The sequence below is a fragment of the Chitinophaga sp. 05T412 genome, from assembly GCF_056396465.1.
In genome coordinates, this window is sequence record NZ_JBFTLN010000001.1 from 1 (window position 1) to 57,671 (window position 57,671).

General features: G+C 45.7%; 50 protein-coding genes (1 of these 50 running past the window's edge). 24 read left to right on the top strand and 26 right to left on the bottom strand.

Translation table 11 applies throughout. The features are described 5' to 3' along the window. The coding region (locus AC1DFM_RS00005; RefSeq protein ID WP_477074671.1) for a Calx-beta domain-containing protein at nt 1-5,579 on the bottom strand (5,579 nt) is incomplete at its 3' end. Nucleotides 5,580-6,073: 494 nt separating this feature from the next. Here AC1DFM_RS00005 and ahcY point away from each other — a divergent pair. After that, nucleotides 6,074-7,402: an adenosylhomocysteinase gene (gene ahcY, locus AC1DFM_RS00010; RefSeq protein ID WP_477074672.1), complete on the top strand. Its 1,329-nt coding sequence runs from the start codon at nt 6,074-6,076 to the stop codon at nt 7,400-7,402. Between the two features lie 182 nt (nt 7,403-7,584). Continuing rightward, nucleotides 7,585-8,316, top strand: coding sequence for a pyridoxine 5'-phosphate synthase (locus AC1DFM_RS00015; protein ID WP_477074673.1), 732 nt, complete (start codon nt 7,585-7,587; stop codon nt 8,314-8,316). Nucleotides 8,317-8,553: 237 nt separating this feature from the next. Here the strand turns inward: AC1DFM_RS00015 and lon are convergent, their stop codons facing one another. The 4 genes from lon to AC1DFM_RS00035 all read right to left on the bottom strand — a co-directional run bounded on the left by lon (nt 8,554) and on the right by AC1DFM_RS00035 (nt 14,213). Then, nucleotides 8,554-10,956, bottom strand: a complete 2,403-nt coding sequence (gene lon, locus AC1DFM_RS00020) for an endopeptidase La (protein WP_477074674.1) — start codon at nt 10,954-10,956, stop codon at nt 8,554-8,556. 244 nt (nt 10,957-11,200) lie between these two features. Continuing rightward, the gene (locus AC1DFM_RS00025) at nt 11,201-11,812 is read right to left on the bottom strand and encodes a porin family protein (protein ID WP_477074675.1); all 612 of its coding nucleotides are present in this window, start codon (nt 11,810-11,812) and stop codon (nt 11,201-11,203) included. A 110-nt stretch (nt 11,813-11,922) separates the two neighbouring features. Then, nucleotides 11,923-12,831 carry a TorF family putative porin gene (locus tag AC1DFM_RS00030; protein ID WP_477074676.1) on the bottom strand — a complete coding sequence of 303 codons (909 nt, stop codon included), beginning with the start codon at nt 12,829-12,831 and terminating at the stop codon, nt 11,923-11,925. 113 nt (nt 12,832-12,944) lie between these two features. Next, on the bottom strand, nt 12,945-14,213 hold the full coding sequence (locus AC1DFM_RS00035; RefSeq protein ID WP_477074677.1) for a metallophosphoesterase: 1,269 nt from the start codon (nt 14,211-14,213) through the stop codon (nt 12,945-12,947). Nucleotides 14,214-14,594: 381 nt separating this feature from the next. Between AC1DFM_RS00035 and AC1DFM_RS00040 the strand changes: the two genes are divergently transcribed. The 9 genes from AC1DFM_RS00040 (at nt 14,595) to AC1DFM_RS00080 (ending at nt 22,328) form a co-directional block, all read left to right on the top strand. Further along, nucleotides 14,595-15,275, top strand: a complete 681-nt coding sequence (locus tag AC1DFM_RS00040; RefSeq protein ID WP_477074678.1) for a metal-dependent hydrolase — start codon at nt 14,595-14,597, stop codon at nt 15,273-15,275. A gap of 68 nt (nt 15,276-15,343) precedes the next feature. Further along, nucleotides 15,344-16,165, top strand: coding sequence for a ParA family protein (locus tag AC1DFM_RS00045; protein WP_291929091.1), 822 nt, complete (start codon nt 15,344-15,346; stop codon nt 16,163-16,165). Continuing rightward, the gene (locus AC1DFM_RS00050) at nt 16,149-17,066 is read left to right on the top strand and encodes a ParB/RepB/Spo0J family partition protein (protein ID WP_477074679.1); all 918 of its coding nucleotides are present in this window, start codon (nt 16,149-16,151) and stop codon (nt 17,064-17,066) included. The genes AC1DFM_RS00045 and AC1DFM_RS00050 overlap by 17 nt, the downstream gene beginning before the upstream one ends. Nucleotides 17,067-17,124: 58 nt before the next feature. Next, the gene (locus tag AC1DFM_RS00055) at nt 17,125-17,760 is read left to right on the top strand and encodes a DUF5683 domain-containing protein (RefSeq protein WP_477074680.1); all 636 of its coding nucleotides are present in this window, start codon (nt 17,125-17,127) and stop codon (nt 17,758-17,760) included. A gap of 41 nt (nt 17,761-17,801) precedes the next feature. Further along, nucleotides 17,802-18,512 carry a 4-hydroxy-tetrahydrodipicolinate reductase gene (dapB, locus tag AC1DFM_RS00060; RefSeq protein WP_477074681.1) on the top strand — a complete coding sequence of 237 codons (711 nt, stop codon included), beginning with the start codon at nt 17,802-17,804 and terminating at the stop codon, nt 18,510-18,512. 97 nt (nt 18,513-18,609) lie between these two features. Continuing rightward, complete coding sequence (locus tag AC1DFM_RS00065; RefSeq protein ID WP_477074682.1) at nt 18,610-19,026, top strand: RrF2 family transcriptional regulator; 417 nt, start codon at nt 18,610-18,612, stop codon at nt 19,024-19,026. Between the two features lie 284 nt (nt 19,027-19,310). Beyond that, the gene (locus AC1DFM_RS00070) at nt 19,311-19,994 is read left to right on the top strand and encodes a phosphoadenylyl-sulfate reductase (RefSeq protein WP_477074683.1); all 684 of its coding nucleotides are present in this window, start codon (nt 19,311-19,313) and stop codon (nt 19,992-19,994) included. A 54-nt stretch (nt 19,995-20,048) separates the two neighbouring features. Next, on the top strand, nt 20,049-20,957 hold the full coding sequence (gene cysD / locus AC1DFM_RS00075) for a sulfate adenylyltransferase subunit CysD (RefSeq protein ID WP_477074684.1): 909 nt from the start codon (nt 20,049-20,051) through the stop codon (nt 20,955-20,957). Nucleotides 20,958-21,080: 123 nt separating this feature from the next. Then, nucleotides 21,081-22,328 (top strand): sulfate adenylyltransferase subunit 1, encoded by a 1,248-nt coding sequence (locus AC1DFM_RS00080; RefSeq protein WP_477074685.1) that lies wholly within the window; start codon nt 21,081-21,083, stop codon nt 22,326-22,328. 70 nt (nt 22,329-22,398) lie between these two features. On the opposite strand, the gene AC1DFM_RS00085 is transcribed toward AC1DFM_RS00080, so the two are convergent. Continuing rightward, nucleotides 22,399-23,337 carry an NAD-dependent epimerase/dehydratase family protein gene (locus tag AC1DFM_RS00085; protein WP_477074686.1) on the bottom strand — a complete coding sequence of 313 codons (939 nt, stop codon included), beginning with the start codon at nt 23,335-23,337 and terminating at the stop codon, nt 22,399-22,401. A 340-nt stretch (nt 23,338-23,677) separates the two neighbouring features. On the opposite strand from AC1DFM_RS00085, the gene kdsA reads away from it, so the two are divergent. Further along, nucleotides 23,678-24,493, top strand: coding sequence for a 3-deoxy-8-phosphooctulonate synthase (gene kdsA / locus AC1DFM_RS00090; RefSeq protein WP_477074687.1), 816 nt, complete (start codon nt 23,678-23,680; stop codon nt 24,491-24,493). Nucleotides 24,494-24,676: 183 nt separating this feature from the next. After that, the gene (locus tag AC1DFM_RS00095; RefSeq protein WP_477074688.1) at nt 24,677-25,078 is read left to right on the top strand and encodes a hypothetical protein; all 402 of its coding nucleotides are present in this window, start codon (nt 24,677-24,679) and stop codon (nt 25,076-25,078) included. Nucleotides 25,079-25,154: 76 nt separating this feature from the next. Here the strand turns inward: AC1DFM_RS00095 and AC1DFM_RS00100 are convergent, their stop codons facing one another. After that, nucleotides 25,155-25,376 (bottom strand): PspC domain-containing protein, encoded by a 222-nt coding sequence (locus tag AC1DFM_RS00100; protein WP_291929051.1) that lies wholly within the window; start codon nt 25,374-25,376, stop codon nt 25,155-25,157. A gap of 343 nt (nt 25,377-25,719) precedes the next feature. Here AC1DFM_RS00100 and AC1DFM_RS00105 point away from each other — a divergent pair, with 343 nt between their 5' ends. From AC1DFM_RS00105 to AC1DFM_RS00115, 3 genes are all read left to right on the top strand, one after another. Further along, the gene (locus AC1DFM_RS00105) at nt 25,720-27,987 is read left to right on the top strand and encodes an aconitate hydratase (RefSeq protein ID WP_477074689.1); all 2,268 of its coding nucleotides are present in this window, start codon (nt 25,720-25,722) and stop codon (nt 27,985-27,987) included. A gap of 157 nt (nt 27,988-28,144) precedes the next feature. After that, entirely contained in the window at nt 28,145-28,762 is a 618-nt protein-coding gene (locus tag AC1DFM_RS00110) for an HD domain-containing protein (RefSeq protein ID WP_477074690.1), read from the top strand. 9 nt (nt 28,763-28,771) lie between these two features. Continuing rightward, the gene (locus AC1DFM_RS00115; RefSeq protein WP_477074691.1) at nt 28,772-29,353 is read left to right on the top strand and encodes an LOG family protein; all 582 of its coding nucleotides are present in this window, start codon (nt 28,772-28,774) and stop codon (nt 29,351-29,353) included. Here AC1DFM_RS00115 and AC1DFM_RS00120 read toward each other — a convergent pair. Next, nucleotides 29,350-30,402, bottom strand: a complete 1,053-nt coding sequence (locus tag AC1DFM_RS00120; protein WP_477074692.1) for a DUF4421 domain-containing protein — start codon at nt 30,400-30,402, stop codon at nt 29,350-29,352. The genes AC1DFM_RS00115 and AC1DFM_RS00120 overlap by 4 nt on opposite strands. Nucleotides 30,403-30,423: 21 nt before the next feature. Then, the gene (locus AC1DFM_RS00125) at nt 30,424-30,897 is read right to left on the bottom strand and encodes a metallophosphoesterase family protein (RefSeq protein WP_477074693.1); all 474 of its coding nucleotides are present in this window, start codon (nt 30,895-30,897) and stop codon (nt 30,424-30,426) included. A 44-nt stretch (nt 30,898-30,941) separates the two neighbouring features. Here AC1DFM_RS00125 and purU point away from each other — a divergent pair, with 44 nt between their 5' ends. After that, a complete protein-coding gene (gene purU, locus AC1DFM_RS00130; RefSeq protein ID WP_477074694.1) occupies nt 30,942-31,811 on the top strand; it encodes a formyltetrahydrofolate deformylase in 870 nt (289 codons plus the stop codon). Between the two features lie 125 nt (nt 31,812-31,936). On the opposite strand, the gene AC1DFM_RS00135 is transcribed toward purU, so the two are convergent. Then, nucleotides 31,937-32,524, bottom strand: a complete 588-nt coding sequence (locus AC1DFM_RS00135) for a hypothetical protein (RefSeq protein ID WP_477074695.1) — start codon at nt 32,522-32,524, stop codon at nt 31,937-31,939. Between the two features lie 80 nt (nt 32,525-32,604). On the opposite strand from AC1DFM_RS00135, the gene AC1DFM_RS00140 reads away from it, so the two are divergent. Next, the gene (locus tag AC1DFM_RS00140) at nt 32,605-33,435 is read left to right on the top strand and encodes a CHAD domain-containing protein (protein WP_477074696.1); all 831 of its coding nucleotides are present in this window, start codon (nt 32,605-32,607) and stop codon (nt 33,433-33,435) included. Between the two features lie 72 nt (nt 33,436-33,507). Here AC1DFM_RS00140 and hutG read toward each other — a convergent pair whose 3' ends face one another. The 6 genes from hutG to AC1DFM_RS00170 form a co-directional block, all read right to left on the bottom strand. Further along, nucleotides 33,508-34,512, bottom strand: a complete 1,005-nt coding sequence (gene hutG / locus AC1DFM_RS00145) for a formimidoylglutamase (protein ID WP_477074697.1) — start codon at nt 34,510-34,512, stop codon at nt 33,508-33,510. Between the two features lie 3 nt (nt 34,513-34,515). After that, complete coding sequence (gene hutI / locus AC1DFM_RS00150; protein WP_477074698.1) at nt 34,516-35,745, bottom strand: imidazolonepropionase; 1,230 nt, start codon at nt 35,743-35,745, stop codon at nt 34,516-34,518. Between the two features lie 101 nt (nt 35,746-35,846). After that, nucleotides 35,847-37,520: a urocanate hydratase gene (gene hutU / locus AC1DFM_RS00155; RefSeq protein ID WP_477074699.1), complete on the bottom strand. Its 1,674-nt coding sequence runs from the start codon at nt 37,518-37,520 to the stop codon at nt 35,847-35,849. After that, a complete protein-coding gene (gene hutH, locus AC1DFM_RS00160; protein ID WP_477074700.1) occupies nt 37,498-39,066 on the bottom strand; it encodes a histidine ammonia-lyase in 1,569 nt (522 codons plus the stop codon). Before hutH ends, hutU begins: the two co-directional genes overlap by 23 nt. A 26-nt stretch (nt 39,067-39,092) precedes the next feature. Further along, complete coding sequence (locus AC1DFM_RS00165) at nt 39,093-39,572, bottom strand: MarR family winged helix-turn-helix transcriptional regulator (protein ID WP_477074701.1); 480 nt, start codon at nt 39,570-39,572, stop codon at nt 39,093-39,095. Nucleotides 39,573-39,754: 182 nt separating this feature from the next. Further along, nucleotides 39,755-40,159 (bottom strand): SET domain-containing protein, encoded by a 405-nt coding sequence (locus AC1DFM_RS00170; RefSeq protein WP_477074702.1) that lies wholly within the window; start codon nt 40,157-40,159, stop codon nt 39,755-39,757. Nucleotides 40,160-40,284: 125 nt separating this feature from the next. Between AC1DFM_RS00170 and AC1DFM_RS00175 the strand changes: the two genes are divergently transcribed. Continuing rightward, the gene (locus tag AC1DFM_RS00175; RefSeq protein ID WP_477074703.1) at nt 40,285-41,163 is read left to right on the top strand and encodes a bestrophin family protein; all 879 of its coding nucleotides are present in this window, start codon (nt 40,285-40,287) and stop codon (nt 41,161-41,163) included. 57 nt (nt 41,164-41,220) lie between these two features. Then, the gene (gene mgtE, locus AC1DFM_RS00180) at nt 41,221-42,597 is read left to right on the top strand and encodes a magnesium transporter (protein ID WP_477074704.1); all 1,377 of its coding nucleotides are present in this window, start codon (nt 41,221-41,223) and stop codon (nt 42,595-42,597) included. A gap of 96 nt (nt 42,598-42,693) precedes the next feature. Here the strand turns inward: mgtE and AC1DFM_RS00185 are convergent, their stop codons facing one another. After that, nucleotides 42,694-43,227, bottom strand: a complete 534-nt coding sequence (locus AC1DFM_RS00185) for a histidine phosphatase family protein (RefSeq protein WP_477074705.1) — start codon at nt 43,225-43,227, stop codon at nt 42,694-42,696. Nucleotides 43,228-43,329: 102 nt separating this feature from the next. Here AC1DFM_RS00185 and AC1DFM_RS00190 point away from each other — a divergent pair, with 102 nt between their 5' ends. From AC1DFM_RS00190 to AC1DFM_RS00205, 4 genes are all read left to right on the top strand, one after another. After that, a complete protein-coding gene (locus AC1DFM_RS00190; protein ID WP_477074706.1) occupies nt 43,330-45,699 on the top strand; it encodes a S9 family peptidase in 2,370 nt (789 codons plus the stop codon). Between the two features lie 271 nt (nt 45,700-45,970). Beyond that, complete coding sequence (gene glmS / locus AC1DFM_RS00195) at nt 45,971-47,806, top strand: glutamine--fructose-6-phosphate transaminase (isomerizing) (RefSeq protein WP_477074707.1); 1,836 nt, start codon at nt 45,971-45,973, stop codon at nt 47,804-47,806. A gap of 104 nt (nt 47,807-47,910) precedes the next feature. Continuing rightward, complete coding sequence (locus AC1DFM_RS00200) at nt 47,911-50,112, top strand: DUF4954 family protein (RefSeq protein ID WP_477074708.1); 2,202 nt, start codon at nt 47,911-47,913, stop codon at nt 50,110-50,112. After that, a complete protein-coding gene (locus AC1DFM_RS00205) occupies nt 50,100-50,678 on the top strand; it encodes a DNA-3-methyladenine glycosylase I (RefSeq protein ID WP_477074709.1) in 579 nt (192 codons plus the stop codon). Before AC1DFM_RS00200 ends, AC1DFM_RS00205 begins: the two co-directional genes overlap by 13 nt. 58 nt (nt 50,679-50,736) lie before the next feature. Here AC1DFM_RS00205 and AC1DFM_RS00210 read toward each other — a convergent pair whose 3' ends face one another. The 9 genes from AC1DFM_RS00210 to AC1DFM_RS00250 all read right to left on the bottom strand — a co-directional run. Further along, nucleotides 50,737-51,783, bottom strand: coding sequence for a cytochrome-c peroxidase (locus AC1DFM_RS00210; RefSeq protein WP_477074710.1), 1,047 nt, complete (start codon nt 51,781-51,783; stop codon nt 50,737-50,739). Beyond that, a complete protein-coding gene (locus AC1DFM_RS00215) occupies nt 51,776-52,528 on the bottom strand; it encodes an MbnP family protein (protein WP_477074711.1) in 753 nt (250 codons plus the stop codon). Before AC1DFM_RS00215 ends, AC1DFM_RS00210 begins: the two co-directional genes overlap by 8 nt. Before the next feature lie 67 nt (nt 52,529-52,595). Then, the gene (locus AC1DFM_RS00220) at nt 52,596-53,834 is read right to left on the bottom strand and encodes a sugar MFS transporter (RefSeq protein WP_477074712.1); all 1,239 of its coding nucleotides are present in this window, start codon (nt 53,832-53,834) and stop codon (nt 52,596-52,598) included. 60 nt (nt 53,835-53,894) lie between these two features. Beyond that, nucleotides 53,895-54,677: an L-fucose dehydrogenase gene (locus AC1DFM_RS00225; RefSeq protein WP_477074713.1), complete on the bottom strand. Its 783-nt coding sequence runs from the start codon at nt 54,675-54,677 to the stop codon at nt 53,895-53,897. A gap of 20 nt (nt 54,678-54,697) precedes the next feature. After that, complete coding sequence (locus AC1DFM_RS00230) at nt 54,698-55,525, bottom strand: amidohydrolase family protein (protein ID WP_477074714.1); 828 nt, start codon at nt 55,523-55,525, stop codon at nt 54,698-54,700. Between the two features lie 60 nt (nt 55,526-55,585). Continuing rightward, nucleotides 55,586-55,915 (bottom strand): L-rhamnose mutarotase, encoded by a 330-nt coding sequence (locus AC1DFM_RS00235; RefSeq protein WP_477074715.1) that lies wholly within the window; start codon nt 55,913-55,915, stop codon nt 55,586-55,588. 5 nt (nt 55,916-55,920) lie between these two features. Next, nucleotides 55,921-56,772, bottom strand: a complete 852-nt coding sequence (locus AC1DFM_RS00240; protein WP_477074716.1) for a fumarylacetoacetate hydrolase family protein — start codon at nt 56,770-56,772, stop codon at nt 55,921-55,923. A gap of 27 nt (nt 56,773-56,799) precedes the next feature. Beyond that, complete coding sequence (locus tag AC1DFM_RS00245; RefSeq protein WP_477074717.1) at nt 56,800-57,546, bottom strand: hypothetical protein; 747 nt, start codon at nt 57,544-57,546, stop codon at nt 56,800-56,802. A gap of 75 nt (nt 57,547-57,621) precedes the next feature. Further along, a protein-coding gene (locus AC1DFM_RS00250) for an SDR family NAD(P)-dependent oxidoreductase (RefSeq protein ID WP_477074718.1) crosses the window boundary here: on the bottom strand, nt 57,622-57,671 show its 3' portion. 733 nt of this gene lie beyond the right edge of the window; 50 of the gene's 783 nt are visible here — the last part of the coding sequence; its start codon lies off the right edge, out of view — the gene reads right to left on this strand; its stop codon occupies nt 57,622-57,624.

Here is a 57,671-nt window from a genome sequence, read left to right on the forward strand (position 1 = left end):
TTGATGTAAAGACTTGTACTACGCGCTGGCATCTTCACATCGCTCTTATTACCATCTATGAACAACGCGCCTTCATCGCTGAATACACCGTTAGGCAGCGTTTGAATAGTAGTAGTTCCATTGGTACCATTCACCGGAATGCTGATGCTTGCAGGGAAGCTCACATAGCGGTCGTTGCCAATCGCAACAGACTTTACTACATCTTTTGTCAGATTGATGGTCCATGCTTTACCTGCTTTCCAGCCATGTGGGAAGGTAGCGGTAATCACGGAGCTTTGTCCTTCGTTAACGCTATCCGGAGCACAGCTCAGTAACACAGAATCACCCGCTGGGAATGGATACTGCGCATCTTTAATGGTCAGATCTACGCTGGCAGGATTAAAGGTATAAGGCGTATTATAAATATCACTGATGGCTGGTATGATATGAATATCTTCCACATCTTCTACCAGAATGTCACCAGCTACTTTCACTTCAATAGCGGCTAATGCAGTAGTAAAGGTTGTATCTGTTGGTAAGCTGTAATCTGTATCACGTGTAGCCGTACCAGTAGTTGGCAGGGATACTTTAATTGGTATTTCAGTAGTCACGCCGGCTGGCAGTTTAAAGCCAATCTGTTGTGTCGTGTTTTCCGGCATGCCGGCAGCTGGTGGTGTGAACGTGATCACGGTTTTAGTGCCGTCTCTGCGGGTAGCATCGTTGATTTTCAACGACACATCTGCTACTGTGTAACCAGGAGAGTTAGTAACGGCAGCGGCGATATTCAATTGCTCATCTTTCTCCAGAATCTGATCTGTCACTGCTTTAATAACCGGCGCAACAGTTGTGAACACAGAAGTATCTTGTGGGAATGTAATAGATGTTTGCAGGTATTGGAAGTCAGTTGCTGCGGCTTCCGTTCCGGCTGCTCTGGTGGTCAGTGCAATGGTCAGCGGTTTAGCGGAGTGGTAACCTGCCGGCAGCGACATTTTAAATGCCGTGCTGTTACCTTCGGTCAGGGCTGCGCTGTCTGATACGATGGTCAGTACCTTCTTTGAAGGGTCTGTATTGTCTTTGATATAAAGACTGGTGCTGCGCGCTGGCATCTTCACATCGCTCTTATTACCATCTATGAACAACGCGCCTTCATCGCTGAATACGCCATTAGGTAGCGTTTGAATAGTGGTAGTTCCGTTGGTACCATTCACCGGAATGCTGATGCTGGCAGGGAAGCTCACATAGCGGTCGTTGCCAATCGCAACAGACTTTACTACATCTTTTGTCAGATTGATGGTCCACGCTTTGCCTGCTTTCCAGCCGTGCGGGAAGGTAGCGGTAATCACGGAGCTTTGTCCTTCGTTTACGCTATCCGGAGCACAGCTCAGTAATACGGAGTCGCCCGCCGGGAATGGATACTGCGCATCTTTAATCGTCAGATCTACGCTGGCTGGATTAAAGGTATAAGCCGTATTATAAATATCACTGATGGTTGGTATGATATGGATGTCTTCCACATCTTCTACCAGCATGTCACCAGCTACTTTTACTTCAATAGCTGCTAATGCAGTGGTGAAGGTAGTGTCTGTTGGTAAGCTGTAATCTGTATTACGTGTAGCCGTACCTGTAGCTGGCAGGGATACTTTAATTGGTATTTCAGTAGTCACGCCGGCTGGTAGCTTAAAGCCAATCTGCTGCGTAGTGTTTTCCGGCATACCGGCTGCTGGCGGTGTAAACGTGATCACGGTTTTAGTGCCATCTCTACGAGTAGCATCATTAATTTTGAATTGTACATCTGCTACCATGTAGCCAGGTGAGTTAGTAACCGCAGCGGCGATATTCAATTGCTCATCTTTCTCCAGGATCTGGTCTACCAGCGCTTTAATCACTGGTGAAGCAGTTGTGAACACAGAAGTATCTTGTGGGAATGTAATAGATGTTTGCAGGTATTGGAAGTCAGTAGCTGAGGCTTCCGTTCCGGCTGCTCTGGTGGTCAGTGCAATGGTCAGCGGTTTAGCGGAGTGGTAACCTGCTGGCAGCGACATTTTGAATGCTGTTGAGTTACCTTCCGTCAGGGCTGCGCTGTCTGATACGATGGTCAGTACCTTCTTTGAAGGGTCCGTATTGTCTTTGATATAAAGACTGGTGCTGCGCGCTGGCATCTTCACATCGCTCTTATTACCATCTATGAACAACGCACCTTCATCGCTGAATACGCCATTAGGCAGTGTTTGAATAGTAGTAGTTCCGTTGGTACCATTCACCGGAATACTGATGCTGGCTGGGAAGCTCACATAGCGGCCGTTGCCTACCGTAGACTTCACCATATCTTTTGTCAGATTCACGGTCCAGGCTTTACCTGCTTTCCAGCCATGCGGGAAAGTAGCGGTAATGGTAGCGCCGGCTCCTTCCAGCACACTGTCCGGGGCACAACTCAGTAATACAGAGTCACCCGCCGGGAATGGATACTGCGCATCTTTGATTGTCAGATCAAATGTGGCAGGGCTGAAGGTGTAGGTAGTATTATAAAGGTCAGTGACAGATGGCGTAATGTGAATAGCTTCATCATCTTCCACTAGTATATCTCCCGCTACATTTAATTCAATAGTAGCAGATGATGTGGTAAAGCTGGTATCTGTTGGCAGACTATAATCCGTGTTACGTGTAGCCGTACCAGTTGCAGGCAGTGATACTTTAATTGGTATTTCAGTAGTTACACCGGCAGGCAGGGCAAAACCAATTTGTTGGGTGCTGTTTTCCGGCATGGTCGCTGTTGGCGGCGTAAAGGTGATCACGGTTTTGGTGCCATCCCTGCGGGTGGCATCATTAATTTTGAACTGTGCATCTGCTACCGTATAACCAGTAGCACCACTAACGGTACCGGATATATTTAACTGTTCATCTTTCTCTATGATCTGGTCAGTCAGCGCTTTGATCACTTCACTGGTGGTAGTAAATACAGAAGTATCTTTCGGGAAAGTAATAGATGTTTGCAGGTATTTGAAATCGGTGGCTGCTGCTTCCGTGCCAGTTGCATTGGTGGTGAGCGCAATGGTCAGTGGTTTGGAAGAGCGGTAACCTGCTGGCAGCGACATTTTGAACCGGGTACTATCGCCTTCTTTCAAGGCCACGCTATCTGCTGTCAGCGTCACTACTTTTTTAGACGGATCTGTCATATCTACGATCGTCACTTTCACACTGTCTTTTACCAGGATGCCGTTATCCGGAGAATTTCCTACCAATACCAGATCACGGGTATCATCAAAAATGGTATTCGCGGTATTGGTAATGTAAACGGTATCGGAAAGAGTACGATTAGGCTGAATAGTCACCGAATCTTTCGCAAAAGTATAGCTACCAGGTAAAGCGGTAGAAGAGCCCCCCGTCTTAAATTTCACTTTGATCGGAATCTGCGTGGAGAGGCCACTGGGCAACTCTGCCCATACATATGGCGAAGTACCTTCATTGGCGCTGTTGGCAGAAATATGTAAAATCACCGGCGCTGTCATCGGCAATTGTGCATCCAGGATATCCAGGTTAACAGGCGTATTCGTTAATACGGTGTGGGCAGTACTTTCTGTTAAAGTAAGCGACAGGTTTAGCTGCTCTGTTCCTTCAATTTTATTGTCGTCTATAATTTTGAAGACAACGGTAGTATCATGTCCAATAATCACGGCGGTATCCGGCAATTGATAATCCGCGTTATTCGTTGCAGTGGAAGTTGGTAATTTATTTATTTTAATACCTATTGGCAATTGGGTAGTTACATTTGGTGGCAGGCTGAAAGTCAGCTTTCCATCATACGGCTCCTTCAGCGACGCTGGGGGGTCTGATTTTATAGCTACTGTTGTGAGAGATGGATTCAAGCGGGTAGAATCCAGCAGGGTCAGGGATTGCGAAAAAGTTTGTGCTTCTCCCATTACAACAGCATCTGCTTTCAGCTTAATCAGTTTATCTTTTTCAATGATGCTGTCGAGCGTAGCTCTTATTGGAATATTCACTCCATTGGCGTTTATTTCTATATAAGCGCTTGAATTATAAGTAAAGTCAATACCCGCCTTCGCCTCACTATCATTTTGCACAGACAGGTTTACCAATGTTCTTTCAGAAGCAAGTACGCCTGGAGGCAACGCTACGCGCACACTATCAATAAAGCCTTCTTTAATTTGGGTGGGAGCGGTGAGTACGATGTTTTTAGGTTCATCGTCTTTAATGGTATAGGTGCAGGTGGTGGTGTCGGAAGGATCTGTACTGATCAGCAACAATTGGTTCTCCTGTACCTGTTCCAGTTGTAGGGTGAAATGGCGGCTATACTCTAATTTATTATTACCAATAATCTTGATATTCTTCAAATCAATGGAATCTCCGACGGCATAGGTGCGAGCCGGAATCATATAACCTCCCTGAAAGGTAAAATCTGTATTCAATACAGCGGCACGGGCATCTCCGGGAGTGGCAGGCAGCAGATTTACCTTTACATAGATGGGAGATGTTACTGTACCTCCCGATTTTACTACCAGTTTTAAGTTATAAGGATCATGCGTATTACCCGCTGCGCCTTCCAACCCCTCTGCATTAGCTCTTGCGAATGCTACAGTGATGGGTGAGGTGCCGGTACTGAGGGGTGTGCCATTTAGTGGCAAGTTAATCGGCAGCAAGCTATCTCCATAGGAAACACCCATTCTAGTACCTACTGCCCGGTACGCATCAGATTTCAATCCCATGTTCGTATGTGCCGCCATTCCCTGCCGCGCATTTACTGGGCTCGGTGGGATGACGGGAATTGGATCCACCTGTTCCATGGCGTAATCCAGCAAATTATTAGTATTAATGTTAGCAGACATTCGGGAAGAAGCGTTACCTACCGAATAAGAAGCAAAGTTGTTATACGCATGATAGGCGTGAATCAATGGCCCCGGAGTAGCGGCGGTACCGTGTACGTTACTACTTCTCCTAAGTGCTATTACAGCACCCGCTCCTTCCAGGTAACCGTATTGAACTCTATTGTTATTGTTATCTACATCGGGGTGTGCGAAATTAGGTTCCTGCAGCGTGGCATATTCGTCTACATAAATTTGCGGAATCACGTAATAATTTTCATTATACACCGTATAATCAAGCGTATAATACTTATTAGGTGCCACATAACTGATGGTCATTATCACCGTAGTAGGATAAACAGTTCCATCACCCGGATCCGCATTATTCACCACCCCAATCAGGCTTACCTGATAGGGATCACTTGCCGTACCGCTACCCATCAAAGGAGAAACGGAGGAGTAATGCACATCAAGCATCGGTCCGTAAGTACGCGGTATATCGATATTAAAAGCTAAATGTGTTGCTGCCCCCAGATAATATGGTGAGTTGGCATCTTTCGCCGTTTCAGCATTACCTTTTCTGTATACTACGTAAGTACCATCATCGTTTACCACTATTTTCAGTCCATTAGTAGGATTAGTTCCACCAGTAGGATTAATAGTAACAAGAGGAGTTTGTGCATTTACACCAATGCTTATACTAAAAAACGCGATGATCAGGTAGAGGGCCCGCAATAAGCGTGCGTGGATACGACGGGGCATACCTTGCTTAATCAATTTCATAGGATGGGAAAGGAGTAACATATAAGCGTGTAAATTTCTATTTATACATATAGATTTTTAGTCAAAAATGCGTAAAACAGTCCTTTGTAAAACCCTATATGCGAATCTCTAAATTGGCTCTCCCGGTAGCATCTAATAATGTTTCTTTCTTTCTTCTGATGAAACTGAAAAACCCGCTACCGGCAATTATATAATGTCTCAATCTGATGGTGGAGGGGGCGCCTGAGACCTCTAAATGGCATTTTGATGATTACGGTATTTATTTTATACCCTTCCACCTGTCACACATTTCCAAACAATTAAATATAAAATCATATATTTTAATTAGCAAATCTATAATAATATTTATATTAAATCAAAATAATTTATGGATTTGGGAGTTATAGGCCTCCTTACCGGGCGGTTAACAGAATTTTAGGGCCTGCTGTCACCTCAACACAGTATCATTATGTTAAAAGTTAAAATAACCCTAGATTTGCAAAAAATAATTCAGCATGTCGACAGTTGCAAAGTCCAATATTGATTTTAGCCTCGAATACAAGGTAAAAGATATGTCCTTGGCGGCCTGGGGTCGTAAGGAGATAGAACTGGCAGAAGCAGAAATGCCTGGTTTGATGTCATTGAGAGAAGAATATGGTAATACCAAGCCTTTACAGGGCGCGCGCGTTGCCGGTTGCTTACACATGACTATTCAAACAGCCGTATTAATTGAAACACTGGTACACCTGGGTGCGGAAGTACGCTGGAGCTCCTGTAACATATTCTCTACACAGGATCACGCTGCTGCTGCTATCGCTGCTGCCGGCGTACCTGTATTTGCCTGGAAAGGTTTAAATGAAGCCGACTTTGATTGGTGCATTGAACAAACCCTGTTCTTCGGTAGCCCTGACCGTCCACTGAACATGATCCTGGACGATGGTGGTGACCTCACCAACATGGTGTTTGACAAATACCCTGAACTTATCCAGCATATCAAAGGATTAAGTGAAGAAACCACTACTGGCGTTCACCGCTTATACGAGCGTATGAAAGCGGGTACCTTACCAATGCCTGCTATCAACATCAACGACTCTGTTACCAAATCCAAATTTGATAATAAATATGGTTGCCGCGAATCCTGCGTAGATGCGATCCGTCGCGCTACCGATGTAATGATCGCTGGTAAAGTAGCAGTTGTTGCTGGTTTTGGTGACGTAGGTAAAGGTTCCGCTGAATCACTGAGAGGTGCCGGCGCCCGTGTAATCGTTACTGAAATTGACCCTATTTGCGCTTTACAGGCTGCAATGGAGGGTTATGAAGTAAAGAAAATGAACGACGCGGTAAAAGAAGCAGATATCATCGTTACCACCACTGGTTGCCGCGATATCATCACCGGCGAACACTTCAAACTGATGAAAGATAAATGCATCGTTTCCAATATCGGTCACTTCGATATCGAAATTGATGTAGCCTGGTTAAATAAAAACTACGGTAATACCAAAGTTGAAATCAAACCACAGGTAGATAAATATACCATCGACGGTAAAGATATCATCCTGCTGGCTGAAGGCCGCCTGGTAAACCTGGGTTGCGCTACCGGCCACCCCTCTTTCGTAATGAGTAACTCCTTTACCAACCAGGTACTGGCGCAACTGGAACTCTGGCTGCACTCAGAAAACTACGAAAACAAAGTATACGTACTGCCTAAACATCTCGATGAAAAAGTAGCACGCTTACACCTGAAAAAAGTCGGCGTAGAACTGGATGTCCTCACTACTTCTCAATCCGAATATCTCGGCATTCCGGTAGCAGGACCATTCAAACCAGACTACTACAGATATTAATAGCTGAAGGCATAAAGCTGAAAGCAAAAAGCTATTGCAGCGATTGATCAGAGCGAATAATTAAAACGTGTATGCGTTTTAATTATTCGCTCTGCTTTTTTCACTACAATCATCCGCTGCAATAGCTTTTTGCTTTCTGCTTTATGCTTTGTGCTTTCTGTTATAAGAAGTATTTTTGCACCATGACAAAGCTGAGTGTAAACATCAACAAGTTTGCTACCCTGCGAAATGCACGGGGAGGCAACCTACCGGATATTTTGAAAGTGGCACAGGATTGCGAACGTTTCGGTGCTGATGGTATCACCGTCCACCCACGCCCCGATGAACGTCATATCCGCTATCAGGATGTTAGAGACCTGAAACCATTAGTGACCACAGAATTTAATATCGAAGGATATCCTTCACAGGATTTTATGGACCTCGTACTGGCCGTAAAACCCCACCAATGTACCTTGGTACCAGATCCGCCCAATGCCATTACTTCCAATACCGGATGGGATACTATCGCTTATCAGTCGCAACTGAAAGATGTGATCTCTACCCTCAAAAAAGCAGGCATCCGGGTATCCATATTCCTCAATGCTGATGTCACTAAAGTAGAAGGCGCCAAAACCGCCGGAGCTGACCGCATCGAGTTATATACCGGCCCTTACGCCGAAGAATATACGAATGCACGGACACAGCCGCAAAACCTGCAGCTGTTCAACGACTATAAAAACACCGCGAAAGAAGCCACCGCTATTGGCCTCGATCTGAACGCCGGACATGACCTCAACCTCGATAACCTCCGCTTCTTCAAACTGCATATTCCGCAACTGAAAGAAGTTTCTATCGGACATGCACTGGTGGCGGATGCACTTTATTTCGGCCTGGAAAATACTATACAGCTGTATAAACGCCAGCTGGCAGATTAAGCAAAAAGCTGAAAGCAAAAAGCTATTGAAGCGAGTGATTATTGCGGATATAATATTCCCGCTTTTCACTCCCTTCAATAGCTTTTTACTTTCTGCTCAATAATAAAGCCATTCCCGATCAAGGAATGGCTTTATAACCCTTAAAACAATCAACATGAAGCTCACAACGGGTCACAACTAAACCGTTATGAACTATATATAATTTGCCATCATGACTGATAGCAATGTTACGTGTATTTACTTCTTTAATAACGCAATATCCAGCACTTGGTTCATTTCACGTACATAATGGAACTTCATTCCTTTGATATAGGAAGGATTGATGTCCTTAATGTCCTTCTCATTTTGCCAGCACAGAATAATTTCCCGGATACCTGCCCTTTTGGCCGCCAGTATTTTTTCCTTAATACCACCTACCGGTAATACCTGACCACGCAAGGTAATTTCACCGGTCATCGCCAGATAAGATTTTACCTTACGGCCTGAGAAGATGGAAGCCAATGCTGTCATCATCGTGATACCTGCACTCGGACCATCTTTAGGTACCGCTCCTTCAGGAATATGCAGATGCACACTCTTTGTAGTAAATAACTTCGGATCAAGCTTCAGCTCTACTGCGTGTGAATGCAGATAGCTCAATGCTGTTACCGCCGATTCTTTCATCACATTCCCCAGGTTACCTGTTAGTTTCAGGTCACCTTTTCCTTCACTCAAACTACTTTCTATAAACAGGATATCACCGCCTACATAAGTCCAGCCCAACCCTACGGCTACTCCCGGCGGATTACCCACTTTATAGATTTCATTTGAATAGCGGGGTTTACCCAATATACGCTGCAAGTCCTCGTCGGTTAATGCTGTCGGCAATTTCTCTTCCATTGCCACTTGCTTGGCCAGATTACGCATGATCGCAGCAAATTGCCTGTCCAGTTCACGCACCCCGCTCTCACGGGTATAATCTGATATCAACTGCTCAATAACCGGGTTCGCAATCTTTATTTTAGTAGTTGCTAATCCATGTGCTTCCTGTTGCTTCGGTAACAGGTGCCTTTTCGCGATTTCAACCTTTTCTTCGATAGAATAACCGCTCAGGTCAATAATCTCCAGCCTGTCGCGCAGCGCAGGATGAATAGAATTGATATTGTTGGCAGTAGCAATAAACAACACCTTGCTCAGGTCATATTCCAGCTCCAGGTAGTTGTCGTAGAAGGTACTATTCTGCTCGGGATCCAGTACTTCCAGTAAGGCGGAACTAGGATCGCCGCGCATATCATTGCCTATTTTGTCAATTTCATCCAGGATCATTACCGGGTTGGACGACTTTGTTTTGCGGATAGACTGTACCACCCTTCCTGGCATAGCACCAATATAGGTTTTACGATGTCCTCGGATTTCACTTTCGTCATGTAAACCGCCCAAACTTAAACGCACATATTTACGGCCTACTGCATTGGCAATAGAACGTCCCAATGAGGTTTTACCAATACCCGGAGGGCCTACAAAACACAGGATTGGAGATTTCATATCTCCTTTCAGTTTTAAAACAGCCAGGTATTCCAGTATACGTTCCTTGATTCTATCCATGCCGTAATGGTCATGGTCCAATACTTTCTTCGCCTTTTTCAGGTCGTAGCTATCGGTGGTATATTCGCCCCATGGCAGGTCCAGTAAGAGATCCAGGTGGTTATATACCACGCTGTAATCAGGAGTGCTGGGATGCATACGCTCCAGTTTCTCAATGCCTTTGGCAAAAGCTTCTGCAGCAGCAGCAGGCCATTTCTTTTCTTCTGCCTTACGCTTCATTTCTTTCAGCTCGCGGTCATTGGCATCACCACCCAATTCTTCCTTGATAGACTTCATCTGCTGCTGCAGGAAATAATCCCGCTGCTGCTTGTCCAGGTCTGCCTTGGTTTTGTTGGTAATTTTATTCTTCAGTTCCGCCAGCTGTAATTCTGTTTGCAACAACTTCATCAACAGTTCGGCACGGGTGCGCAGATTGTTGATTTCCAGCAATTGCTGTTTGTCTTTTAAATCAGAATTAAGATTGGAAGAAACGAAATGCACCAGGAACGATGGATTTTCGATATTCTTCAGGATAATGCTGGCTTCTGAAGGCAGGTTAGGCGACAGCTGAATAATCTGTGCAGCCAGGTCCTTAATAGAAGAAATATATGCTTCAAACTCTGAATCGTCTTCCGCAGCTTCATCCTGCAACAGACTGATTTTGGCTTTGAAGTAGGGATCTTCTGTTACAATTTCATCTATTTTAAAGCGCTTACGGCCCTGAATAATGATGGTGGTACCACCATCCGGCATTTTGATGAGCTTAACAATACGGGCAACGGTACCTACATCACTCAGGTCTGTTACTTCCGGGTCCTCTATGGTGCTGTCTTTCTGCGCCACTACACCGATTGATTTATCAGTTTTGTAGGCGTCATTAACCGCTTTTATTGACTTATCCCGGCCTACCGTAATTGGCAGCACAACACCCGGAAATAATACCGTATTTCTTAATGGTAATAATGCCAGTTCATCGGGAATCTTTTCATCCTCCTGTCCTTCCCCATCTTCATTCAAAGGGATAATAGGCATGAACTCCATTTCATCTTCCGAATTTCCTAAATAAAATCTGTTCATCTGAGTTATTTAAAGCCTCATGAGGACATTCTGTCAGACAATCCTGTGTAAGTCCTCTATTTTTTATGTATCCCTACATTGTCAAGTTTGATGCCAAGTGACGAAGCGGCAGTCGGCAGCTAAACAGCATTTAGCCTTTAGCTGTCAGCTTTCAGCCATTGGCTCAAAATAAAAATGCCACGAAGAAGAACGTGATATACATTCCTCCCAGCGGCATTTTTTGCTAAAAAATAAACGTTAACGGCTAGAAGCTAACTCCCACGCCTAATTGTATGCTCTGATTTTTCCAGTTACCGGTGTTAGTAATACTTTCCGCATTCTTAACATCATTAAAGCCAATAATGTAGCGGGCACTAATGTTAATAATTGGTAATTGCAGCCATAAACCAGCTACACCGGAAATTTCACCACCTTTGAAAGCCTGATTGGCAGCACCCAGTACTTTTTTGTCACTTACCAAAGCGCCGAATTGAGGACCTACCTGGAGTTTCAAACGTGGGGTACCTAAGTCAATATTGGCTAATAAAGGAATACTCAGGTAGTTCAGGTTGATTTTCTTACGATCTTCAGCAGTACTTACGCCCTGATAAATTTTGCTGTATTGATCTGTTGTTTCAGCTTTGGTAGAAGAAAAGATCACCTCTCCCTGTACACCAAACCCTTTTACCAGGTTTACCTGTGCAAATGCACCCAGGTGATATCCCAGTTTAAATCCATCCTGAAAACCAGATCCATCCAGCTTTCCGAGGTTCGCACCTCCTTTAACACCAAAGCGAAGGAATTTAGTACTCTGCGCATTAACGGTCGATACAGCAGCGATCATTAACACTGCTACGGCTAAAAACAGTTTTTTCATAAAAACATTTGTTAGTAATGGTTAAAATATAGACGTCTCAGGAACATGATACCCCTATCTTGCAATTACGCTGGCCGTAAATACAAATTCCGTGCTATTTGTTAAAGGAATCAAAAACTGTACGCCATACGGGCTGTGAAATAACTCATAATTCCCTCGTCGGTTCCGCCGAGAGACTTGAAGACAGTGAAAGAAGGCGCCAGGTTAATACGCCCTATAAAGTAGGAAAGATTCATGGTAACATCCACTGCGCGGGGTTCAAAATCGGTATGATCCTCAAAGTTTAATTCCTTCCCGGGATGCCTTTTTGTTTTCATCAGTTTCGGCGATCGGGAAATGTACTGGAATGCTTTGAGATTACTGTAATAGTTAGCCGTACCCAATGTAAAATTTACAGAAGGAGTAAACATGATAATGTCTGTCCGGGCCAATACGCGGGAATAAATGAAGGGGTGCCTGATGGCGGCAATGATGTTAAAGTCGTTCCCTCGAAGTGTTTCCCGAACATGCAATCCCTCTGTTACATCTTTTCCCCATCCGTAATCCAGGCTCAAACCCGGTTGCAGCCACCATTTGCGATAATAGAAATAAGCAAATATTTCATTCTTAATCGGCGTAGCTGGCACATCACTGGAATCAGAATACATATAACGGGTGTAAGAAATTCCGGTCAGGAAATTCTTGTTTTTCGTATAGTCGTATCCTGCAGTCAGGTCCCATTCAAACCACGGGTTATTATTAGCATTAAAAAGATAATAGCTGCTAATACCGGCATAAAAGCCGCTTTTATGATAATAACTAAGCGAAGGAGATACAAATGTTTTCAAAACGATCGGCGTCTCAAAGTTGGCCACTTTACTCCCGTAGGCTGGATTATTACCATACCCGATGCCAGCCACAACCTCGCTTTTTTGCTGCTTCTGCAACAGCGAATCAAGCTGCTTTTCCAGCTCTGCCAAGGTTTGTCCCGCTGCAATACGGCTACATAACAACAGGAAGGTTAAGAAGTATAGGCGCATGTTTAATGAGTACGTACCTGCAAGATAAGCGTAATTCGGCATTGATATACCGCAGATCCCATGAATGGGACGAATGTGTGGTTAAACACTGCTTTTCTGTCGGTCAACCCTTCTTATGCCAGATCTATCACTGTAATTTCCGGTAAAATACCTACTCTTCCGGGATAGCCCAGGAAGCCAAATCCGCGGTTTACGTATAGGAATTGCTCGCCTTTCTTATATAATCCCGCCCATTCCTTGTAAAAATATTGGGCAGGGCTCCATTTCAGGCCCGGGATTTCCACGCCAAACTGCATCCCATGGGTATGGCCTGCCAGCATCAGGTCAATGTCCGGGTATTCGGGGCGTACCTGTGCATTCCAGTGGGTAGGGTCATGCGACAATAATATTTTAAACGGAATATGCTCTATCCCTTCGTAGGCCCGTTTCAGGTCGCCATAGCGGGGGAAACGCTTGATAGCACTCCAATTCTCCACACCTATTAAAGCAATTTGTTCTCCATTACGCTCCAGTACCGCGTTCTCGTTCAGCATCAGCTTCCAGCCCAGCTCTCCGTGTACGGCCTTCAGGCGTTCCAGGTTGGCGTGTTGCATAGCACTGTACCCATTAGGCGTTTTATCAGGCCAGGGATAGTATTCACCGTAATCATGGTTACCGAGCGAGGAATACACGCCCATAGGAGCTTTCACCTCGCGGAAGGCATCCATCCACTGGTTCATTTCATCGGCGCGGTCATTCACAAGATCACCGGTAAACAGCACCAGGTCTGGCTTTTGATCGTTAATCAATTTTATACCTTTCAGTACTGCCTTGTGGTCTGCGAAGCTACCGGAGTGAATATCCGAAATCTGCACAATGCGCAGCCCTTTAAAGGCGGCCGGCAATTGCTTAAATGCCAGTTTTATTTTATGTACACGGTAGTTATACTTGTTGGAAAAACCATACATCAGGGTGGCAAAGAAAGTACCTCCGGTAATTAATCCGAGACGGCTTAAAAACTGGGAACGGGTAATGCCGCTTACTACTCCGGGCGCTACATCGGCGGTGGGGGTACCGGAAAAACGGCGGATCAGCCATACAAGGCCTCTTCTTACGTCGTCCAGCAGCAGGAATACCGTTACCAGCAGCTTTGCCACGACCAGTCCCATAAAAATAGCGGTGAGCGTAGATTTAACCGGGGTAGGCCAGTTGTGCCAGTTGATATACGGCAACAGGGCGATGGTTAGCAGGATGGTGATAGATATAAACCAGTAAACAGAAAAGGTAATGTTTCTTACCCGGGGGGCCGACATATACACCATGGCTCTCACGGCCTGAAATACGTATATGTCCAACAATAGGAGAAAAACAATGAGAATAACAGAATTTAACCCAGGTCGCATTATAAAATTTTAATATAGTATATAATAATCAGGCAATTTAGTGCAAGTATTCTGGTTATAAAAGTTAAAACTGATTACCTGCTGCTATACAGACGAATAACAAAGGAGAACATTGTATGTTTTTATTTTTTTTATTAAGCTGGCAGAAACAGTACATTTGCTGGCAGGCCAGTATACAATAGATAATTTTAATATTTTAATAATGTATTAAACTTACCCCTGCTTAAACTGGTTAGAAACGAACCCGTTAACAAATTGAGTGGCCTGTTCTGCGAACAGTTTGTGTATAAATAAATATACTACAGCGGCCGATTTTTATGTAATCGTTGTATTTTTGTCCGATTAGGCTACTTTTAGAAATCCCGCAATAAAACGGTTATTATGAAGTATACTTGCTATGGACATTCCTGTTTTGCAGTGGAAATAAAGGGTAAAAAGATTCTTTTTGATCCTTTTATCACCCACAATGAGCTGGCCCAAAAAGTAGATATCCATGCCATTACGGCGGATTATATATTTGTGTCGCATGGTCATGAGGACCATACGGCCGACTTGCTGGATCTGGCCAAACGGACCAATGCGACGGTGGTATCCAATTATGAAATTGTGACCTGGGCAGGGAAACAGGGGGTGGAAAAACTGCATCCCATGAATACCGGTGGTAAATGGAAATTTGACTTTGGCACCGTAAAATGCGTGACAGCACAGCATTCCAGCAGTTTACCGGATGGCACTTATGGTGGTAATCCGATGGGATTTATATTTATGACGGAAGAAGGTAATTTTTATTATTCCGGCGATACCGCGCTCACATTAGACATGGAGCTGGTACCGGCCATTGCCTCTCTGGATTTTGCCGTACTGCCCATTGGTGATAATTTCACGATGGGTATTGAAGATGCAATAGCAGCGGCGGAATTGATAGAATGCGATAAAATAATTGGTGTACACTACAATACATTTGGCTACGTTAAGATTGATGTGAAAGAAGCATTACAACAGTTTGAAGATGCGGGGCTGGATTTGTTACTTCCTGAAATAGGCAGTACTATAGAGGTTTGAGGAAGAAGTAATCATTTATTGATTTATCCTTTATCCTATAAATAACCTTTGAATTTTTAAATTACACAATGGCTAGAATAATCGCAATCGCTAACCAAAAAGGTGGCGTAGGAAAAACTACAAGTGCAATAAACCTGGCAAGCAGCCTGGCTGTGCTGGAATTTAAAACATTGCTGGTAGATGCGGACCCTCAGGCAAACAGCACCACAGGACTGGGTTTCGACCTGCGTAATGTGCAGCAGAGTTTGTATGATTGTATGGTGAACGATGTGCATGCCAAAGACGTGATACTGGAATCAGATACTCCTAACCTGAAGGTGCTGCCCTCCCATATTGATCTGGTAGGCGCTGAACTGGAACTCATCAATCACCCTACCAGGGAAAGAGTGATGAAACAGGTAATCGATAGCGTGGAAGCGGATTATGATTTTGTAATTGTAGACTGTTCCCCTTCTCTCGGCTTGATCACGGTGAATGCACTGGTAGCATCCAACTCCGTAATCATCCCCGTACAATGCGAATTTTTTGCATTGGAAGGATTGGGTAAATTGCTCAATACCATCAAAATTGTACAAAGCCGCCTGAATACTGACCTGGAAATTGAAGGTATCCTGATGACCATGTACGATGGTCGCCTGCGCCTCAGTAACCAGGTAGTGGATGAAGTAAAACAACATTTTGAAGAAAGTGTGTTTAATACCATCATTCACCGCAACACCAAACTGGGCGAGGCTCCCAGCTTTGGTAAATCTGTAATTATGTATGATGCCGCCAGTACCGGTGCTATTAATTACCTGAACCTGGCAAAAGAAATTCTGCAGAAACATAACTACACTAAAATTAAATCCAAAGACAAAATCCTAGCTATCAACGATGACCAATCCAAGTAAGAAAGAGGCATTGGGTAAAGGCATCCGCTCACTGCTTCAAAACATTGACACAGACCTGAAGCAGACTGCCAGTACCCTGGGTGATAAGGTAGTAGCTACTGCTACCGGTATTGAACGCATTTCGCTCGATCAGATTGTTACCAATCCGAAACAGCCGCGTCGTGACTTCGATGAGGTTTCCTTGCAGGAGTTAAGCCAGTCTATTAAACTCCATGACATTATACAGCCGATTACCGTCGCTAAAATCAGCCTGAAAAAGTACCAGCTGATTGCCGGTGAACGACGCCTCAGAGCCAGCAAATTAGCCGGCCTGAAAGATATTCCCGCCTACGTTCGTCAGGTAAACGACCAGGAACTCCTGGAACTGGCACTGCTGGAAAATCTGCAACGTGAAAACCTCAATGCTATTGAGGTGGGATTAAGCTACAAACGGTTAATGGAAGAATGTACCCTCACACAGGAGCAGGTAGCCGACCGTATGGGCAAAGAAAGAAGTACTGTTACCAACTATATACGCCTGCTCAAACTGCCACCGGATATCCAGGTAGCGGTACGTAATGGTCAGCTCAGCATGGGACATGCCCGTGTACTCACTGGCGTGGAAAATGTGGAAAACCAATTGTTCCTCTACAATGAAATCCTCAAAGGCGGTCTGTCTGTTCGTCAAACAGAAGAACTGGCACGTAGAATTAATCAATCTGATAAAAATCCTCAGCAGAAATCTGCTAAACTGAAGCTGGCCCCTCCTTTCCAAAAAATTCAGGACCAACTGGCTTCTCACTTCTCGACTAAAGTAAAACTGGACAGAGGCAAAAGCGGCAAAGGAAGTATTTTAATTGAATTCTATTCAGATGAAGAACTGGATAGCATCCTGGAAAAAATAGATATATACGGTGGCTAATAAGTCGGAATACATACTTCATCTATTACAACGTGGCTGTTTATTGTTTTTGCTTGCAATGGTAATTGCTGTTCCCCTCCGGGCACAACAGGATACCCTGAGGCCAGCCAAAACATTGGATACCTCTCTGATACCTGCAGCAGGAAAAGATACGGTGAAAGCGAATAAAGCGATTTTCAACGATTCTTCTTACGTACCTATTGCCAGGTTGCCACACAGCCCACGTAAAGCAGCGCTTTTTTCGGCTGTAGTACCCGGACTGGGACAAGCTTACAACAGGGAGTACTGGAAAATGCCATTGGTGTACGCTGCCCTCGGTACTTGTACCTACTTCTTTATTGACAACATGAATACCTATAAGTTATTCCGCGACGGCTACCGCCTTCGCATGGATGGCAACCCGGATACGGATGTTACAGATAGCCGTATTAAAAACCTGCCTACGGAAGCACTCAAGGTATACCGCGATCAGTATCGCCAGTACGTGGATTATTCCGTATTGTTTTTCATACTGGCCTATGGACTGAATATTGTGGATGCTACTGTATTTGCGCACCTGCGCAACTTTGATATGTCTGATGATCTCAGTATGCGTGTTTCTCCCACAATAATCAACAATCGTACATTGGGCATAGGCGTTCATTTATCTATAGGCGGCAAAAAGAATAAGGGTAGCTACGTTGCCGGCCGTTAATCAATCTTTATCAATCAATCTAAATACAACTTTTAAGGGTCATGAAAATTGCGCTCATCGGATATGGTAAAATGGGAAAGGCGATAGAAGCTATTGCTACTGGTAAAGGGCATGAAATTGTTATCCGGGCTACCAGTAAAGACATCCTGACGAAGGAAGCATTGAGCCAGGCAGATGTAGCCATTGAGTTTACCGTGCCTGAAACGGCCTACGAAAACGTATTAAAATGCTTTGAGGCCAATGTACCGGTTGTTTCGGGCACTACAGGCTGGCTCGATAAATTACCCGAAATTAACGCCCTGTGTATCGAAAAAAAGCAGGCCTTTTTGCACGCCACCAATTTCAGTGTAGGCGTTAATATCTTCTTTGAACTGAATAAGAAACTGGCTGCCCTGATGGCCAACCAGCCGCAATACAATGTGTGGATGGAAGAAATTCATCACACACAGAAAAAGGATGCCCCCAGCGGCACCGCGATTTCCCTGGCAGAACAACTGCTGGCTTCCGTTACCCGCAAAACCGGCTGGGTAAATGAGGAAACCAGTGATCAGGAAAAGCTGTCTATTATTTCCAAAAGAATAGACCCGGCGCCAGGCACACACATCATCAATTATACCTCCCCCATCGACGATATTACCATTACCCATACCGCTCATTCCAGGGAAGGCTTTGCTGCCGGCGCTGTAGTAGCAGCAGAATGGCTCAAAGGCAAAACCGGCGTTTTCACAATGAGTGAGGTACTGGGATTCTAACGGCTAATGGCTAACAGCTAAAAACTGCTTATCTTTGCAGGAATATAACTGTGCACCGCACTATTTTTTCATCCGGGAGGGATGCAAACCAGTCAGTATGTTATCGAAAAAAACACAATACGCATTTCACGCATTAGTACACCTGGCAGAGAATGTAGATAAAGGTCCCATCCTTATCTCTGAGATCGCGCAGGAGAAAAGTATCTCTATCAAATTCCTGGAAAATATCTTACTGGAATTGAAGAATGCCGGTATCCTTGGCAGTAAAAAAGGAAAAGGCGGCGGATATTACCTGATGCGTCCTCCTAAGGAGATTGCGTTGGCTAAAATCATCCGTTTACTGGATGGTCCTATCGCCCTGCTGCCCTGCGTGAGCCTGAACTATTACGAACGTTGCGAAAACTGCCGTGATGAAGCCGTTTGCGGGTTGAATGAGGTGATGGGAAAAGTAAGGGACTCCGCCCTTAAAATACTGGAAAACAAAACATTAAAAGATATCCTGACCCGGAGCTAATGCCGGGTTCAGGAAATGTGTAACAGCCGGCTGCTATGGCCGGCTATCCGCAGTAGCTACTGCCTCCCCCATCTTCCTATATTCTTCTCCCCAGACATATTCATTAAAAATAAAAAACATATTAATGGTCGGATAACATCTGCTACCATGGCTATTCTATAAGAAAGTGGTCATTTTTTATTTTATTAGTCTATCTTTTTTATAGGTTTTATGTATTTTTGCTAACGGAGTAACCGTAATTGCTCCGCTGGCACTAGACATATCAATCAATAAGGAAGATCTACATGACAGACATTACCACTGCGTTGGCCAACAAATCAGTGGAAGAAGCCATACAGTACCTGCTGGAGCAATACCCGGGCGCTGTCGCCTTTTCTACCTCATTTGGCCAGGAAGACCAGGTAATAGCAGATATTATCTGGCGTAACCACTTGCCGGTTAGAGTTTTTACCCTTGACACGGGTCGCCTTTTCCAGGAAACATACGATGTAATGGACCTCACTATGGCCCGTTACAAACAACCAGTAGAAGTATTTTACCCCGAAACCGCTGCCGTTGAAAAATTACTCGCCGCCAAAGGACCTAACAGCTTTTACGAATCTGTGGAAAACCGCAAAGAGTGTTGTGGTATCCGCAAAGTAGTTCCCCTCAACAGAGCACTGGAAGGCGTGAAAGTATGGATTACCGGCTTAAGAGCAGAACAATCCGACAACCGCCAGGCCATGGAAACCCTGGAATGGGATGCACAACGCCACCTTTATAAATACAATCCGCTGATCCACTGGGGATACGACGAAGTACTGGCCTACCTGGAGAAGTATAAAGTGCCGTACAACAAGCTGCACGACAAAGGCTTTGTCAGCATCGGTTGTGCCCCCTGTACCCGGGCCATTGAAGCAGGAGAACATCCCCGCGCCGGCCGTTGGTGGTGGGAACAATCGCACAAAGAATGCGGCCTGCACGGATAATCGTGCACACATCGCCGTTAGAAAATTAGGTTTTAGCATAAATTATTATAGTCCATGACTCATCAAATAAATTGGGAATTTCCGCAGGCATTGGAAGATGAAGCCATTTATATACTTCGTGAAACCGTTGCACAATTCGAGAAACCGGTACTGCTGTTTTCCGGTGGAAAGGACTCTATCACCCTGGTACGCCTCGCCCAAAAGGCTTTTTACCCAGGTAAAATTCCTTTTGCTTTACTGCATGTAGATACCGGCCATAACTTCCCTGAAACCATCGCGTTCCGCGACTGGCTCGTGAATTCACTGGGACTGGAAATCATTGTCAGAAATGTACAGGACAGTATTGACCAGGGAAAAGTACAGGAAGAAACCGGCAAATACGCCAGCAGAAACGCACTCCAAACAGTTACCCTGCTGGATGCTATCGAAGAAGGAAAATTTGACGCCTGCATCGGCGGCGCCCGCAGAGATGAAGAAAAAGCCCGCGCCAAAGAAAGAATCTTCTCCGTTCGGGACGAATTTGGTCAGTGGAACGCCAAAATGCAACGCCCGGAATTATTTGATGTCCTCAATGGAAAAATTAATATAGGCGAAAACGTGAGAGTATTCCCTATTTCCAACTGGACCGAACTGGATGTATGGAATTACATCGTTCGCGAAAAACTGGAAATACCTTCTATCTACTTCTCCCATGAAAGAGAAATTATAGAAAGAGATGGATTATACTGGCCTTACTCCACTTTCCTCAATACCACTGCTGATGAAGTACCTTATCGCCAGAAAGTACGCTTCCGTACCGTTGGCGACATGACCTGTACCGCTGCCGTGATTTCCGAAGCCGATAAACTCGAAGATATTATTGCAGAAATTATGGAAGCAAAAATATCCGAACGTGGCGCACGCATCGACGATAAACGCTCCGAAGCCGCCATGGAAAAGAGAAAGCAGGCAGGATATTTTTAACAGCGGTTAGCTATTAGCCGTTAGCTACTAGCGTTTCTGAGCAAGAAGTCCTTAATTAATTTTGAACAAACTTTTTAGCGGCGGCACTAACTGCTAACCGCTAAATGCTAAAAGATAAAAACAATGGAGGTTTTACGTATAGCCACTTCCGGTAGTGTTGATGATGGTAAAAGCACTTTAATAGGCCGTTTATTATACGATACTAATTCTATTCCCCAGGATAAAATGGAAGCGCTCCATGCCGCCAGCAAGCGCAAAGGACTGGACTTTACAGACCTGTCGCTGCTCACCGACGGCCTCGTAGCTGAACGGGAACAAGGTATCACTATTGACGTGGCACACATTTACTTCTCTACGCCTACGCGTAAATATATTATTGCTGATACACCCGGGCATATTGAATATACCCGTAACATGGTGACCGGCGCTTCCAATGCACAGGTATCACTGATTCTCATTGATGCCCGCAGAGGAATTGTAGAACAAACACACCGTCACTTTTTTATCGCCAACCTCCTGCGTATTCCTTACCTGGTGGTATGTGTAAATAAAATGGATCTGGTAGAATACAGCGAAGCCCGCTTTAACCAGATAGTGGAAGATTTCCAGCAAATGCTGGACAATGCAGGCTTTAAAGGACAGGAAGTGAAATTCATTCCTATCTCTTCCCTGTATGGCGAAAACGTAGCTTCCCGCACCGGCGCTATCACCTGGTACCAGGGCGATACCCTGCTGGAATATCTGGAACAGGTATCGTTTGATCATGAAGATCGCCTGCATCCCTCCCGCTTCCCGATACAAAGCGTAATCAGACCTAGAACGACTGAATACCACGACTTCCGCGGCTTTGCCGGTAAAGTGGCCAGCGGTCATTTTGCGGTAGGTGATGAAGTAGTATCATTGCCAGCAGGTACCAAAAGCCGTATTAAAACCATTGAGCAGTTTGAAAAGCAACTAACGGTGGCGCATGCACGTGAAAGCGTGGTGATTACACTGGAAGATGAAATAGATAGCAGTCGCGGTAACATGCTGGTGAAAAGCAACGAAGTACCTGCACAGCTGAAAGAAGTAAATGCACAGATCTGCTGGATGGATCAGCAAAAGCTGGTGGCGGGCAAAACCTATTTACTGCAGCATGGCGTAAACCGGGTGAAGGCCAAAGTACAGCAGATTCATTATGTGACGGATGTGACCAATCACGGACAGCTTACCGACAAAACAGAAATGGGCTTAAACGATATCGGTAAAATATCGCTGAAAACAGCAGCGCCGGTATTTGCAGATGCATATCATATTAACCCTGCCAATGGCGCTTTTATTCTCATCGACGAGTTTAACAACACCACAGTGGCAGTAGGATTCATTGAGTAATCAGCCATTTACATAAAAAGAAAAGCAGCCCCGCCATGGCGGGGCTGCTTTTCTTTTTTATAGATATGCCTTAGATGTTCTTCAGCATATCTTCCGTCATCCGGGCCAGATCATACTCTGGTTTCCAGCCCCAATCCTGACGAGCCTGGCTGTCATCAATGCTGTTAGGCCAGCCATCTGCAATTTGCTGACGATAATCAGGCGCGTAAGACATTGTAAATTCAGGAATATGTTTTTTAATTTCTGCGCCGATTTCTTTCGGAGAAAAGCTCATGGCAGAAAGGTTATAAGCAGAACGGATCGCAATTTTAGACGCATCAGCTTCCATCAGTTCAATGGTAGCTCTGATAGCATCCGGCATGTACATCATTGGGAGGTACGTATCTTCTGATAAGAAGCTGGTATATTTTTTATGCTCTTTTGCTTCGTGGAAAATTTCGATGGCGTAATCAGTGGTACCGCCCCCTGGTGCTGATTTGTAGCTAATCAAACCTGGATAACGCAAGCTTCTTACATCTACGCCAAAACGGTGGTTGTAATATTCGCACCAGCGTTCGCCTGCAAATTTGCTGATACCATAAATGGTAGTAGGCTCAATAATGGTGTGCTGCGGAGTTTCCGCTGCTGGTGAATTTGGTCCGAATACCGCAATGGAACTAGGCCAGTATATTTTATCAAGATTCTCTTCTTTCGCAATATCCAGTACGTTCAACAGACTTTGCATGTTGATATGCCAGGCCAGTAACGGATTTTTTTCACCGGTAGCAGACAGAATCGCTGCCAGCAGATAAATTTGGGTAATGTTATGACGGATCACCAATACATGCAGCATCTCCTTGTTCATCACATCCAGCGACACATAAGGACCGGTTCCTTTCAGCAAATCGTGCTCTTCGCGAAGATCTGAGGCCACTACGTTGGCATCTCCATACATCTTTCTTAAAGCCAGCGTCAGCTCTACGCCAATTTGTCCACAGGCCCCTATGACCAGAATCTTATCTTTCTTCATACAAAAATATAATTGTAAGCTATTTTTTAAATCGGACCGTAATATTAACGGGTTCGCCGCTATTTCCGTTCACGATGGCTCAGCGCATGACAATGCGATAACAATAAAAACAACCATGTGCTTTATGTATGGTTCTGAATTACAATACTATGACAATGGAGCAGAAAGCAGAAAGCGGAAAGCAAAAAGCTATTGAAGCGAATGATCAGCGTGGATATTTAATTTATAAATCCGCTTACATCATTCGCTTCAATAGCTTTTTGCTTTCCGCTTTCTGCTTTCTGCTCTACATAAATGCCTATCTTTGCAGCTTCTATTAAATGACCCAATTTTTGAAGATATGAAGCACTTAAAATCATTATTCAAGGAACAATACAACCCTGAAAATTTTTTCCTCATTGCGGGCCCCTGTGTTATTGAAGAGGAAGAAATACTGATGACAGTAGCCGAGAAAGTAACGAGCATCTGTAAACGATTAAACATTCCTTATATTTTCAAGGCATCCTACCGTAAAGCCAATCGTACCAGCGTACATTCTTTCACTGGTATTGGAGATGTAGAAGGACTGGAACTGCTGCAGAAAATAGGTAAAACTTTTAACGTACCGGTAACCTCCGATATTCACTCCGCCGCAGAAGCTGCGATGGCAGCCGCTTACGTGGATGTGCTACAGATTCCTGCGTTCCTGTGCCGTCAAACAGACATCCTGTTGGCCGCCGCAGAAACAGGTAAAGTAGTGAATGTGAAGAAAGGTCAGTTCCTGAGCGGTGAATCCATGAAATTTGCCGTAGAAAAGATTAAAGGCGCAGGTAACGACCACATCATACTGACCGAACGCGGTACCACCTTTGGCTACCAGGACCTGGTAGTAGACTACCGCAATATCCCTATCATGAAACACCTGGGAGAGCCGGTAGTAATGGATTGTACCCACTCTTTACAACAGCCTAACCAAAGCAGTGGTGTAACCGGTGGTAATCCACAAATGATCAGCACTATTGCCAAAGCGGCTATTGCCACGGGTGCAGACGGCTTGTTCATAGAAACACATCCTGATCCCTCCAAAGCTAAATCTGACGGTGCTAACATGCTTCGTTTAGACCTGCTGGAAGAACTGCTGGAGAAACTGGTGGAGATCCGGAAAGTAGTAAGATAATATAAGCAGAAAGCGAAAAGCAGAAAGCAAAAAGCTATTAAAGCGAGTGATTAAAGCGGATTTGTTATCCAAATCCTGCTCCTGTCACTCGCTTCAATAGCTTTTTGCTTTTTGCTTTTTGCTATCCTTGTTTCTTTTGGCTTTTTTTTTCGTAAATTCATTTCACATAAAATTCTGCTCACTATGATTAACATCCACGATTTAAAATCAGGTGATACCGTTATCACAAACTACGCAGGGGAAGAAAAAGAAGGGAAGATTTTACAGGTAGATCATGAGGACAAAAAAGTGTTGGTGGCGACAGATGAAAATGAGTACTGGTATGACCTGGACAATCTTTTACCGATTCATTTAACGGAAGCTACTTTGCTGAAATGGCAGTTTCACAAAGATGAGGGGGCATCGTCTCCGGCGGGAGGTACGTTGTATGTAAGAGGGCCTTTCTCGGTACGTTGGTTTGAGGACGGGCATAAGCCGCTGATGCAGCTGCATTACCGCGATGAAACGAGAAATTTGAATAAGCCGATTACGTTGAATGAATTACAAAATCATTATCATGGTATGACGCTGTTCCATATGGAATAGATGACTGTATAAAATAAAAAACCGGATGATGAGCAGCCATGGCTGTTTCGTCATCCGGTTTTTTTATCTTGATATACTATAAATAGCGCAGGGGATTTCTCCGGGCATTCTGGATATAATTTTTCATATTAACCCAGAACGCAAGAATCATATATACAATGAGTGGTGATCCCATTGTCAGAAAGGTGGCATAGATGAAAAAGATGCGTATGCGATAGGTGGCTACTCCCAGTTTTTCTCCAATAGCAGCACAAACACCGAACGCCTTCCATTCCACGAAATCTTTAATCCGGTTCATAGACCAAATTTATCAAATTCCGGCTGGAAAAACAAGCAAAAAACGGAGCGGGGCGCCACCTATTTAGGTAGTTGAATATCAGCAACTTTACTGCGGTTGCGCGTTTCTGCTCATGATTACGGTTAAAAAAGCAGGCGGTATAAATTTAATATAACAATTTTTACTAATTTTTTAAAGAGACGAAATCCGGTCATTTCCTTGATCTGCGGGTATTTAAAGGAACTGTTAAAGTACAGGGAGTTTATGCACAGTTGGCTATATCTTAAGTATTTAATTTAAAAACTTGTTGTTTTTAGTTAATTTTGCGTGCAATTTTTAACCGCTCTTAAATAATTTTTTTCCCATGGTGTTTGATATTGACATGATTAAAAAAGTGTATGCGGCACTACCGGGTAAGGTGGAAGCAACCCGTAAAATGTTAGGTCGCCCGCTCACGCTTGCCGAGAAGATTTTGTACGCTCACCTGTATGCACCTACTACCACGCCCTACGAAAGAGGCAAATCCTATGTTGAATTTGCACCGGATCGCGTAGCTATGCAGGATGCAACTGCCCAGATGGCATTGCTCCAGTTTATGACCTGCGGCCGTGATCAAGTTGCGGTTCCTTCCACAGTACACTGTGATCACCTCATTCAAGCCAAGGTAGGCGCTACACAAGATCTTGCGACTGCTATTGACACCAATAAAGAAGTTTACGATTTCCTTTCTTCAATTTCTGATAAGTACGGCATTGGTTTCTGGAAACCAGGCGCGGGTATCATTCACCAGGTAGTACTGGAAAACTATGCGTTTCCTGGTGGTATGATGATCGGTACCGACTCCCACACTCCTAATGCCGGCGGTTTAGGCATGGTAGCGATTGGCGTTGGTGGTGCTGATGCAGTAGACGTAATGGCTGGTTTACCATGGGAGCTGAAAATGCCGAAACTGATCGGTGTGAAGCTGACTGGTAAAATGAGTGGCTGGACTTCTGCTAAAGACATTATCCTGAAAGTAGCTGGTATCCTCACTGTAAAAGGTGGTACAGGCGCTATCGTGGAATACTTTGGCGAAGGTGCGGATAGCTTTAGCGCTACTGGTAAAGGTACTATCTGTAACATGGGTGCTGAAATCGGAGCTACCTGCTCTCTCTTTGCTTACGATACCAAAATGGCGGATTACCTGAAAGTAACCGGCAGAACGGAAGTAGCTGCCCTGGCTGACCAGGTGAAAGAACACCTCCGTCCGGATGCTGAAGTATACACTGATCCTGCTAAATACTACGACCAGGTGATTGAAATCAACCTGGACGAACTGGAACCATATGTAAACGGTCCGTTTACGCCGGATCTGGCATGGCCTATTTCCAAATTTGCACAGGCAGTAAAAGAAAACAACTGGCCTGAGAAACTGGACGTAGCCCTGATTGGTTCCTGCACCAACTCTTCTTATGAAGATATTTCCCGCTCTGCGTCTCTCGCTCAACAGGCGATCGACAAACAGCTGGATATGAAATCTGAATATACCATCACTCCAGGTTCTGAAGTAGTACGCTACACCATCGAAAGAGATGGCCTGCTGAATACTTTCAACCAGGTAGGTGGTGTGGTACTGGCAAACGCCTGCGGTCCGTGTATCGGTCAATGGGCTCGTCACATCGATGACCCTAACCGCAAAAACTCTATCATCACTTCCTTCAACCGCAACTTCGCGAAAAGAAATGATGGTTATGCTTCTACCCACGCTTTCGTAGCTTCTCCTGAAATCGTTACTGCGCTGGCTATTGCAGGTAATCTTACCTTCAACCCGCTGACCGATAAACTGAAGAACAAAAACGGCGAAGAAGTAATGCTGGATGAACCAGTAGGTTACGAACTGCCTCCAAATGGTTTTGCTGCAGAAGATGCAGGTTACCAGGCGCCTGCTGCTGATGGTAGCGGTGTACAGGTAATTGTATCTCCTACTTCCGACCGTTTACAACTCCTGGCTCCATTTAGCGCATGGGAAGGTACAGACCTGAAAGGACTGAAACTCCTCATCAAAGCAAAAGGTAAATGTACTACGGATCATATCTCTATGGCTGGTCCATGGTTGAAATACCGTGGTCACCTGGATAACATCTCCAACAACATGCTCATTGGTGCGGTAAACGCATTCAACGATAAAACTGATACCGTAAAGAACGCCTTAACCGGTGAATACGGTGCAGTTCCTGCCACCATGCGTGATTATAAAGCGAAAGGCTTTGGTGCAGTAGTAGTAGGTGATGAAAACTACGGTGAAGGCTCCAGCCGCGAACACGCTGCGATGGAACCACGTCACCTCGGCGTTCGTGCTATCCTGGTGAAATCTTTCGCCCGTATCCACGAAACCAACCTGAAAAAACAAGGTATGCTGGGTCTGACCTTCGCTAACAAAGAAGATTACGATTTAATCCAGGAAGATGATACCATCGATATTGATGGACTGACTACCTTCACTCCTGGTAAACAGCTGACCGTTGTACTGCATCACAAAGATGGCAGCACGAACGAATTCCCTGTAAACCACACGTACAACGAACAACAGATCGAGTGGTTTAAATCAGGTGGTGCGTTGAACGTTATCCGCGCTGAAGCAGCGAAGAAATAAGCGGAAAGCATAGGTGCGAAAGCGCCTGTAAACAAAGCTGAAAGCGAAAACTATTATAGCGAATGATCTGCGCAAATGCGAGGATTGTTCGCTATAATAGTTTTATAGACATTATCTTGCATCATTATCTTTAGTAACTGTTTTAAACCCAACCTGTATGCTGCATGATAAATGGGGCCAGCTGCACGCCAACCTCAAGGTGGATACTTCCCTGATTACCTATCAATACGAATATCTCACGATGATGTATAGCGGGGAACAACGCACCTATCATAACCTGTCGCATATCACGCAAATGATCATGCTTTCGGAAGAATTTGGCACCTACCTGCAGGACCCCGATGTGGTACTTTTTTCCATCTTCTTCCATGATCTCGTATACAATCCATTGATGAAAAATAATGAGGCAGACAGTGCAGAAGCAGCAGAAAGATACCTGCGGGAAATCGGTTACCCGGAAAATAAAACAACGTTGGTCAGTGAGTTTATTGTGGCTACTAAAACGCATATCAACACCCTGAACAATAAGGACCTGGATTACTTCCTGGATTTTGACCTGTATATACTGGGTACTGCGCCGGAAGCATATAAAACTTACTCCCAACAGATCAGGCAGGAATACAACATCTATCCCGATCTGCTGTATAAACCAGGACGAAAAAAGCTATTAAAACATTTCCTGGAAGCACCGGCTATTTATCATACTCCCTTATTCAGGGAGCAATATGAAGCCGCTGCCCGGAAAAATATTCAGACGGAAATAGATACCTTATAAACTACTCAAATGAAAAGTATTGTTGTTTTTTGTGGTTCAAGTGCAGGAGAATTACCTGTGTATATGGAACAAGCTAAATTATTGGGTGCAGCACTCGCCCAACGCCAACTGACGCTCGTTTATGGCGGCGCCAGAGTCGGCCTTATGGGCGCGGTAGCAGATGGTGCATTACAGGCAGGTGGTAACGTAATTGGTGTATTGCCTCATTTTCTGCAACAGAAAGAGCTGGCGCATAAAGGACTTACAGAGTTAATCCTGGTGGACACCATGCACGAACGCAAAACCAAAATGAACGAATTATCCGATGGTGTTATCACACTTCCCGGCGGCTTTGGCACCATGGAAGAATTGTTTGAAATGCTTACCTGGGGACAATTAGGCCTACATCAGAAACCTATTGGCCTGCTCAATGTAAATGGCTTTTACGATAACCTCATTGCGTTATGTGCCACTATGACCCAAAATGGCTTCCTCTCCGCTGCCAATAGCGCCAGATTGCTTCATAGTGATAACATGGAACAGTTACTGCAGCAAATGGAACAGTACCAGCCTACACTGGATACCAAGTGGATATCGAAGGAACAAAGCTAAATAGACCTGGATTTCCATAGCGGTTTCTGTAGTGTAAACCTGCGTACCAGGCTCACCCTGAAGTTACCGGTGCCAAATGTCTGATAGGTATTTGGTATCGGCATGCCGCTGCGGGTAGTCATCCCCACATAATGTACTCCTGCAAAATAACGGCTGGAATTGTAGCCCAGGGAGGCCCGCACCGTATTACTGAACTGTATACCTACTTTGCGGCTGATGCTGCCGTTTTCCATAAAAAGACTGGTCACATTCCCTCCCAATCCTGACGTGAGCGACAGTGATAAAAAGAAATGTTGTTTCACGACAAACGTATACGCATACCCGACATTGGCTGCCAGCGAGGATATTCCCGTTTTATAATAGTGCTCATCCCGCAGAAAAAAGGTATCGGCCATGTTGGAAGGTATCAGGGAAGAATCTCCTTTTATTCTTCCTAAAAACATTTCCCCGCCCAACAGGAAAGAGCCCGCGCTTTTCTTCTGGTATTCATTCTGCAGATTAGGCGCCCGGTAGGAAAATCGTTTATCGTTGAAAATATACTGCACATTGAGTCCGAAATCAATATTTCGGATATCCGGGCGCTGCGGATAAGGGTTTTGAGCGGCGTATTCCCTGCCAAATACTTTCTCAGGATTGGCTACATAATAGCCTTTGTAATATTGCCCATAGAAATCTACTACAATTTTACGGAGATAGATGTGCGACTGAAGATCGATGTACTTTGTTTTGCCATACTTCTCGTTATGCTGGTTAATGAAGGGCAGATTAAAGCCCAGGTTCAGTCCTACGAAGCGATAGTTAGCACCAAAACCGATGTTAAACGGGGTGTTGGGGCGGTATAAAATATCTTTCTTCTGTTTACGGTCGATGATATCAAACTTGGTGTATTTCCGCGACCCATAGAGCCTGGCGGTGATATCTTCCGTATGTTCTTCTATATATGCCGTGTCATTTTCTGTTTTCAGCCATTTCCAAAACCTTCCCTGCGCATGTATTTGCGTAGTTCCGGTTAGCAATATGATGACACATACGATAGTTCGCAGATTCATAACTGTTGTAGGTTAATTTAGTCAGCCAGGTAGTTCAACGACTTCGAGCTGTTGAATATTGCCTGCATCCAGTTGAAAGCGCAGGAGTGTTTTCACTTTGTGCCATCCTTGTTGTCCACAGGCACCAGGATTCATGTGCAACAAATGCAGTGCCGGGTCTGGCATTACTTTCAGAATATGCGAATGCCCGCTGATAAAGAGTTTAGCAGGATGCCGTTGTAGCTGTTCCTTTACGCCGGGGGCATATTTCCCCGGATAACCACCAATATGTGTCATCATCACCTCTACGCCTTCTACGTTGAAGCGCAGTGTTTCGGGATAACGGACACGGATATCCGCACCGTCGATATTACCGTACACGGCCCTGAAAGGTTTAAAAGCTTCCAGTTTATCGGCCAGTTCTACATTTCCAATATCGCCGGCATGCCAGATTTCATCTACATCTTCAAAGTATTTGAATACCTGCGGATGCAAATAGCTATGCGTATCCGACATGAGTCCTATTTTTTTCAAGGGAGAAGTATTAATTTGGTAGTTATATGTCAAAAGAAAACGCTCCTAACATCACTGCGTGTTTACTTATTTGCTGTCCTGATCGTCCCGGCATAGTGGCGGGCGTATCCCAGTTTCTATATCAATTGGGTGCAAATATACTTGATGCAAGTCAACACAGTACCGATCCCAGGGAAGGTTTATTTTTTATGCGCATGGAATTTCAGCTGGAGCAGCTGGACAAGTCCGCGCTGGAAGCTGCTTTTCAGCAGCAGGTAGCCACCCCGTTACAAATGGAATGGAAAATTAATTACAGCGACCAGCGGATGCGGATGGCGATCCTGGTATCTGCCTATGATCATTGCCTGCTGGAGCTTTTATGGAGATGGAAAAGCGGGGAATTACCTGTCGATATTCCGCTCGTTATTTCCAATCACCCGTTGCTGGAAAAAGAGTGCACCGCCATGGATATTCCGTTTCATTATCTACCGGTCACCAGCACCACCAAGGCGCTGCAGGAACGTGCGGCTATCCGCCTGCTGGAGGAACACCGCATTGATTTCACAGTACTGGCGAGATATATGCAGATATTATCTCCGGAGTTTGTCAGCATTTATCCACAGCGTATCATTAATATTCATCACTCCTTTTTGCCCGCTTTTGCCGGCGCCCGGCCTTACCTCAATGCCTATACGAGAGGCGTAAAGCTGATTGGCGCTACGGCTCACTATGTCACCAATGAACTGGATGAAGGGCCCATTATTGAGCAGGATGTGGCCAGGGTAAGCCATAAACATACCGTAGAAGACCTGGTGATGCTGGGACGTGATATTGAGCGGCAGGTGCTGACCAGAGCGGTAAAAGCACATGTGAGCCACCGCGTGATTTTACATGGTAACAAAACAATTGTTTTTTAGAGCTGAAAGCACAAAGCTGAAAGCATAAAGCTATTGTAGCGAGTGACCATTGCGAATATTAATACGCTTTGATCATCCGCTACAATAGCTTTGTGCTTTCCGCTTTCTGCTTTCTGCTTAATAATTTATCTCGCAATAAACTTCGCCAGCTTCTTTCCAGCTACTGCATAGGATTCCATGATCCGCATACCGGTGTCAAAATCGAAGCCCATCATACGGCCGGGTGCATTATCTACGGAAATTTTAGCCACCACTTTACCTGGGTTAGCTGTTTCTACAATATTGATTTCCGCATCGATGTAGGAATTTCTACGCGCTACTCCTACGTTAAATCCAGGCTCCATAAAGGTGGTGTGAAAAATCAACGTGTACTTTGCATTGGGGAATTTGCCGGCTTTCAGGTCGCCATTGTCATTAAATAATTCATCAAATTTAGGCTCAAACCTGCTGGCACGATCGTCTTTCCAGGCTTTGGCCCAGGTGTCGCCTTTTCCGGCTTCCTTGGCATTGTACTCTGCTGTTTTCTTCGTGATATAATCTTCTTCGCTGTCTTTGCCTACAGACAAGTGATCATACGTGAATTCCACATTAATTTCTTTTTGATCTTTCAGGGCAGCGAGGTCGCCATCTACCAGTTTGATTTTTTGCGCCATGGCGGGGGTACATAGCATTGCCAGCAGTACAGCGACTGCCACTTTTGGGATTAGTTGCATAACATAACAATTTGACGCAAAAATATTGAATTTATCTAGTTTCCGGTCAGGGCCGGAAATTTTATTTTATCTTTAGAAAGATGCTACACGCTGCGTTATATCACTATCTCCGAAGGGAATGCGACAACGTTATTGCCGCATATACCACGCTACAGGAAGTTCCCGGCGATGCGGATGCAGTGCATGCACTACGGGTAGGCGTAAAAAAGCTTCGCGCCTTCTTTTCCCTGGCCCAACAACTGCCGGATTACACCTTCGGCGCCGGCAAACATCTGCAGATGGTAAGGCTGATACAGGCTATGGGCGGAGCTGCGCGCGATACACACCTGCAGGAAAAACACCTGCGTAATTATGAGCGAAAAGTCAAATGGCGCTTCGCGGTTGCCCACTTATTATTACGAAATAAACAAACCACCGCTAATACCCTGCTGCAGGCCGCAGTGAAGCATAGTTCCCTGAAGCAGTTAGGGAGCCTACCAGAAAAGTTTAAGGAAGCCATTGCCGATATAGATGCAGAAACCGCTACCATTGCATTGGAAAAATACCTGCAACAGCAGCACCAGCGGATCACGCCGCCTGCGAGCAGCGCCCATCACGCCGTATGGCACGGTGTAAGAAAAGAAACCAAATCATTATACTACCAACTCACCATCATGGAACAGGTACTACCCTCCCATCAAACGGAAGTACTGATTCCACACACCAAAAAAGCAGGTGAACTCCTGGGGCAGTGGCATGATACCAGTGAATTATTATTATTTACGAAAGCAACGATAGCACAGGTGAAGAAGGAAAAAATTACGCTGCCGGTGAATGCATCACAACTGATACAATTACTACAGGTAGATATGAAAGAACAGCTGGCGCTGTGCGCGAAGCAGCTGAGAGCGCTGCAAACAATAAGCTTTTAGCAAATGCAGCGAAGATCATCATCAATCCATCTCCGCTGCATTTGCTAAAACCTAAAAGCTAATGGCTAACAGCTAAAACGGTTCTTCTCCCGAATAAGCCATCACAATTTCAAAAATCAGGGAAGCCGCCAGTTTAGCGGTGCGATTATCTATATCCAATGAAGGATTGAGTTCTGCAATATCTGTAGCGGCTACTTTTCCACTTTGCAATATCCGGCGGTAACACTGGAGGAATAAGCCTCCGGGCATAATACCATTATAGGCAGTAGCGCTTACACCGGGTGCAAAAGGCGCGGCAAATACGTCTAAACAGGTGGTCAGGTATACTTTATCTACCTGCCCCAGGAAATGCTGAATAGCGGCAAATAGCGTGTCTTTATCCTGCAGGTGGAAAGCATCTGCGCTCACATAGGTGGCATCTGCTTCTCCGGCAATATTAAATAGCTGCCGGGTATTCCCGTTTTTCTGGATACCCAGTGCGAGGTAATTAAAAGGGGTGCCGGCCTGCTTACAGTCCTGCGATAGTTGCCAGAAACCAGTACCAGAGCTGGGACCGGCTTCTTCCGGCACACGGATATCGAAATGTGCGTCAAAGTTGATGAAGCCTACCTTTTGCTTTCCGGCAAAACGGCGCAACCCACTGGCATGGCCATACGTAATTTCGTGACCACCACCCAGTAGCAGGGGCAGATAACCGGCGGTGAGGATAGCCTTTACTGCTTCACTCAGCACCTGTTGGGCATTTTCCAGTTCACCATCTACACAAAGAATACTTCCGGCATCCAGCAACACGGTTTGTTCTCCGAAATGAACCGGGAAGTTGGCGATCGCTTTACGCAAGGCTGCAGGGCCTTCTGCGGCGCCGGTTCTGCCTTTGTTACGGCGCACTCCCTCATCACAGGCGAAGCCCAGTAATACGATTCCTTTGGTCTGCGGCGGCAGTGCAGGCAATGCGTCCTGTAACAGGTCTACCACTTTGATGACCTGGTGCCAACGCAACAGGTCCTGCGTTGTTCCATCTATACGACCGGTCCACGCATTGGCGGCCGTTGGCTGATAGCTATCCTTTGTTATCATACATTACGATACTAATTCTCCTTTTTTCCAGACCATAGCAGGTTTCATCTTCCCCTGATAATAGAGGATATCACGGTAATCACTGGTAGGATAAGCCTGCAAATCTGCGGCGTATCCGGCCAGCACCATACCTGCATCTTTCAGTTGTAATGCAGGGGCAGCTCTTACGGTAAGTGCTGCCAACACTTCTGCTGTAGATAATTTTTCTGCGGCACTCATTACGGCTGCCTGGATCAGCAAATCGCCCATAGGCGCAGATCCTGGGTTCCAGTCGCTGGCGATGGCCACACTGGCGCCCGCGTTCAGCAACTTCCTGGCAGGTGCATATTGCATCCCCAACCCTAATGAAGCTCCCGGCAAAACTACGGCAACTGTATTTGAATTTGCGAGTAATGCAATTTCTTTTTCATTACTGGCCTCCAGGTGGTCCGCTGATAAGGCGCCAGTATTCACGGCTACTTCAGCGCCGCCGGCGCTGAACTGGTCGGCATGCACCGTAGCAGCGAAGCCCTGTTGCATGGCCTGTTTCAGAAATACCGTAGCTGCATCTACAGAGAAGGCGGTTTCCTCAATGAAAATATCTACACGGTTTGTCAGCTGTTCCTGTTGCAACAACGGCAGCAGCTCCTGGGATACCCATTGCAGGTATTCCGTTTCTGTACCGGTATAATCACGTGGTTTCATGTGTGCAGCCAGGCAAGTACTGATCAGGGTGGCTTTGGTATGCAGCCCCGCCTGTTGTATGGCGCGGAGCATTTTCAGCTCCCCTTCTAAGTTAAGCCCATAGCCACTCTTCACCTCTATCGTAGTCACCCCTTCTTTCAGGTGACGGTTAGCACGCGCCACCGTATTTTCCGTGAGTGTAACGATATCGGCTACACGTGTTTTAGTCACAGAGTCCCATATCCCGCCACCGGCACGTGCTATTTCCAGGTAACTTTTACCGGCTATACGCATGGCATAATCGCGGTTGCGGGTGCCATCATAACAGATATGCGTGTGGCAGTCAATAAAGCCGGGCAACAGTACCATTGGGGTATCGATGAAAGCAATTTCACTGTCCGGATACTTTTTGAGCAATGACTTATAATCCGCTACGGCAACGATTTCCCCATCTTCCAATACTACCCCGCCTTTTTCTATTACCGTTAATTGTTCGTCCTGCAACGTGCCTTTCAGCGATAATCCCGTCATAGGAAGGATCTGTACAAATGGACCGAGTAAGGTTTTCATTAGCTGTTAGCTTTTAGCTATTAGCTTTTAGTCTTTAGCGAAAGCCTATAGCGAACATCCATCCGCTATAGGCTAACTGCTAACAGCTAAAAGCTAACTGCTTAGTAAATATTGATGTTAAATTTCTCTCCCCATTCCTGTGCCTTTTCATAGCCGGCATCTGCATGACGGAAAATACCCAGGGCAGGATCATTAAACAGCACGCGGCTTAAGCAATCAGCCGCACGGTCTGTACCATCGGCGAGTACTACCATGCCGGCATGTTGAGAATAGCCCATACCTACGCCACCACCATGATGGAAGGATACCCAGGTAGCGCCGCCACCGGTGTTGGCCATGAGGTTCAGCAAGGTCCAGTCGCTCACCGCATCAGAACCATCTTTCATAGATTCTGTTTCGCGGTTAGGAGACGCCACAGAGCCACAGTCGAGGTGATCACGACCAATTACAATCGGCGCTTTCACTTTACCGGTTCTCACCAGCTCATTGAAAATGCGGCCGGCTTTTTCTCTTTCGCCCAGTCCCAGCCAGCAAATGCGGGCAGGTAATCCCTGGAACGCCACTTTCTCGCGGGCTTCTTTCAGCCAGTTGATCAGGTGGGTATTTTCCGGGAACGCTTCTATCAGCGCCTGGTCAGTAGTATAAATATCTTCAGGATCGCCGGAGAGGGCTACCCAGCGGAACGGTCCTTTTCCTTCGCAGAACAGCGGACGGATATAGGCCGGGGTGAATCCTGGGAAGTTGAATGCGTTGGGTTCACCACCTTCGCGGGCAAACTCACGCAGGTTATTACCATAGTCAAAAGTGATAGCACCCTTTTGTTGCAGCTGCAACATCAAACCCACGTGGCGGGCCATGCTTTTCAGCGACAGCTCCCGATACTTTGCGGCATCGCTTTTACGAAGCGCCAGTGCTTCTGCCAGCGTTATACCGTTGGGAACATAGCCGTTCAGCGGATCATGGGCAGAAGTTTGATCGGTGAGGATATCCGGGATGAGGTTATCTTTCAACATCCTTTCCAGCATATCACCGGCATCACTTACCAAACCAATAGACAGCGCCTCACCTTTGGCTTGCGCTTCTTTTGCCCACTGGATGGCTTCTTCGTAGGAATAAGTCATGCGATCAATGTAGCGGGTATCCAGTCTTTTCTGAATACGGGTAGGATCAATGTCGGCGCCAATAAACACGGCACCGGCCATGGTAGCGGCCAGTGGCTGTGCGCCACCCATACCGCCGATACCTGCGGTGACCAGCAGTTTACCGGCAAGGCTGCCATTGAAATGCTGACGGCCGCACTCCATAAAGGTTTCATAGGTTCCCTGCAGGATACCTTGTGTACCGATATAGATCCAGCTGCCGGCAGTCATCTGGCCGTACATCATCAAACCTTTTGCACGCAGTTCGTTGAAGTGTTCCCAGGTGGCCCATTTAGGCACCAGGTTACTGTTGGCCAGCATCACACGGGGTGCTTGCGGGTGGGTGCGAACAATACCTACTGGCTTACCGGATTGCACCAGTAAGGAGTGGTTATCGTCCAGCTCCAATAATATTTCAATAATTTTTTGCAGTGATTCGCGGTTGCGTGCAGCCTGACCGATACCACCGTATACCACCAGTTCATCGGGGTTTTCGGCTACTTCGGCATCCAGGTTGTTGAGCAACATGCGCAAAGGCGCTTCGGTTTGCCATGATTTGGCGTGCAGCTGCGGGCCACGGGGAGCTTTATAATGTGGGTGCGCTGCGTATGTTTTAATAAAGTCCGAACTGGTCATTATAAATTCCGTTTAAGTTAAGTTGATGTTGGGCCGCAGCTTCGTTGGCTACGCGCACCAGTGATTGGTCTGCTACGATGGTGTGTAAAGCGGCGATGTCGTCCGCGAAGATGCGGTCTTTATCAGCAAAGGTCACTTTTGTACGGGTGTACTGATGTACGGCTTCGAGCACCGGGCCTGATTTCAGCGGACGGCGGAAATCTACTGCCTGTGCGGCATACAGCAATTCTATCGCCAGTATATATTCGAGGTTACCGATGACCTGGTTCAGCTTACGACCGCTGATAGAGCCCATGGATACATGGTCTTCCTGACCCAGGGAGGTAGGCACGCTATCTGCGCTGGCAGGGAAACACAGCGTTTTATTTTCGGTCACCAGAGCGGCGGTGGTGTATTGTGGAATCATGAATCCGGAGTTCAAACCAGCGTCCTGTATGAGTAATTTCGGCAGGCCATATCTTCCTTCAATCATCATATAACAACGTCTGTCGGAAATATTACCCAGCTCCGCAGCCGCTACAGTGGCGTAGTCCAGCGGCAAGGCCATTGGCTGACCGTGGAAGTTACCACCACTGATGGTATCTTCTGCGCTGAAAATAATCGGGTTATCGGTGACGGCGTTCAGTTCTATGGTGGTGAGCTCCATCAGGTGCTGCCAGGCGGTACGGGAGGCGCCATGTACCTGTGGCATACAGCGCAGGGAATAAGGGTCCTGAACGCGGCCACAGTCCACATGCGACGACATAATTTCGGAATGATCCAGCATGGCTTTCAGGCGGTGAGCCACCAGCTGATTGCCGGCAAACGGACGAATGGCGTGTAAGCGGGGATCAAAAGGTTTAGCAGTACCCATGAGTCCTTCGAGGGATAAAGCGCCGATGATGTCTGCGGCTTCCAGTGCGTTGTGCAGGCGTTGTACTGCTTTCACAGCAAACGACAGGATAAACTGTGTACCATTGATCAGTGCGAGGCCTTCTTTAGGACCCAGTACTATTGGCGCAATACCTGTTTGTTGCATCATGGCAGCGGTGCTGGTTTGCTGTCCTTTATAGTATACCTGACCGAGGCCAATCAATGGCAGGAAGAGGTGTGATAAAGGAGCAAGGTCGCCGGAGGCGCCAACAGAGCCCTTTTCAGGCACCAATGGCGTTACCTGATGATCAATATGCCAGATGATACGTTCCAGGGTAGACAATGCTGCGCCTGAAAAACCTTGTGCCAGCGCATGTACTTTGGTGATGAGCATGATGCGGGCAATTTCTTCCGGAATAGGATTACCCACACCTACACTGTGGCTTTGCAGGATGTTATACTGCAGGGCGCGGGTATCTTCTTCTGAAATTTTAGTATCACACAAGGGACCAAATCCGGTGTTGATACCGTATACCGTCGTATGCTGTGCTACGATGGTTTGTACATACCCGAAGCTGGTTTGTACACGGGCAATGACTTCCGGTACCAGCACCCCTTTCACTTTGCCGGCCGCAATATCAATGGCGGTGGCTACAGTGAGCTGGTCTATACCGTACTTAAAAATATCACTCATGGTCAGTCAATTTTTTTGGTGTATGATTATAGCTGTTGTTTTATTCTTTCTGATAGTGGTGTTTGTTGTACGGCCTGCTCTATTTGTGCAATGGCAGCCAGTATTTGCTGGCTTTGTTTATTTTCCGTAGCCAGTGTTTCCATTGCCTGGGTGATGGCTTCCCAAACGGGCTGGATCTGATGCAGCAGTTCTTCTCCTTTTTTGGAGAAGGCTACCAGCTGGCGACGGCCATCTTCTTTGCAGGGCGTGGTTTTCAGCAGTCCTTTCTTTTTGAGGTTGGTCACCATCTGGCTGACGGCGGAATGGGAAATTTCCAGCTGATCGGAGATCTCGATCATGGATACCGGCTGTTGTTTGGATAACAGATAAAATACCGGAAACCAGCTGGCATCAAAGGGAATCCCTGCCTGTTCATATACTTTGTTGACTTCCATAAGGAAGTATTCACTCAGGCGGCGCAGGCGGCTGCCAAAAACAAGATAGCCTAATGATGGATAGAACGACATGGGAGAATTGCCTTTTAGTAATTTATATAAGTGCTTATACAATATTACGAAAGAAAAATGGAAATATGATCACGGTGAGAAAATTATATAAGCACTTATATAATTTAGTAGTAGAAAGACGAAATACGCAGGCTGGCAGTTAATTTACGCTACATGATCCTGCCCTTCGTCATTCGTAATGCTTATTTTTTTACCGCTTTTTTCTTTTTGATATCAAACCAAAGTGGGGAGGTATCGGTCACATCACCATTATAGTTAATGGATAATTCTTCACCTTTTTTAATCTCGCGGCGGGTAATGATGCTCATGGTTTCTTCTTTGAAGTCCATTTCATACTCGCAGTTGGGCTGATAGTCGTGGTTATAGATAGAACAGAAACCTAAAGCCACACAGGAACGTGTTTCTTTTGCGCCCCAGAGAAAAAGGTAATTATGGAGTCTGGTTTTATCTGCGATTTCTGTATCATCATAAGAGAGGACAAGTACAGGGGAAGTTTCGATTCTCGTGCCGGCTGGAATATTTTCTTTGGTATACACTCCTCTGCCTCTTCCCTTAGACTTATCAACGAACAAGTATGGCTTAATCATGGCTCAATTTCAAATAAAAGAAGACGTAAAGTAAAGTTAAAGGAAGAAGTTATCAAAATCATGTTTAAAAAATTTAGGTTTGCGGCCCGGAAATTATTTTTTTTGCCGAATATCAAGCAATACATATGATCAATTATAACCCAAAAGAGTGGTTTACCTTTATTTTTCGTATTCATAAAGCGGACACAGTAAGAAAGCTGTTTCCTATGTTCATCGCGCTTTCCATCTATTCTGGGTTCATTGCATGGCTGGAGCTGGAGGTGTGGAAATTGTCGGCCAACAGTGAGGTGTCCAAGATATCGCTGATGCATGGGTTGCTGAGCTTTGTGATTTCCCTGTTACTGGTATTCCGCACCAATACGGCCTACGACCGTTGGTGGGAAGGGCGCCGGCAATGGGGTGCACTGGTGAACAGCAGCCGCAACCTGGCCATAAAGATACAAGCGATGTTACCAGCCGATAACCACGCCGACCGTCACTTTTTCAAAGTGATGATCCCCAACTTTGCTTATAGCCTGAAAAATCATTTGCGCAAAACGTACCTGTCGAATGAGCTGGAAGTGTTGCCCGGACAGGAATCGCTGCATATGGACATCAGTAAGCATGTGCCTAATCAGGTGACACAGCTGATCATCAGCAAAACGATGGAACTGTACCGCAACGGGCAATTAACGGGTGATCAGCTGATCCTGCTGAATCCAGAACTGCAAACATTTGCCGATGTATGCGGCGCCTGCGAGCGGATCAAGAACACCCCTATCCCCTTCTCCTACAGCGTTTTCATAAAAAAATTTATATTCTTCTACATCATGACCATGCCTTTCGCGTATGTATTCAGTCTGGGTTACCTGATCATTCCGATGGTCGTGTTTATCTTCTTTGTACTGGCGAGTCTGGAGCTGATTGCAGAAGAAATTGAAGATCCCTTTGGTAAAGATGCCAATGATCTGCCCATTGATACGATTTGCGGCAATATCCGCCTGCATGTATCAGAATTATTATAACGACTGTCCCGGCAGCGTGCTATTTTAACTTATTTTCGCAGATAGAGGCAATTGTACATGGAAAATGAAGCTTTACTGGAAAAGTTCCAGACACTGACAGATGAGAAAAGTTACCGTGAACTGTCAGTATACCTGGATGACCAGCTGATAACGGATATAGCCGAATTGATTCACGAGGATCCCGATCAGGCCGATGTCATCATTAATAATCTGTCGATCAGCAGAGCGGCAGCGGCTTTCCGTATCCTGGATTTTCCATTACAGGAAGATGTGATCCGCACTTTATCGGCGGGCAAGATCGCGGAACTCATGAATGAGTTGCCGGCGGATGACCGTACCGCCTTCCTGGAAGAACTTCCCAGTGAGGCCGTGAAAGAACTGATTAAATTGCTCGATCCGGAAGAACGGCGGATTACCCTTTCCCTGCTGGGTTACAAGGAAAACAGTGTGGGCCGTATCATGACGCCCGACTACATTGCAGTGCGGGAAGAATGGACGGTGAAAGAGGTGCTGAACTATATCCGGGAGCATGGTAAAGACAGTGAAACGATTGATGTAATATATGTCATCGACGAAAAAGGCCACCTGCTGGATGACTTCCGGATTCGGGAGTTCCTGCTGGTATCGCCGGACACGGTGGTGCATACACTGATGGACGACCGCTTTGTATCCCTCCACGCCAACGATGACCAGGAAGAGGCCATACAGGTTTTCCGGATGGAAAACAGGGTAGCCTTGCCGGTGGCAGATGACCAGGGTATCTTGTTGGGTATTGTGACCATTGATGATATGTTATGGATCGCCAACGAAGAACATACTGAAGATATTCAGAAGATAGGTGGTACCGAGGCCCTGGATGAGCCTTACCTCGACATGCCCATCTTCAAACTGATTAAAAAACGTGTAGGCTGGCTGGTGGTATTATTTATCGGCGAAATGCTGACCGCTACGGCTATGGGCTTTTTTGAAGATGAAATTGCCAAGGCAGTAGTGCTGGCCCTGTTTGTACCACTCATTATTTCCAGTGGTGGTAACAGCGGCTCCCAGGCTTCTACCCTGATTATACAAGCCATGGCGCTGGGTGAAATCACCGTAGGCGACTGGTGGCGGGTGATGCGCCGGGAAATCATTTCCGGATTAATATTAGGCGGCTGCCTGGGTATGATTGGTTTTATCCGCATCCTGCTATGGAACACGTTCTTCCATACTTATGGAGATCATACCGTGCTGATAGGCGCTACAGTAGGTATTTCTCTCGTAGGAGTAGTACTTTGGGGAACCCTCTCCGGTTCTATGCTACCGCTGGTATTGAAAAAATGTGGCGCCGATCCGGCTACGTCTTCGGCTCCTTTCGTAGCCACCCTGGTGGATGTGACAGGATTGCTGATTTACTTTACCGTGGCCTATACGCTGATGAAAGGCATTCTTTTATAGAGCAAAAAGCTATTGAGGCGAATGATCTAAGCGAATATTACCCGCTTTAATCATTCGCCTCAATAGCTTTTTGCTTTCTGCTTTTTGCTTTCTGCTTTAGTAACATATTTCTTTCAACGTAGTCCCGTCCTTATTCTTCCGCACAATAAACATCCGGTCGTATTCATGCTCTCCGATAGAATCCACGCGTGGCGTGGCCCGCAGGCTATGCAAGAGTGGAATAATGGTATTCGAATGTCCTACTACCAGGATGCGTTTGCCCCAGTCTTCATGGCGGGTTACCTGGTAGATGAAGGATTCACCGCTGGTATCTGCCGCATAGATGCAGGTATCGAGGTGCTGATATATCCGGAGGCTATCCGCCGTAGCGATTGCGCGTTTAAATGGTGTGGTGTAGATTTTATTCAGCCCGGAGTCTTTCAGCAGGCGATATAAGGCGCCCGCTCTTTCCTGCCCTGCCGGCGTTAACGTAGAATCAAAGCCAGGATGCCTTTCAGCGTGTCTGATGATATAAAAAGTGCCGGTTAAAAACGTAGTATCTTCCGATACGGGTATTGGCTGCCGGGCAGACCTTTTGGGCTTACAGGCCACAAAGAGCAAGAGGGAAAGTAAGATTGGCAGTATGCGCATAAAGCGGATTTAGAGCAGTGGATGGTCATACGTCCATCCAAAAGTTACGGCAATTTATGATTAAACCGTTACATTTATTCCCCAACAAATTAATGAACCGCTATGAGAAAATGGGTATTACCCGCCATTATTTTTTTATCAGCCAACCGCATCTATGCCCAACAGGCAAGCCCGCTCACTGTAGAAAAGATCATGCGCGATCCTAAATGGATAGGAACTTCTCCAGATAATGTTTTCTGGGGCCCGGATAACCAAACTGTTTACTTCAGCTGGAATCCGGATAAAAACCTGACCGACTCGCTGTATTATACCGGCATTAAAAACAATACACCCCGCAAAACAGTAGCAGCTGACCGCGCGCTGATCAATGCCCAGGCAAGTGGTACCTACAATACTGATAAAACTTTACTCACCTATAGCTATGAAGGGGATATTTATTTACTGGAGATAAAAACCGGTAAGATCACCCGTATCACACAAACAACGGCCACTTCCCTCAACCCCATATTCAGCTTCGGTGGTAAACAGGTAGTGTTTCAGCAAAACCGTAACCTGTACGCCTGGGACCGGGCATCCGGACTCGTTAGCCAGCTGACCAGCTTTAATACCGGCCATAAACCGGCAGAAAAGGACGAAAAAGAAACTGGTAATGCGGAAGAACAATTCCTGAAAGCCCAGCAGCTGGAAGTAATGCAGGTGATCAAGGATAAAAAGACCAGAAAAGACGCGGCAGCGGCCTTTAACAAGGCACATGAGCGTAAAACATTACGCACGCTATATCTGCAGGGGAAACAACTGAGCAACCTGCAAATCAGTCCGGACGGCCGTTTCATTACTTATAACCTTTTCACGGCGCCCACAGATGCCCCCAATACCATTGTACCGGAATTTGTGACCGCTTCCGGTTACACCACCGATATTCCCACCCGTGAAAAAGTAGGCACGCCGCAGGGCAGCTATGAAAGCTACATCTACGACCGGCAGGCCGATACGGTATTGTCTGTTAATACCGCCACACTGCCGGGGATTAAAGACCAGCCCGACTACGTAAAAGACTATACGCGGAAAGACAGTCCACAAGTCAGAAGCGTAGTGGTAAACGGTCCATACTGGTCGGACGAGGGTACACATGCCGTAGTGGATATCCGCGCACTCGATAATAAAGATCGCTGGATAGTACTACTGGATGCTGCCACGGGTACTTTAAAGACATTGAACCGTCAACGTGATGAAGCATGGGTGGCTGGTCCGGGTATCGGCTGGACCGAAGGCGGCAGCAATATTGGCTGGATAAACGAAAACACTTGCTGGTTCCAGTCGGAAGCCAGCGGTTATTCGCACCTATACACCAGCAACATAAACACTGGTGCTGTTACCCAGCTTACCAGCGGTAATTATGAAGTACAGGAAGCACAGTTATCTCTGGATAAAAAATATTTTTATATCAGCACCAATGAAGTACATCCCGGAGAAAAACAATTTTATCGTATAGGCATTAACGGTGGTAAGGCAGAAAGGATTACTACCCTTCCGGGCGCCAATGAAGTCAGCGTATCGCCAGATGGGAAGTGGATTGCTTTCCGCTACTCTTACGCCAACAAGCCCTGGGAGCTGTACCTGCAGCCTAATACGCCTGGCGCCAAAGCCGTACAGGTAACACAGCTGGCACAGTCGGATGAGTTCAAAACGTACAACTGGCGCGATCCGCAGGTGATCACGTTTATGGCGCGTGATCAGCAACCGGTGTATGCACGCCTGTACACGCCTGATCCGGCGAAGAGCAACGGCGCTGCCGTGATCTTTGTACATGGCGCCGGCTATCTGCAAAATGCCCATAAATGGTGGAGCAGTTATTTCCGTGAATACATGTTTCACAACCTGCTTACCGATAAAGGATATACCGTATTAGACATGGATTATCGTGGTAGCGCGGGTTACGGCCGTAACTGGCGAACCGGTATTTATCGCTATATGGGTGGCAAAGACCTGGACGATGAAGTAGATGGCGCCAAATATCTGGCAGAGAAATTGCACGTGGACGCGCAACGCATCGGTATCTACGGCGGTAGTTATGGTGGCTTCATGACCTTAATGGCCATGTTTACCAAACCCGACGTATTTGCTGCAGGAGCGGCTTTACGCTCCGTAACGGACTGGGCACATTATAACCATGGTTATACCAGCAACATACTGAATGAACCATTTACAGACAGTATCGCCTATCGCCGTTCTTCGCCGATCTATTTCGCAGATGGCCTCAAAGGTAAACTGCTGATGTGCCATGGTATGGTAGATACGAATGTACATTTCCAGGACATCGTACGCTTATCACAACGTTTGATTGAACTGGGAAAAAATAACTGGGAGCTGGCAGTGTATCCCGTAGAAGATCACGGATTTATTACGCCCAGCAGCTGGACAGATGAATATAAAAGAATACTTTTGTTGTTCGAGAGTACGCTCTTGAAATAATGGAGCATTTTTAATTTTTTTTATTTAGTAGACACGCGATAAAAGGAATAGAAAAGGGAACACAGTGAATGATGCTGGTAAATGTTAAGTTATCTTAATCTTTACCGGAATCGTTTTCTGTGTTCCCTTTTTCATTTTACATTGATTGAATGTAGTGTAGAATGCTATGCTGACCATATCTTAACTTAAACAATATTCACATTTCCTGATGTGATTTTAACAATTAATGCGATATTGCAATGATAAACCTTAGCACAAATCCAAAAACCTTATGTGTGGAATAGTAGCTTACATCGGGCAGCGGGAAGCCTACCCGGTTGTATTGAAAGGCCTCAAAAGACTGGAATACCGCGGCTATGACAGCGCGGGTGTAGCCCTCATTAATGATGGGCTGCAGGTATATAAAAGAAAAGATAAAGTGGCTGCCCTGGAGGAATTCGTGGCTGGCAAAGATATGCGCAGTCATATTGCCATTGGTCATACCCGTTGGGCTACCCACGGTGAACCCTGTGATCGTAATGCCCATCCTCACTTATCCGGTGACGGCAAACTGGCCATGATCCACAACGGCATTATCGAAAACTATGTACAACTGAAACAGGAACTGGTAAAACAGGGTCACGTTTTTCAGAGTGATACTGACACAGAAGTATTGCTACACTTCATCGAAGAAATTAAAAAGCAGAATCAGTGTTCACTGGAAGAAGCCCTGCGCATCGCGTTAAAGCGCGTAGTAGGTGCTTATGTGATTGTACTGATAGATGAAGAAAATCCGGATACCCTCATTGCCGCCCGTAAAGGCAGCCCGCTGGTAATAGGCGTGGGTAAAGGAGAACACTTCCTCGCCTCAGATGCCTCTCCCATTGTGGAATACACGAAAGAAGTAGTGTATGTAAACGACTACGAGATCGCCATCATCAAAGCAGATGAACTGATCCTGAAAAATATTTCCAATGAAAGACAAACCCCTTACATTCAAAAGCTCGACATTGAACTGGCGGCGATTGAAAAAGGCGGGTATGATCATTTCATGCTGAAAGAAATATTTGAGCAACCACAAACTATCTTCGATAGTTTACGCGGCCGTCTTGATGCGAAGAAAGGAACGCTGACCATGGGTGGTATGCGGGAATATGCGGATGTACTGGGCAATGCCAAACGCATTATTATTGTAGCCTGCGGTACCTCCTGGCATGCCGGACTGGTAGCCGAATACATGATTGAAGAATTATGCCGCATACCAGTAGAAGTAGAATATGCTTCCGAATTCCGCTATCGCAATCCGGTGGTAGGTCCTGGTGATGTGATCATTGCCGTATCACAATCCGGTGAAACTGCCGATACACTCGTAGCCATTGAAAGTGCCAAAGAAAAAGGCGCTATCATCCTGGGCGTTTGTAACGTAGTAGGTTCTTCTATTGCGCGCTTGTCGCATGCCGGTGCTTACACGCACGCCGGCCCTGAAATTGGCGTAGCCAGCACCAAAGCTTTTACCGCGCAGCTGGCAGTACTCTGCCTCGTAGGCTTGAAACTGGCAGCCGACAAAGGCACCATTACGCCGCAACGCTTTCAGCACCTGCTGGACGAACTGGAACAAATCCCGGAAAAAGTAGCCACCGCCCTGAAGCTGGACGACCAGATCAAACAGGTAGCCGCCAAATATAAAGATGCACGTGATTTCCTGTACCTGGGCCGTGGATACAACTTCCCGGTAGCCCTGGAAGGCGCACTGAAGCTGAAGGAAATTTCCTACATCCACGCAGAAGGATATCCTGCAGCAGAAATGAAACATGGTCCCATTGCACTGGTAGACGAACATTTACCAGTTGTAATTGTAGCTACCAAAGATAGCTACTACGAAAAAGTAGTATCTAACATACAGGAAATAAAAGCCCGTAAAGGCAAGGTAATAGCAGTAGTAACAGAAGGCGACAACACCATTCCCCCTATGGCGGATGACGTTATTTTTGTGCCTGCGGCAGATGAAATGGTAGCCCCTATCATATCTGTCATTCCTTTACAACTGCTCGCCTACCATATTGGCGTATTAAAAGGACTGGATGTTGATAAACCCAGAAACCTGGCAAAATCTGTTACAGTAGAATAAAGCTGTTAGCTTTTTTTAGCTATTGGTAAATGTGATGAACAAAAAATTCTTTCATTTGCCAATAGCTAAACTAATTGTGAAGCGCGTTCAAAAGATATATCCTCATGAATAATATCCAAAAAAGACCCCTCTCCGAGTTGGGGTATAATTTCATTGAAACCACGTTACCGAAAGGCAAAGACGAATATTATCTCCGTAATGAACAATGGAGCAGACAAGATCAGTACAGGAAATTAACCGCATATGAAGTAGAAGCGCTGGTTCGCAATGACAACACTTCTGACGACTGGAATATTATTTTTGTTTCCAATGAATTCAATCCACAGCTGGTACAGCACTGCCATTTTTTTGGAATGGTACGTATCGGTAAGCTGGAGCCCTACTATCTCGAATTCCATAATCTGCGCATGCCCGTGGGCTTGTACAACAGTACCATTTGTGCGTGCGACTTTGGCGATAACGTAGTAGTACATAATGTCAACTATCTTTCTCACTATATACTCGGTAATGAAGTAATTGTAGCCAATGTGAATGAAATGGCCACAACAGATTATGCCAAATTCGGGAATGGTATTTTGAAAGAAGGGGAAAATGAAAGTGGCCGCATATGGATGGAACTATGCAACGAAAATGGGGGAAGAAGTGTGATGCCATTTGATGGTATGCTGCCCGGAGATGCCTACCTGTGGACCCGTTACCGCGATGATATCCAACTGCAGCAGCAGTTTAAATTATTTACCGAAAAACAATTCGATAAAAGACGCGGCTACTATGGCATGGTAGGCGATCGTACCGTTATCAAGAATTGTAAAATGATCAAAGACGTTACCATTGGTACCGATGCCTATCTCAAAGGCGCCAATAAGCTAAAAAATCTGACGATCAATAGTAACAGTGAAGCATCTTCACAGATCGGGGAAGGCTGCGAAATGGTGAATGGCGTAGTGGGCTATGGCTGCCGCGTTTTCTATGGCGTAAAGGCCGTTCGCTTTGTGATGGCTTCTCATTCGCAGCTGAAGTATGGCGCCCGGTTGATCAACTCCTATCTGGGCAACAACGCTACTATTTCCTGTTGTGAAGTATTAAATTCCCTGATCTTCCCTGCACATGAACAACATCATAACAACTCTTTCCTTTGTGCTGCACTGATCATGGGCCAAAGTAATATGGCCGCCGGCGCCACCATTGGCTCCAATCATAACTCCCGTGGCGCAGATGGTGAAATCATTGCCGGCAGAGGGTTCTGGCCGGGCCTTTGCGTAAGCCTCAAACATAATTCCCGCTTTGCCAGCTTCACGCTTATTTCCAAAGGCAACTACATGTCGGAGTTGCACATCCCTATTCCATTTAGTTTAGTGGTGAATGATGAGCATGAAAACCGCCTGAAAGTAATGCCCGGATACTGGTTCCTCTATAATATGTATGCCATCGCCAGAAACTCGTGGAAGTATGTGGATCGTGATAAACGCACCGAAAAAACACAACAGATAGAATACGACTACCTGGCGCCGGACTCTGTGGAGGAAATGTTTGAGGCGCTTGCCATCATGGAAATTGCTACCGGAAAAGCCTGGTATGCATTGCCGGAAAACACACCCAAAAAAGAACTAACGGAAAAGGATATACGTAAAAAAGGAAAAGAGTTATTAAAAAATAATTTAGAAGAAGTAGCTAAACTCACCATCCTCACCAAAGGGATGGAAAACAGCTCCCGCGAAGTGGAGCTACTGAAAGTACACCGCGCGTATCCGCTGTTCTGCGATATGATTGTACTTTATGGTATCAAAAATATTCTCGCTACCAACAAGCCATCTTTTCTGGCGTTGCAGGCAGCAGTTAAAACAGCAAAACGTGGCGAATGGCTTAATATAGGCGGACAGCTCATGAAAGCAGAAACCGTAGCGGGCCTTAAAACAAAAATCAAAAAGAATAAGATCAGTGGCTGGCCACAACTGCATACGGCCTACGAGGAAATAGGCAATGAATATGCGGCAGAGAAACTGCAACATGCAGTAGCCAGTTTGCTCGAAATTAAGGAAGTCTCCCTTAAAAGCATGACCACTGCGGACCTGGCACAATGGATGCAGGATTCCGCCACCACCATGGACTGGATCACCGGACAAATAAAACGCTCCAGGGAAAAAGACTATAAAAATCCTTTCCGTCAAATGACGTATGAAAGCGAAAAAGAAATGAATGCCGTAGTAGGCAGCCTGGAAGATAATAGCTTTATTAACCAAACAATTTCCGACCTTGAGACCTATAAATCAAAGGTTAACCAAATTATAGGAGAATGGGAACTGTAGAAAAAACAAGATGTGCCTGGTCTACCAAAGATAAACTATACCAGGACTACCACGATGAAGAATGGGGCGTCCCTAATCATGACGACCAGCATCTCTTTGAAATGCTTTGCCTGGAAGGCGCTCAGGCAGGGCTGAGCTGGTACACGGTACTCACCAAAAGAGAAAACTATCGCAAAGCATTCGATAAATGGGATGTTAAAAAAATAATAAAGTATGACGAAAAAAAGGTAGAACAGCTGATGCAAAATGAAGGCATCATCCGCAACCGCCTGAAAATAAATTCCGTCATTACGAATGCGAAGGCTTTTCTGGAAGTACAGAAAGAATTCGGCAGCTTCGATCAGTATATCTGGTCATTTGTCAACCATCAACCCACCGTGAATCATTACAAAGGCATGTCTGCTGTACCCGCTAAAACAGCGATATCAGATGCCATGAGTAAGGATTTACTGAAACGTGGGTTTAAGTTTGTGGGATCTACTATTTGTTATGCGTATATGCAGGCAGTAGGCATGGTGGATGATCATCTGGAGGAATGCTGGAAGAAGTCGAAAAAGAAAAAATAGCAGTTGATAAATGCAGCGAAGACCAATATTCTACTGGCTTCGCTGCATTTATCAACCATTACTCAATCATAATTTCGCTTAATCCCTTATTGTTAATAAACGAATAATCCGTCAACGTATTCAAAAAGAAATATAACTGCCGCTTTTGGCTATCCGATAGCGGAATCCCCTTCTTCACCAACGGATCAGTGGTAGCTGTTACCTGTACACCATGATCGTAGAAGTCAAAAACCTGGTAAATATCGAAGAAACGCCCGTCGTGCATATAAGGCGCGCTTTTCAGAATATTGCGCAGGGAAGGCACCTTAAAACGCAAATTATCATCCGTGTTACCGGTGATCTTCATGCGGCCTACATCGTTTAACGCGGGGAGATACGGTAATCCATTACTGCGGTAGGTAAGATCTGTAAACAAGGGCTCCTTATGACAGCTGGCACATTTGTCCTGGAAGATGGCATACCCTGCTTGTTCTTCTTCTGTAAAAACAGCGCCCGGCAGCTGCCCCATCACACTATCGTACCGGGAACCGGCGGATACCATGGTGGCTATAAACTGGGTAAAAGCCTTGAACATTCTTTCACTGGTAATTTCTTCCGAACCAAAAGCCGCTTTGAATTTACTGCGATAGTCCGGGTCGGCCTGCATTTTTTTCAGCAGTTCCTTCAGATCCACAGCCATTTCATTGCGGTCTGTTAATGGTGTCAGTGGCTGCACTTCCAGATGATTCACACCGCCATCCCACATAAAAGCCTTTTGCCAGATCATGTTAAACAATACCGGCACAGAGCGGGTGCCTTGCTGTCCGGCTACACCATGCGCCAGTGCATGATCGAAATGCCCAAATGCAGCAAACTGCTGATGGCAGAAGCCGCAGGAAACGGTGCTGTCTTTTGAAAGACGATAATCATAAAACATAAACCGTCCTAATGCCACGCCCTGTTTAGTAAGCGGGTTACGGGAAAAATCATATACGGGTTTGGGGAAATTGGCGGGCAATGGCAACAAATAAGGCTCAGGGCCATCCACAGGTTTCTTCCTGGTTCCGGCCTGTACCAGCAGCAACCACCCGCAGAAAACAACGATGATGTATAGCCCTTTATTCATGGGTAATGCCGGTTATCTGGAACATATGCTGATAATTATTGGCCACCTGCCTGGCTTTCTCACCCGGCGCCATGATCACCACCGTATTTTTAAAACTCACGGTATCCGGCAAAAACCACTTTTCCACATCTGCGGTAAGGTGTATATCCGGTTGTTTATTCGCCCCAATGGTCACCGTTTGCGGGAATGGTAAGGATACATACTTCAGCACCTGATCTTTCGACTTATAGCCACCTATATGAAACAGCAACTCCCTCGTGGGGGTATTGATAACAGGGGAATGGCCTTCTATCTGTGCCATGATATATCCGCTGTTCCAGGTCCAGAACATCCCTGATTCCACGGCCAGCGCACCGGATTGTATACCGCTTCTATTACGGACACTGTCAACCCCGATCAGGAATTGCATACTTTTATAACGGCCCGCAGGCACGCTATCTAACCGTATTATTTTAGAAGTATCGATTCCATCATCTACCAGAAAATAAGTCACTGGTAAAACCACCCTTTCTCCATTAACGGTTTCTAAAGAAAAATTACTGAGGAAATAACGGAAACGGGTAATCGTAAATGGTTCGCCGGAAGGGTTGGTATAAGTGATGTTTTTCCTTACCAGCGGTTGCGTTCCTACCACATGGGTGAAAGACAGTTGCAGGGAAGCAACTGCGGGGTGCTGTGACTGCGCTAACAAGGTGTTTATCAACAGGAAGCAGCTAACATAGGAAATAAAAATCCGCAAAACCATGGCATTTCCTTTTGTGTAAGGAAGTTACATGATTTTGCGGATTAAGTATTAAAAAGAAATAACTGTGTTATACTCTTTTATATCCTTTCCATCCGTAGAGGAATACAATCACAAAGCAGATAGTAGGAATACCGTAAGAGAAGGCCAACGACTGCCACTCAGTTACAATACCCATTACATATGGAACAGAAGCACCACCTACAATAGACATGATCTGGAAAGAAGCACCACGTTTAGTATGTTTTCCCAGGTCTTTTACGCCCAGTGCAAAAATGGTAGGGAACATAATAGACATAAAGAAAAATATGGCGATCAGCGCATATACAGCAGCAGCGCCACTACCTGTCATCACAAAAGCACACAACACCGTGTTGATAAACGCATAAATGGCCAACAGCTGATTTGGTGCAACTTTACGCATCAATGCGGTGCCCACAAAGCGACCACCCATGAACAGCGCCATGCCTACTGCCAGCAGATAAGAAGCTTTCTCGGTAGTAATACCATGCCAGTAAGCGGTCACGTAGTTAATGAATAAGGCGCCCACACCAACTTGTGCAGCCACGTAAAAGAACTGTGCTACGACACCCAGTACGAAGTGACGGTGTGCAAAAAGCGGGCGGGTATCTTCCATTACTTCCTTTCCTTCCTGTTCTGCTTCTTTAATCTCAGGCAAAGGCGTTTTGTAGAAGAAGCCAGCAATCAGCAATACCACTACCCCAATAGCGATATAAGTCAATTGCACAGTGGTCAGATCTCCCTTACCGCTACCAAAAAATAATTTACCACCAATAATAGGGCCCAGGAAAGATCCCAGTCCATTAAAGCACTGCGATAAATTTAAACGTTGCTCAGAAGTTTCTGTCGCACCTAATACTGTTACATAAGGATTGGCTGCAGTTTCCAGGCAAGCTAATCCACAAGCCAGGATGAACAGCGCCAGCAAAAAGAAATCGAAATTAAGTGCGCCTGCTGCCGGATAAAAAAGGAATGCGCCGATAGCATAAAGCAACAAGCCCAGGATAATCCCTTTCTTATAACCGAATTTGTTCATAAACATCCCTGCTGGCAATGCCATCAGGAAGTAAGCACCAAAATAGGCGCCCTGTAATAAAGTAGAACGTTTGGTAGTAATGTTCAGTACTTCTTGAAAGTGCTTATTCAGCACATCCAGCAGCCCATAGGCAAGGCCCCATAAAAAGAACAGGCTGGTTACCAAAATAAACGGGAACAGATAGCTACCCGGCTTTGCACCGGTACTAGTATTGCTGGTATAGGTAGAGTTACTTACTGCGCCTCCGGCCATAACGAAGAATTTAATATTTCAGGTGAATGTAAAATGATAACGTGTGTTGGCTCTTTATGCTTAGCTGATGGATCTGTCGAGATGAGTGTAACCACCATCTACGTATACTATTTGTCCGGTTGTATGTGATGAACGTGGTGACAGCAGGAATACGGTGGCGTTGGCAATTTCTTCTGAAGTGGTCATTCTTTTTTCCAACGGAATTTTGGCGGTAATAGAAGCCAGTTTCTCCTGTGGATTTGGTAAGGAGTTGATCCAGGTTTCATACAGTGGTGTCCATACTTCCGCAGGGATCACCGTATTGATACGGATAGAATATGGCAGCATTTCTACGGCCCATTCGCGGGTCAGGGCATTAATAGCGCCTTTGGAAGCCGCATAACCGCTGGTATTACCTTGTCCGGTGCTGGCTACTTTAGAGCCGATGTTCACGATATTACCTTTGGTGACTTTCAGGTAAGGCAATGCAAAATGAGCCAGGTTGTAGTAGTGCGACAGGTTATTTTGCAGGGATGCCATAAACCTTTCCGGGCTACCGTTTTCGAGTCCTACGCCATCGTTGGCGCCGGCATTGTTTACCAGACCGTCGATTTTACCATACGCAGCTACAGTTTCAGCGATCACTTTTTTACAATCTTCCACTTTTCCCAGTTCTGCAGTAACGGCCAGTGCTTTACCACCAGCAGCAATAATTTCATTTACTGTTTTTTCATTATCTGCCGTGCTTCTGCCAGCAATTACTGCAATGCCACCTTCTGCGGTGATCAGCCGGGAAATAGCTTCTCCAATGCCTTTAGCACCGCCGGTAACGATAATCACTTTCTCCTGTAATCCTAAATCCATAGTTAGTATGATGTTATTTTTTATAGATGATAGAATGAGAGCGCGTTCCCTCCCATTATCTGGTTTTGTTCTGTTGTTGATAAGGTGCTGATGAAATCTGTTACAATTCCCTTTACCTCGTGGTATTCCGCTGCCAGCAGGCAAACGGGCCAATCGGAGCCATATACCAAACGGTTGGCGCCAAAGGCTTCCAGCGCCACTTCCAGGAATGGTTGGAAATGTGCAGGCTTCCACTGCTTCCAGTCGGCTTCTGTAACGAGGCCGCTAAGTTTGCAGTATACGTGCGGCGACTGTGCAATACGGCGCATATGTGCAGCCCATGCATCCAGTTCACCGGCTTTAATATCGGGTTTGGCCAGGTGATCGATGATCAATGGCTGCTCCGGAAACTGCAATACAAATTCTTCTACTGCAGGTAACTGTTTCGGATATACGAGAATATCATAGGTAAACTGGTGCTTTGCCAGTGCTTTCACACCGCGACAAAAATGTTCTCCCAGGATAAACCGGTTATCTTTTTCTCCCTGTACAATATGCCGGAACCCTTTCAACCTGGGATAGGCTGCATATTGTAATAATTGTTCCTCAATATTATCGGCGCGAAGATCCACCCAACCTACTACTGCTTTAATGATCTCGTGCTCGTCTGCCAGCGATAATAAAAAGGCGGTTTCATCGGGCGACTGGTCCGCCTGTACAGCAATGCAACCATGAACACCATTTTGTTCCAGCACAGGCGTCAGATCTTCCGGTAAAAAATCCCGGCGGATCACCTGCATGGATTCATCTATCCACGCATCGCGGACAGGCTCATATTGCCAGAAATGTTGGTGTGCGTCAATAACCATATATATGATTGGGTTATTTTCTTACCCCCGCGGTTGGCGGGGGTAAGAAAATGAAAAAACCTATAATGCAAAGATTTGATCCATAATAATCCACTTCTCTCCTTCTTTCGCTACCGGCAATGCCTGCTGGTATTTCCACATCAGCTGCTCCCATACCTTTACGGCAGGATTAGCGGCATCCATGGCATCTTTACGTTCAAAAGAGAAGGTATCGTCTACTTCCATAATCATAAACAACCGGTTACCTGCACGGTAAATATCCATTACGGTAATGCCGGCGTCTGTGATGCTCTTTTTAATTTCAGCAGATACGTTGCGATGATAGGATTCATATTCGCTGATCAGCTGCGGGTCATCTACCAGGTCTAATGCCAGACAATATCTTTCCATAATTCTTATTTATAAGCTACTGCCGTTTGTTTGGAAGTACCCAGACCATCAATACCTAATTCAATCACATCACCTGGTTTCAGGAATACCTGTGGATTCATACCCAAACCTACACCTGCCGGTGTACCGGTAGAAATCACATCTCCCGGGAGCAGGGTCATAAACTGGCTCAGGTAAGACACTACAAATGGTACATTGAAGATGAAGTTAGACGTGTTACCATCCTGCATTTTCTGGCCATTAACGGTGAGCCATAAACGAAGATTATTCACATCTGCTATTTCATCTTTAGTAGCTAACCATGGGCCCAGGGGAGCAAAGGTATCGCAGCTCTTTCCTTTTACCCATTGTCCGCCTCTTTCGATCTGGAAGGCTCTTTCGCTGTAATCGTTGTGCAGGCAGTAACCGGCCACGTAGTCCAGTGCATCCTTTTCTTCCACATAGCTGGTTTTCTTACCAATTACCACTACCAATTCCACTTCCCAGTCTGTTTTCTGGCTGTTGCGTGGAATCACCAGGTCATCATTAGGACCTACCAGTGCAGAAGTACTTTTGAAGAATACGATAGGTTCTACCGGAATAGGCGCATTGGTTTCTTTAGCGTGATCTGCATAGTTCAAACCAATGCAGATGATTTTGGATGGACGCTGCAGCGGTGGTCCCAGACGGGTGCCAGCAGGCACCTGCGGGCATTCACTGGCGTGTGCTGCCCACCATGTTGACAGGCGGTTGAGCCCATCGGTACCAAAGAATTTTTCGCCGAAATCTTCTCCAAATGCGCTTACATCAAACATGCCTGCATCTGTTACAACGCCCGGTTTTTCTTCTCCCGGTAAACCAAACCTGATCAGTTTCATTTCAATATTTTTTGATTGTTATGCTTACTATAGTTCTTTCAATGCTTTTACCTGGAGCCTTCCGTTTTCTACGTGCAGGTCTATCACAGGTTCCACTTTGTTATCTGTTGTAAAAGAGAAATACACGTGATCCTGTTCTCCAGTTGGTTGAATCACCGCTTTAGATCCCTTAGGTACCGGAATAGTCATGGTTTTATTGAATCCACCATATTCTACATACAGTTCCACGTTATCAGCAGCACTACCCGGTTTGATGTTAGCAATGAAGTCTGCCAGAATTTTTCCTGACTGGAAGCTCTTCTTATATTGCTGTACCATTTCGCCACTGGCAGCTACTTTACCCAGTCCCATGGAATCTTCCATGTAACTCCAGATACGTTTGTCGGGAGACGCAAACCACAATATTTTCAGGTCATTTTTATCACTGATGGAAGCGTGATAATAACGTGGCTGATGATTCGCTTTCATAACGCCTACATACGCACTGTTAGGAGCATCCCAGAGCACCTTAAACAGATCTGCATCAGCAGCATCTTTCAAGAGGCTTTGTTCAAAGGTCTTAACTTTCTCCTGACCGTTAATTTTGAACTTGATGGTTACCTGTGAGGTATCCTTATCACGGTCACTAATGGTAACGTCTATGGTACCTGCCGGTGTAGCCGGATGTACAGCGGCTTCCTCTTTGCCGGTAGTACCATTTGCATTTTGATTTCCTGAGTTACAAGCAGATAATACGGCTATTGCAATGGCCAGCCCTATTCGAAATTGTTGCATGATGTAAGTAAAAATTAATGAATGAATATCTTGAAAGATACGGGTAATCGTCCGCACTTTCACACCGTCATTCTATTAATTATTGAGCCTGATAAATCCACCATCAATTGGATAATCTGTACCGG

Excerpts from the sequence above, each read along its gene's own strand:
- AC1DFM_RS00025 (WP_477074675.1), bottom strand. The coding sequence starts at position 11,812 with ATGAAAAAACTGTTTTTAGCCGTAGCAGTGTTAATGATCGCTGCTGTA.
- mgtE (WP_477074704.1), top strand. The coding sequence starts at position 41,221 with ATGGAAAATGAAGCTTTACTGGAAAAGTTCCAGACACTGACAGATGAG.
- AC1DFM_RS00240 (WP_477074716.1), bottom strand. The coding sequence starts at position 56,772 with ATGAAACTGATCAGGTTTGGTTTACCGGGAGAAGAAAAACCGGGCGTT.
- AC1DFM_RS00165 (WP_477074701.1), bottom strand. The coding sequence starts at position 39,572 with ATGTCGTTCTATCCATCATTAGGCTATCTTGTTTTTGGCAGCCGCCTG.
- AC1DFM_RS00115 (WP_477074691.1), top strand. The coding sequence starts at position 28,772 with ATGAAAAGTATTGTTGTTTTTTGTGGTTCAAGTGCAGGAGAATTACCT.
- glmS (WP_477074707.1), top strand. The coding sequence starts at position 45,971 with ATGTGTGGAATAGTAGCTTACATCGGGCAGCGGGAAGCCTACCCGGTT.
- AC1DFM_RS00080 (WP_477074685.1), top strand. The coding sequence starts at position 21,081 with ATGGAGGTTTTACGTATAGCCACTTCCGGTAGTGTTGATGATGGTAAA.
- AC1DFM_RS00225 (WP_477074713.1), bottom strand. The coding sequence starts at position 54,677 with ATGGATTTAGGATTACAGGAGAAAGTGATTATCGTTACCGGCGGTGCT.
- AC1DFM_RS00105 (WP_477074689.1), top strand. The coding sequence starts at position 25,720 with ATGGTGTTTGATATTGACATGATTAAAAAAGTGTATGCGGCACTACCG.
- hutI (WP_477074698.1), bottom strand. The coding sequence starts at position 35,745 with ATGAAAACCTTACTCGGTCCATTTGTACAGATCCTTCCTATGACGGGA.
- cysD (WP_477074684.1), top strand. The coding sequence starts at position 20,049 with ATGACTCATCAAATAAATTGGGAATTTCCGCAGGCATTGGAAGATGAA.
- AC1DFM_RS00220 (WP_477074712.1), bottom strand. The coding sequence starts at position 53,834 with ATGGCCGGAGGCGCAGTAAGTAACTCTACCTATACCAGCAATACTAGT.
- lon (WP_477074674.1), bottom strand. The coding sequence starts at position 10,956 with ATGAACAGATTTTATTTAGGAAATTCGGAAGATGAAATGGAGTTCATG.
- purU (WP_477074694.1), top strand. The coding sequence starts at position 30,942 with ATGTCAAAAGAAAACGCTCCTAACATCACTGCGTGTTTACTTATTTGC.
- AC1DFM_RS00070 (WP_477074683.1), top strand. The coding sequence starts at position 19,311 with ATGACAGACATTACCACTGCGTTGGCCAACAAATCAGTGGAAGAAGCC.
- AC1DFM_RS00170 (WP_477074702.1), bottom strand. The coding sequence starts at position 40,159 with ATGATTAAGCCATACTTGTTCGTTGATAAGTCTAAGGGAAGAGGCAGA.
- AC1DFM_RS00140 (WP_477074696.1), top strand. The coding sequence starts at position 32,605 with ATGCTACACGCTGCGTTATATCACTATCTCCGAAGGGAATGCGACAAC.
- AC1DFM_RS00190 (WP_477074706.1), top strand. The coding sequence starts at position 43,330 with ATGAGAAAATGGGTATTACCCGCCATTATTTTTTTATCAGCCAACCGC.
- AC1DFM_RS00185 (WP_477074705.1), bottom strand. The coding sequence starts at position 43,227 with ATGCGCATACTGCCAATCTTACTTTCCCTCTTGCTCTTTGTGGCCTGT.
- AC1DFM_RS00230 (WP_477074714.1), bottom strand. The coding sequence starts at position 55,525 with ATGGTTATTGACGCACACCAACATTTCTGGCAATATGAGCCTGTCCGC.
- kdsA (WP_477074687.1), top strand. The coding sequence starts at position 23,678 with ATGAAGCACTTAAAATCATTATTCAAGGAACAATACAACCCTGAAAAT.
- ahcY (WP_477074672.1), top strand. The coding sequence starts at position 6,074 with ATGTCGACAGTTGCAAAGTCCAATATTGATTTTAGCCTCGAATACAAG.
- AC1DFM_RS00245 (WP_477074717.1), bottom strand. The coding sequence starts at position 57,546 with ATGCAACAATTTCGAATAGGGCTGGCCATTGCAATAGCCGTATTATCT.
- AC1DFM_RS00210 (WP_477074710.1), bottom strand. The coding sequence starts at position 51,783 with ATGAATAAAGGGCTATACATCATCGTTGTTTTCTGCGGGTGGTTGCTG.
- AC1DFM_RS00135 (WP_477074695.1), bottom strand. The coding sequence starts at position 32,524 with ATGCAACTAATCCCAAAAGTGGCAGTCGCTGTACTGCTGGCAATGCTA.
- AC1DFM_RS00095 (WP_477074688.1), top strand. The coding sequence starts at position 24,677 with ATGATTAACATCCACGATTTAAAATCAGGTGATACCGTTATCACAAAC.
- AC1DFM_RS00235 (WP_477074715.1), bottom strand. The coding sequence starts at position 55,915 with ATGGAAAGATATTGTCTGGCATTAGACCTGGTAGATGACCCGCAGCTG.
- AC1DFM_RS00110 (WP_477074690.1), top strand. The coding sequence starts at position 28,145 with ATGCTGCATGATAAATGGGGCCAGCTGCACGCCAACCTCAAGGTGGAT.
- AC1DFM_RS00200 (WP_477074708.1), top strand. The coding sequence starts at position 47,911 with ATGAATAATATCCAAAAAAGACCCCTCTCCGAGTTGGGGTATAATTTC.
- AC1DFM_RS00205 (WP_477074709.1), top strand. The coding sequence starts at position 50,100 with ATGGGAACTGTAGAAAAAACAAGATGTGCCTGGTCTACCAAAGATAAA.
- hutH (WP_477074700.1), bottom strand. The coding sequence starts at position 39,066 with ATGAGTGATATTTTTAAGTACGGTATAGACCAGCTCACTGTAGCCACC.
- hutU (WP_477074699.1), bottom strand. The coding sequence starts at position 37,520 with ATGACCAGTTCGGACTTTATTAAAACATACGCAGCGCACCCACATTAT.
- AC1DFM_RS00100 (WP_291929051.1), bottom strand. The coding sequence starts at position 25,376 with ATGAACCGGATTAAAGATTTCGTGGAATGGAAGGCGTTCGGTGTTTGT.
- AC1DFM_RS00040 (WP_477074678.1), top strand. The coding sequence starts at position 14,595 with ATGAAGTATACTTGCTATGGACATTCCTGTTTTGCAGTGGAAATAAAG.
- AC1DFM_RS00055 (WP_477074680.1), top strand. The coding sequence starts at position 17,125 with ATGGTAATTGCTGTTCCCCTCCGGGCACAACAGGATACCCTGAGGCCA.
- AC1DFM_RS00030 (WP_477074676.1), bottom strand. The coding sequence starts at position 12,831 with ATGCGCCTATACTTCTTAACCTTCCTGTTGTTATGTAGCCGTATTGCA.
- AC1DFM_RS00015 (WP_477074673.1), top strand. The coding sequence starts at position 7,585 with ATGACAAAGCTGAGTGTAAACATCAACAAGTTTGCTACCCTGCGAAAT.
- AC1DFM_RS00175 (WP_477074703.1), top strand. The coding sequence starts at position 40,285 with ATGATCAATTATAACCCAAAAGAGTGGTTTACCTTTATTTTTCGTATT.
- AC1DFM_RS00120 (WP_477074692.1), bottom strand. The coding sequence starts at position 30,402 with ATGAATCTGCGAACTATCGTATGTGTCATCATATTGCTAACCGGAACT.
- AC1DFM_RS00045 (WP_291929091.1), top strand. The coding sequence starts at position 15,344 with ATGGCTAGAATAATCGCAATCGCTAACCAAAAAGGTGGCGTAGGAAAA.
- AC1DFM_RS00035 (WP_477074677.1), bottom strand. The coding sequence starts at position 14,213 with ATGCGACCTGGGTTAAATTCTGTTATTCTCATTGTTTTTCTCCTATTG.
- hutG (WP_477074697.1), bottom strand. The coding sequence starts at position 34,512 with ATGATAACAAAGGATAGCTATCAGCCAACGGCCGCCAATGCGTGGACC.
- AC1DFM_RS00085 (WP_477074686.1), bottom strand. The coding sequence starts at position 23,337 with ATGAAGAAAGATAAGATTCTGGTCATAGGGGCCTGTGGACAAATTGGC.
- AC1DFM_RS00065 (WP_477074682.1), top strand. The coding sequence starts at position 18,610 with ATGTTATCGAAAAAAACACAATACGCATTTCACGCATTAGTACACCTG.
- AC1DFM_RS00125 (WP_477074693.1), bottom strand. The coding sequence starts at position 30,897 with ATGTCGGATACGCATAGCTATTTGCATCCGCAGGTATTCAAATACTTT.
- AC1DFM_RS00215 (WP_477074711.1), bottom strand. The coding sequence starts at position 52,528 with ATGGTTTTGCGGATTTTTATTTCCTATGTTAGCTGCTTCCTGTTGATA.
- AC1DFM_RS00050 (WP_477074679.1), top strand. The coding sequence starts at position 16,149 with ATGACCAATCCAAGTAAGAAAGAGGCATTGGGTAAAGGCATCCGCTCA.
- dapB (WP_477074681.1), top strand. The coding sequence starts at position 17,802 with ATGAAAATTGCGCTCATCGGATATGGTAAAATGGGAAAGGCGATAGAA.